This window comes from Limnohabitans sp. JirII-31, assembly GCF_002778315.1.
GTDB lineage: Bacteria > Pseudomonadota > Gammaproteobacteria > Burkholderiales > Burkholderiaceae_C > Limnohabitans.
This window is the reverse complement of record NZ_NESA01000012.1, coordinates 1-55656: the sequence shown is the minus strand read 5'-3', so window position 1 is coordinate 55656 and position 55656 is coordinate 1. Positions and strand designations below refer to the sequence as shown.

Below are 55656 nucleotides of genomic sequence, written 5' to 3'. Positions count from 1 at the left end.
GGTCGACGCTTTGGTGCGTGGCTTGGTCGAAGTGGGCATCGAGGTGATCGACGTGGGCGCGGTGACCACGCCCATGCTGTACTTCGCGGCCAGCACCTTGTGCCGCAGCGGCATTCAGGTCACAGGCAGCCACAACCCCAAGGACTACAACGGTTTCAAGATGGTGTTGGGTGGACGCGCCATTTACGGCGACGAAATTCAAGGCCTGCGCGAGATCATGCAAGCCGAAACCTGGGTGTTGAAAAACGGTGGCTCGGTACGCTCGGTGGATGTGACAGCCGACTACCAGGCGCGCATCGTGGGTGACATTCGCATGAGCCGCCCAATGAAAGTGGTGGTCGATTGCGGCAACGGCATTGCCGGGGCCACTGCGCCGGCCATCTTTCGGGCGCTGGGCTGCGAGGTGATGGAGTTGTTCAGCGAGGTCGATGGCAACTTCCCCAACCACCACCCGGACCCCAGCAAGCTCGACAACCTCAACGACGTGATCCACGCGCTGCAAACCACCGATGCCGAGTTGGGGCTGGCGTTTGATGGCGATGGCGACCGCTTGGGCATCGTCACCAAAGACGGCCAAATCATTTTCCCGGACCGCCAGATGACCTTGTTCGCGCAAGACGTGCTCACCCGTGTGCCGGGCGGCACCATTGTGTTTGACGTCAAGTGCTCGCAGCGTCTGGCGCCCGCCATTCGCAGCGCAGGCGGCCAAGCCTTGATGTTCAAAACCGGACACTCGCTGATCAAGGCCAAGATGAAGGAAGTTGACTCGCCGCTCGGTGGCGAGATGAGTGGCCACATCTTTTTCAAAGAGCGTTGGTATGGGTTTGATGACGGCACCTATGCCGGCTGTCGCCTGCTGGAAATCGTCAGTCGCAGTTCCGACGCCAGTGCGGTGTTGAATGCCTTGCCCACCAGCTATTCGACGCCTGAGTTGAATGTCGGCTGTCTCGAAGGCGAGCCCCACCTTTTGAGCGCCGCGTTGCAACAATTGGTGGTGTCTGGGGGCGTGCCTTCGCCTGAGCATCAGCCGCAAGTGTGTGTCATTGACGGCTTGCGCATTGACTGGGACGATGGCTTTGGCCTGATTCGCGCCTCCAACACCACCCCTGTGTTGGTGCTGCGTTTTGAAGGGCAAACACAGCAAGCGCTGGCGCGCATTGAGCACGACATGCTGGCGCTGCTGCGCCAGGTCAAGCCGGATGCGGCGTTTCAAGAGGCCTCACATTGATCCTGCACGTCAGCCCCGATCCCCGACCGCTCAAGGTGCTGGTGGTCAAGCTGTCGTCGTTGGGCGATGTGGTGCACACCCTGCCCGCCGTGATGGACATGCAGGCGGCTTTTCCCAATGCACAGATCGACTGGGTGGTCGAGCGTGGCTTTGCCCCGTTGGTGACGCGTTGCCAAGCCGTGCATCGGGTCATCGCGTGTGAGCTGCGCCGCTGGCGCAAAGACCCGTGGTCGCCCACCACGCGTGCCGAGTGGCGTGCGTTCAAAACCGATTTGCAGCAAGACGCCTACGACGCCGTGATCGACTTGCAAGGACTCACCAAGTCGGCCCTGGTGTCTTGGCTGGCCCGCACCACGCCCGGCGGCAAACGCTATGCCTTGGCCAACCGCACCGACGGTTCTGGCTACGAGCGCCCCACGCGCTGGGTGGCCGATGTGGCGCTGCGCGTGACACCGCACATCCACGCCGTGGCGCGCGCCCGCGTGGTATGCGCGCAAGCCTTGGGCTATGCCGTGCCCGACCGCTTGAGCTATGGCTTGGGGCAGGCCAACTCTCAGCCCAAACCCTATGTGGTGCTGGTACATGGCACCTCACGCGCCGACAAAGAGTGGCCGCTGGCGCACTGGTATGAGCTGGGCCAGCGTTTGAAGCAAACGGGTCTGGACGTGGCGCTGCCCCATGGCAACGAGGCAGAGCGCATCCGCAGCGAAGCCTTGGCCGACATGCTGCCCGGTGCCGTGGTGTGGCCGCGTTTGTCGCTGGACGACTTGACCACCAAGATGGCCCAGTGCGTGGGCGTGGTGGGGGTGGACAGTGGCCTGAGCCATATCGCCGTGGCCTTGGATGTGCCGCACGTGCAGATTTACAACTTCGACACCGCCTGGCGCACGGGCCCAGTTGGCTTGGCGCGCCAATGCGCCTTGGTCGATTGCCCCACGCCCACGGTGGATGCCGTGTGGCAAGCCTGGCAGCGTTGCGTGCAGGCCACCTCAGGCGCTGCATCTGCTGAGCCGCAAGCGGCACCCGCTGCCAGCCACGCCCAAGAGGCTGCGCTAGGCCAAGGGGCGAATGCATGACACGCTGGCTCTACACCCTGGTGGTGTGGGCGCTGCAACCGCTGTTGCGCGCCAAGTTGCAACGCCGTGGGCGTGTCGAGCCGGGCTATTTACAAGCTATGGATGAGCGTTTTGGCCATTACACCCAGGCCCCAGTGGCCGTCGGTGAGCGTGGCTATGTTTGGGTGCATGCGGTGTCGCTGGGCGAAACCCGCGCCGCAGCGGTGCTGTTGCAGGCCTTGCGCAGCACCTACCCCGGTGTGCGCATCGTATTGACCCACGGCACCGCCACCGGGCGCGCTCAGGGCAGCAGCGTGCTGCAACCTGGCGACGTGCAGGTCTGGCAACCTTGGGACACGCCCGCCGTGGTGCAACGCTTTTTGAACCACTTCAAACCGCAGCTGGGGCTGGTGCTGGAGACCGAGGTGTGGCCCAACTGGGTGGCCCTGTGCCAACGCGCGCACGTGCCACTGGTGTTGGTGAATGCGCGCATGAGCGAGAAAAGCCTGCGTCAGGCCCAGCGTTTGTCGTGGCTGTCACGCCCTGCCTATGCAGGGTTGTCGGCGGTGTGGGCCCAGACCGAGGCCGACGCGCAGCGTCTGCGCGCCTTGGGTGCGTCCGTGCAGGGCGTATTGGGCAATTTGAAGTTCGATGCGCAGCCGGATGCGCAGCAACTGGCCCAAGCCTTGGTGTGGGCGCAGCGTTTGACCCGCCCGGTGATTGTGTTGGCCAGTTCACGCGAAGGCGAAGAAGTGCTGTGGCTTGATGCTTTGCAAGCGCTCAAAGACGACCCGCTGGACCAGCGAGACCATGTGAATGCCGTGCATTGGCTGGTGGTGCCACGCCACCCGCAACGCTTTGACGACGTGGCCCACATGCTGCAACAGCGCGGCTGGCAGGTGTCGCGTCGCAGCCAATGGCGCGACGGTCCCGACGCAACTGGCGAAGCCGATGTGAACACCGTGTGGCTGGGTGACTCGCTGGGTGAGATGGCGCTGTATTACGGCTTGGCCGATGCGGCGTTGTTAGGCGGCAGCTTTGCGCCTTTGGGCGGGCAAAACCTGATCGAGGCCACGGCCTGTGGTTGCCCGGTGCTGATGGGCCCACACACCTTCAACTTTGCTGAAGCGGCTGAATTGGCCGAAGAGGCGGGTGCTGCCTTGCGGGTCGAGGACATGGCCCACGCCATCGTCACAGCTTTGCAGATGGTGCGCTTTGGACCGGACGAAAACGCCCAGGTGGCGGCGTGTCTGGCGTTTTCTCAACAGCACCGGGGCGCTGCACAGCACACGGTGCAGGCGCTGGCGCCTTACCTCAAGGCTTGAGCAACGCGTTGATGGGTTGCAGGTCTTGCGGCGTCAAGGTGCCGGTGGCTTGGCGCAACTTCAGGGTGCCCACCAACACGTCGTAGCGCGCTTTGGCCAGGTCACGTTTGGTCTGGTAGAGCTGGCTTTGGGCGTTCAACACGTCGATGTTGATGTTCACCCCCACCGAGTACCCCAGTTTGTTGGCGTCCAACGAGCTTTGGCTGGAGGCCTCTGCGGCTTCATAGGCCTGCACTTGGCTCAGGCCTGACACCAGTCCGAAATACGCGGTGCGCGTGGATTGCGCGGTGTTGCGTTTGGCCGCTTCCAGGTCGGCGCGGGCTTTGCTCTCAAGTGACACGGTTTCTTTCACCCGGTAGTCGGTGGCAAACCCCGAGAAGATGGGCAAGTTCAGCACCAAGCCCGCTGAAGGGTTGTAGACGTGTGACGACACGCTTTGGGTGGAGCTACCGCCCACGTTGCGAATGCCGCCGTAAGACACTTGCGCATCCAGCGTGGGCTTGTGTCCGGCCATGGCCTTGTCGACTTCCAGTTTGGCCACTTCCAGCGCCAACTGTGCTTGACGCACCGAAGGGCTGGCGACTTCAGATTGCGAGACCCAGGTGTTCACATCTTCGGCGGGGGCTTTGACCAGTTGCTTGCTGTCGGCCAAACGCAGCGGGGTTGCATTGCTGAGGCCTACCACCAGATCGAGCGCCAAGTGCTTGATGCGGGCATCGTTCTCGGCGGCAATTTCTTGGGCGGTGGCCAAGTCGAAGCGGGCTTGTGCATCGCGCACACCGGTGATGGTGGTGGTACCCACCTCAAAGTTGCGCTTGGCCGAGGCCAGTTGTTCGCCCACGGCTTTCTTTTGCGCGCGCACCAGCTCCAGGCTGTCTTCGCTGGTGAGCACGTCAAAGTAGGCCTGCGACACACGCACCAGCAGGTCTTGCTCGGCGGCTTCGTACTGCGCAGTGGCTTGTTGCAGCAAAGGCCCGCCTTGCTTGTAGGTGGCCCACACGGCAGGGCGGTACAAGGGTTGGGTCAAGGTCACGGCGGCAGTGCCGGTGCCATAGTAAAGATCTCTTGGTGTGGCCAAAGAGGGGTCGTCAGGTCGGTAGTTGAAATACGTCCGTGTTGCGCTGGCCGACAGAGCAATGTTGGGCAACACCCCGCCCAAGGTCTGGTTGGCCTTGGCCAGGTTGGCTTCGTATTGAGACTTGGCCGAGATGTAGCTCGCGTCGTAACCCCGCGCGGTTTCGTACAACTCGACCAAACTTTGGGCTTGTGCAGCAGGTGCAAAAGCAAAGGTCAGGGCCGCTGCCAAAGGCAGGGCGCGAAACAGTGCGTGGGAGAGCTTCATGCGGTTCTTTCAAAAATCAATATGTCGGCACAGAGGGGTCGACTTGCGACGACCAAGCGTGAATGCCACCGGTGATGTTGGCCACGGTGTCAAAGCCTTGTTGCGCTAAAAATGCCGCCACCTGCATGCTGCGCGCGCCGTGGTGGCACAAGCAGGCGATGGGGCGGTCGCGTGGCAAGTCTTGCAGGCGTACAGGGACGGTGCTCATTGGGATAGTGAGCAACTCGAACCCTTGTGGCGCCACGCTGGCGGTTTGTACTTCCCAGGGCTCGCGCACGTCTAAGACCACCGCAGGACCTTGAGCGGCTTGTGCCGTGATCCATGCGCTGAGTTGCGCGGGTTGGATGTGGTCAATCATGCGTAGTGCTTAAAAGTGAAAGCGGGTGGGTTCGGCAAAACCTTGCAAGCGTGGGGCCGTGGTGTCCCACAGGGCTTTGCTTTGCCAGCTGGTGTCTGCCGTGCGGGTGAACAGGGTGGCGCACATCACGGGGTCGGTGCCGACGATGGCGATCAAGCGGCCACCGATGGTGAGTTGCTGCAACAAAGCTTGTGGCACTTCCGCCACCGAGCCGCCCAGGACGATGGCGTCAAACGGCGCGTCGGCACCAGCGCCGTGGCTACCGTCGGCCTCTCGCACCTCCACGTTGCTCACGCCAGCACGTTGCAAATTGGCACGCGCGGTAGCGGCCAGTTCGCTGTTGATTTCCAGGCTGATGACGCGTTGGGCACGACCTGCCAGCAAAGCGGTGAGGTAACCGCTGCCGGTGCCCACTTCCAGGACCTTTTCGTTGCCAGTGAGGTGCAGGTCATGCATCAAGCGGGCATCCACACGTGGTGGCACCATGGTTTGTCCGTGGCCTAGCGGAATTTCGGTGTCGGTGTAGGCCAGGGCTTGGTAGGCCTGGGGCACGAACAGTTCACGTTGAAGGTGTGACAGCACCTTCAGCGCCGCAGTGTCCAACACCTGCCAAGGGCGGATTTGTTGCTCCACCATGTTGAAGCGGGCTTGTTCTTGGTTCATTTCAATACTCCAAATACATCGATACAGCGGCCTGGGCCAATGTCCCAATTTTAACGGTCAGGGTTGCTGCCCACTGACGCCCAGCTGCGCTTCAACCATTGAGCCAGGTCGTCCATGTAGCAATACACCACAGGCACCACCACCAAAGTCAACAAGGACGAGGTGATGACCCCACCAATCACCGCCTGGCCCATCGGGGCACGCTGTTCGGCCCCTTCGGACAGTGCGAAGGCCAGAGGCACCATGCCAAAGATCATGGCCAGGGTGGTCATCAAAATAGGGCGCAAGCGTACTTCGGCGGCGCGCAGCAAGGCGTCATGGCGGCTGAGGCCTGGTTGGACAGAACCGTCCGGGAGCACCTGGTCTTCACGTGCCCGAATGGCAAAGTCGACCAGCAAAATCGCGTTCTTGGTCACCAAGCCCATGAGCATGACCATGCCAATGACCGAGAACATGGACAGGCTGGAGCCAAACATCAGCAAGGCCAGCACCACACCGATCAAGGTCAGCGGCAGGGCGGTCATGAGCGCCATGGGTTGCAAAAAGCTTTTGAATTGGCTGGCCAAGATCATGTAGATGAACACCACCGCCAGCACCAGCGCCGAGATGGCGTAGTCAAAAGACTCTTGCATGCTCTTGGTGGAGCCACTGAACTGAAAGCTGTAACCCGCAGGCAATGCAATGCCCTGCATGGCCCGGCGGATGTCGTTGGAGACTTCGCCTGAGGAGCGGTTGTAAGCGTTGGCGTTGATGGCAACTTCGCGCTTGAGGTCGCGGCGGTTGATTTGGTTGGGGCCTGTGCCCTCGTACACCTGTGCCACTTGGTTCAAGCGTGCCACGCGGGGGCTGCCATCGGCGGCGCTGCCCACGGTGAACGGCAGACGTTGCAAGTCTTGCGGTGTGACGCGGGCGGAAGGCGCCAGACGCACGTTGACGTCGTAGGTTTGGTCATCGTCAGCGCGCCAGTTGGTCACGGTTTGCCCCGCCACCAAAGTGCGCAATTGGCTGCCTATGCTGCCCAGGGTCAGCCCTAGGTCACTGGCCGCTTCGCGTTGCACATTGACTTCGATGGTGGGCTTGTCGGGTTTGAGACTGGAGTCCAAATCGACCAAGCCTGGAATGGGGCGCACGGCGTCCATCACCTGTTGGCTCAGGCGTTCGAGCTCGTGCAGGTCGGTGCCCAGCAAAGAAAACTCGATTTGCTTGTTGCCGCCCATGGTGTCGAGCAAGCCTGCATGGGTCACGGTGATGCCAGGCACTTGTTGCAAGCGACGGCGCAGCACAGCGGACATGTCGTCCACATTGCGCTGGCGCAAATGACGGTCTACCAAACGCACATACAAGCTGGCGTAAATTTTTCCGTTGGCCACCCCGGTGTTGAGGGTGGCCAAGGTGTAGCGCACTTCAGGAAACTCGCGAATGATGGCTTCGACTTGCTGCGCTTTGGCCTCGGTGGCCTCCAGCGACGATCCCACGGGCGTGTAAAAGTTCACATAGGTTTCGGAGTAGTCGGCCTTGGGCACAAACTCGGTACCCAGCAGCGGCACCATGAAGATGCTGACCACAAACGTCAAGACGGCCAAGCCAACCGTGGCTCGCCGATGACCCAGCGACCAACGCAAAATGCGTTGGTAGAACCCACCCAAGCGGTCGGTGCTGCGTTCGAACCAGGCGGTCACGCGACCCAAGGTTCGGTCGTAGAAGTTGGCGCTGCCATGTTGCCCGTGGGCATGGATGCTGGGGTCGTGCCAGATGGACGACAGCATGGGGTCGAGCGTGAAGCTCACGAACATCGAGATCAGCACCGCCGCCACGATGGTCAGACCGAACTGGTGGAAGAACTTGCCGACAATGCCGCCCATGAAGCCAATTGGCAAAAACACCGCCACGATGGACAAGGTGGTGGCCAGCACCGCCAAGCCAATTTCTTGGGTGCCGTCCATGGCGGCTTGGTAGGGCGTTTTGCCCATTTGCACATGGCGCACGATGTTCTCGCGCACCACGATGGCGTCGTCGATCAGCAAGCCCACGCACAGCGACAAGGCCATCAGGGTGATCATGTTGACGGTGAAGCCCAGCATGTACATGAACAGGAACGTGCCAATGATGGCAATCGGCAAGGTCAAGCCCGTGATGATGGTGGAGCGCCAGGAGTTCAAAAACAAGAACACGATCAACACCGTCAACAGCGCACCCTCAAGCAGGGTTTCGCGCACGTTGTTGACCGCCACGCGAATTGGCCGTGCGCTGTCTTGTACGGGTTCAAGCCGCACCCCTGGTGGGAGCAGGTTGCGCATCTCTTGGATGGTTTTGTTCAGGCCATCGATCACATCGATGGTGTTTTCGTCTTGGGCCTTTTGCACCGTCATCAGCAAGGTGCGTTGGCCGTTGTACAGCGCCAAGCTCTCCACTTCTTGCGCCCCATCTTTGACACGCGCCACCTGCGACAAACGAATGGGTGTGGTGCCGCGCCGCGCGACGATGATTTGGCCAAAGTCCTCAGGGCGCAGCATGCGTCCTTGCACCTGGATGACGCGGTCTTGTTGCAAGGACCGCAGCGAGCCCACGGGCAGGTCTTGGCTTTCGGTGCGCACGGCGTTCACCACCTGATCGGCGCTGACGCCCAGTGACTCCATGGCCTGCGGGTTGAGGTAGAGGTTGATCTCGCGCTTGGTGCCGCCCACCAAGTTCACTGCGCCCACGCCGCGCACATTCTCTAGGCGCTTCTTGAGCACTTGGTCGGCCCAGTTGGTCAGCTCCACAGCCGAGGTGGAGGCTTCGGCGTTGTTGCCGGATGCGGTCTTGGCGGGCAACACGGCCAGCGACCAGATAGCCCGGCTGGCCGGGTCAAAGCGTAAGACCTTGGGCTCTTTCACGTCGGTGCGCAGGGTGGGGCGAATGCTGGCTACTTTTTCACGCACATCGTCAGCCCCTTTGCGGCCATCGATGTGGAGTTGAAACTCCACCACCACCACGGACATGCCTTCGTAGCTGCGCGAGGTCAGCGTGCTGATGCCAGCGATCGAGTTGACGCCTTCCTCGATCTTCTTGCTGACTTCACTCTCCACAATTTCAGGCGAGGCACCGGGATATTCCGTGGTGATCACCACCACCGGAAAGTCGACGTTGGGAAATTGGTCGATTTGCAGCCGCTGGTACGAGAACAAGCCCAGCACCACAAAAGCGAGCATGACCATGGTCGCGAAGACCGGGTTTTTCAAACTGACTTGGGTGAACCACATGCCGTGCTTACTGTGTTGAGCGTGCGCTGCTGGCCGCTGTGGCTGACGTCGCCGCTTCGGAGGTGAACTTCACCGCCAACCCCTCGCGCAGTGTGCCCACATGACCTTTGAGCACGGTACTGCCTGTGGGCAGACCCTCCACGCCGACCCAGGTTTCGGTGCTGGCGCTGCGCGCGTCTGTGCCGTGTAGCCCCAAGTTGACCATTTGGTGTGCGACGCGCAGTTGTTGGTTCACCGTCTCCAGCACTTGCACGTAGGGACGCGCACGGTCGGTACGCACCGCTGACAAGGGGATGGCCAGCACTTGGCTTTGTTGCAGGCCCAACAGGCCTTTGGCAAACAAGCCGTGGCGCAAGCCTTGGGGCTGGTCAATGGAGAGGTAGGCCAACACGCTGCGGCTGCCCACTTGCGCGCTGGGGCTGATGCGTTTGACGATGGCTGTGACGGTGTCGTCACGGTCCTCGACTTGCAGCTTGGCCACTTGACCGATGTGCACATCGACCGAGTCGCTGGGGCTGAGCGGCACCTCGACTTCCAGTTGGCTGAGGTCCACCAGTTCCAGCACCTTGGCGTCAACGCTCACCCGCTCACCCGCCTGGGTTGCGCGCAAGACCACCACGCCTGCAAATGGCGCGTACAACACCGCGTCATCCAGCGCCTTGAGTGCCACATCGGCACCTGCGATGGCGGCTTGGTGGGTGGCTATCGCGCCTTGGTACGAGGCTAGGGAGTTGTCGAGCGCTGTTTTGGCAATGAAGCCTTGGTCGACCAAGGCTTGGTTGGTGTCCCACTGACGTTGCGCAATCTCCATTTGGGCTTTGGCGGCGCGGGCTTGTTCATTGGCTTGCAGCCAACGGCGTTGGTATTCGGTGGGGTCGATGCGCGCCAGCACTTGCCCGGCTTTGACCACATCCCCTTCGCGCACGCTGAACTCTTTGAGCTCGCCGGCCACGCGCGCTTTGATGACGGCGTAGTTCAAGGCCTTGACGGTGCCTGAGACGGCCAAGCTACGGGTGATAAGCCGTGGCTCAGCCACCCACACATCGCTTTGGGCCAACTCAATTTGGGTGATGGCCGGTGCCTGGGTTTGCGCCGCCGCTTGCTGTTGATGGCGTGCCGAGAGTGCGCGCCACACACCTGCGGCCAGCGCCAGCACAAGCAAAGTCATCACGATCCAGCGCGGTTTGATATTCATGGTGTGTGTGTCGGTGAGGTCATGCCGTGTAACAACACGTCGACTTGCAAATGGATAAAGGTTTCTGGATCGACGATGTCTACGCAGGTGGCGCAAGCACCCATGGAGTGCTTCCACATCATCAAGAAAATCATGGGGGCGATGACGGTGTAGACCGCTTGGTCCGGGTCGATGGGGCGAAATTCACCGCTCGCAACCCCGCGTTCCAAAATCTGACGAATCAGTGCATTGCCTGGGCGAATGACTTCTTGTTGGTAAAAGGCCGCGATGTCGGGGAAGTTGCTTGCTTCGCTCATCACCAATTTGGCGATGCCACTGGCCGGGGTGTTGCCAATCTTGTGCCACCACGCTTGCATGGCATAGCGCAGCATCTCGGCACTGGTGCCGGTGAAGGTTTTGAATTCTTCGTTCCAGGTGGGAAACAGGTGAGCGATGTTTTCGCGAATCACTGCCTTGAACAAATCTTCTTTGGTGGGAAAGTACAAAAACAAGGTGCCTTTGGACACCCCGGCGTGAGACGCGACTTCTTCCACCCGTGTTGCCGCAAATCCTTTTTCAACAAACAAGGTCAGTGCAGCATCCAACAGCTCGCCGGGACGCGCTTCTTTGCGCCGTTCCCGCTTGTGGACGGTCTCGGGCATGGTGGTAACGGAGGGGGCGGAAGAGGGCATATTACTAATGACTACTTGGTTAGTAATGTACCGCAAGTCAGACAAAAGTGTCCGTTACTTTACTTGCCTGTTATCCAGCGAGGAGCGCATCACGTCAATCGCAAACCCAGCCATTCACGCAAGATGGAGGTGCTGTCGCGCAGTGCGAAAGCATGGGGCAACCATTGCAGCAAGGGCTGCAAGTCGCTGTGGACATAGCCCATGGGGGCGGGCGTGACATCAAGCCCTGCGGCTTCAAACTGTCGCACGCTGCGTGGCATGTGCCAGGCGTGGGTGACCAGCGCAATGCGTTGGACGCCATCTTGTCGCAGCAGCGCAGCGGTGAGCTGTGCGTTTTCACGCGTGTCACGCGACAGGCTTTCTTGCCAGCGCAGCGCCGGGCCATGCAGGCGGGCCAGCACGTGAGCGGCCACCTGTGCCTCGGGTGTTTGATCGGCTGCACCTGCCCAGCCAATGCCACCGGTATAGCCCAGCGGCAAGTGGGTGGTTTGAGCCAAGTGCATGCCGTAGAGCAAACGTGCCATGCTCTCTGGGGGCAGGTTGGGGCCGTCGTACTCGGGCGCGTGTTGTTCCACGCCACCACCCAACACCACAATGGCTTGCACCTTGTGACGCAGCAACGCCTCGGGCGTGGCGGGCTTGACTTGTGGCAGCAGGTGCAAGGACAGCCACAAGGCGACCGCCGGGCAGCTCAGCAACCACAGACCTGCGCACGTCAGCAAGCCGCCCGCCACAGGCAGATGTACAGAGGATGGGCGTTTGTGCGCATGGCGTCGCCAAGCCCATAGCAGCATCAGCGCCATCAGCAACAGGCCGCTGGCCGTGGGCAAGATCAGGGTGGTGAGGAGGGGTTTGAGGGCGAGCAGGGTGTCCATGGCTGGGCATCATATGATGACGCCCCATGAACACCCCATCTGCGCCCCCTCAGTCTTCACCCGCCACCCAGGTCATCACCTTGGGAGGGGGATGCTTTTGGTGTACCGAGGCAGTGTTTGTCCGCGTCAAAGGGGTGTTGTCCGTGACCTCGGGCTACTGCAATGGCCACGTGGTGAAACCGAGCTACGAGCAAGTGTGCATGGGCAACACCGGCCACAACGAGGTGGTGCAAGTCAGTTATGACCCCAGCCAGATCAGCTTGCGTGAGTTGCTGGAAATTTTCTTTGTCATCCACGACCCCACCACCTTGAATCGCCAAGGCAACGACGTGGGCACCCAATACCGCAGCGGGATTTACTTTCATGACGAGGCGGACCGTGCGGTGTCGCAGCAGGTGGTGGATGAAGTCAACCAGCACCTGTCAGGGCGTGTGGTGACCGAGGTGCTGCCGCTGAGCAATTACTCGCAGGCCGAGGACTACCACCAGGACTACTTTGCCAACCACCCCAACCAAGGCTATTGCGCCTTTGTGGTGGCACCCAAGGTGCAAAAGTTTTTGCACACCTTCACCGACAAGGTGCGCGATGCTTGAACGTTGGCGCTTGCAGGCGGGTGTGCGTCAAGGCCTGTTGGTCTTGGCCTTGCTCGTGCTGTTGGCGCAATCGTTGGGGCTGGCACACCGCTTTGTGCATGCGAGCAATTCAGGGCTCGTCCACGCGCAGGCCATGGCCGAGGGCAGCCAAGCTGAAGCTGCCGTGTCCCCTGCGGCCACCCCAGCGCCTTGGGGCTGGGTGTTTGGTGAACACAAAACCACGGCCGATTGCCAGCTCTACGACCAACTGTGTCACGACGCACTAGGCTTTGCGTGGTCGTGTGTGTTGGCCTTCGCTGTGCCCACGGCATGGCTGCGCTGGCGACTGCGTGAGCGCTTTGGGTTGCATGCGCGTTTGTTCTCGGCCCGTGCGCCGCCCGCTGTTTTGAACTGACCTCCCGTCTTCGCGCGTGTGGCTGTGTGCCGCCGCGTGGTCATTTCTTTTCAGCGGAACACTTCTCCATGAATTTGTTTTTTCAACGCAGCGCTGTGGCAGTGGCCACATGGGCCAGCCTGGGTGCCGTGTGGGCGCAATCCCAATCTGGCGCAACGCCGTCAGCGTTCACCACCCCACTGCAAGAAGTCACCATCACCGCCCAGCCGCTCAGCAACGCGGGCTTGGCGGCCCCCGTGCAGCAACTCTCTGGCGCAGCTTTGGCGCAGCGCCAGGGCAGCACCCTGGGCGAAACGTTGGACAACTTGCCGGGCATTGCCAACAGCTCGTTTGGCCCCAACGTGGGCCGGCCTGTCATCCGTGGTTTGGACGGGGACCGACTGCTGATCTTGCAAAACGGCGGGGCCAACATGGACGTGTCAGGCTTGAGCTTTGACCATGCGGTGCCGATTGACCCCCTCACCACCGAGCGGATTGACGTGTTGCGCGGCCCTGCCACCTTGTTGTATGGCAGCAGTGCCGTAGGGGGGCTGGTCAATGTCATTGACAACCGCATTGCGCGTGAGCGCAGCTTCGATGCTACAGGCGGCACGCTGGGCAAGGCCGAGTTGCGTGCGGGTGGCGCAGCCCAAGAACGCAGCACCGGGGCCATGGTCGAGACCGGCAATGACCGCTGGGTGCTGCATGTGGATGCGTTTGACCGCAGCACCCGCAACCTGTCGGTGCCCAAGCTCATGGACTGCACCGTCAATGGTGTGACCACCACGCAGCGGCGGGTGTGCAACTCGGCCAGCAACGCACAAGGCGCTGGCGCTGGTGGCACTTTGCTGTTTGATCGCGGCTACTTGGGGCTGTCGGCCAGTGAATACCGCAGCACCTATGGCACGGTGGCTGAGTCGGATGTGACCATTGGCATGCTGCGTCGTCACCAGGTGATGGAGGGCGAGTGGCGTGATACGGCGGACCTGCTGCAAGCGCTCAAGTTTCAATGGGGCCACACCCGTTACAGCCACACCGAATACCCAGGTTCTGCAACCGGAACGCGTTTTGACAATGGCGGACATGAGTTGCGCCTGGAGGCCAAGCCGTATGCCCAACGCTGGGCCAACGGCATGCAGCTGCAAGGCGTGCTGGGCGTGCAGCGTGAAGCCAATGAACTGGCTGTGCAGGGCGACGAGGCCTTTGTGCCGCCGAGTCGCACCCTGAGCAACGCGGTGTTCACCCACCAGGTGCTGAGCACGGGTTGGGGCCAGCTCAGTGCAGGCGCACGCGCCGAGTCGGTGGCTGTGCGCAACCAAACCACCGGGGTGGACAAACGCTTCAGCCCGTTCAGTGTGGCGGTAGGCGGCATGCGCAACTTGCGCCAGGGTGAAGCGCAAAACGGTTGGCAACTCAGCAGCCACCTGAGTTGGAGCCAGCGCGCGCCCAAAGACTACGAGCTCTTTGCCAACGGCCCGCATACGGCAACCGGCACGTTTGAGGTAGGCAACGCCAACAGCGCCCTGGAGCGGGCGACGCAATGGGATGTTGGTGGCGAGTGGAAATACGGGCCGCACAAGGCCTCGGTGACGGGTTTTGTGTCGGACTTTGCCAATTACCTGTCTTTGCAAGCGACGGGCAGCAACGATGCCACACACAACTTGCCCATCTACGCCTTTGAAGGGGTGCGCGCGCGCTTGGTGGGGATGGAGTCCAGCGCCTCGCTGCGCATGGTGGGGGGCAGCCAAGCCTTATGGAGCGCCGATGCCAGCCGGGGCGCGATGGACTTGGCGCTGCGTGCTGACTTTGTGCGTGCCGATGACTTGACGCACAACCGCCCCCTGCCGCGCATCGCACCCATGCGGGTGGGTGCGGACTGGGTGTGGGCACATCAGGCTTGGGGCGCGCGCTTCGGGTTCACGCATGCCGGTGCTCAACACCGCGTGCCTGAGGCGGGCGACGTCACCACGGCGGGCTACACCTTGTGGAATGCGGGGGTGAACTACCAAACCCGTGTGGCGAACACACGTTGGTTGCTGTTTGCCAAGCTCGACAACCTGACCAACCAACTGGCGTATTCGTCCACCTCGGTGCTCACGCAGACCATGGGCAGCAACGCCCCGCCTTTGGCCGGGCGCAGTGTGAAGCTGGGCTTACAGGCCAGTTTTTAAGGGGCCAAACGCTCGCGCACCCAGCTGGCTGAGTTGCTGCTGGGTACGCTAGCGGCTGGGTTGAGCCGGTAGCGCAGGCGGTCATGCAAGCGGCTTTTGCGCCCCTGCCAAAACTCCCACTGGTCGGGCACCAAGCGGTAGCCCCCCCAGTGCGGCGGGCGGGGCGGTTGCAGCAAAAACTGAGCCCCGTATTTGGCGGCATTGGCCACCAATGTGCCGCGTCCGTCGATCACCTGGCTTTGTGGGCTGGCCCAGGCACCAAGGCGTGAGTCGAGTGGACGGCTGTGGAAGTAGGCGTCGCTTTCTTCGTCGCTGACTTTTTCCACTCGGCCCTCGATGCGCACCACGCGTTCCAACTCGACCCAATGGAATTGCAGGGCCGCAAAGGGGTTGCCCGCGAGTTGCTGGCCTTTGCGGCTTTGGTAGTTGGTGAACCACACAATGCCGCGCGCGTCGTAGCCTTTGATCAACACCACGCGTGTGCTGGGGCGCAAGTCCCCGCCCACGGTGGCCAAGGTCATGGCGTTGGGTTCGGGGATTTCCGATTGAATGGCCTCTTTGAGCCAAAGGTCAAACTGCTGCATCGGGTCGGCGGCAGAGGCCGATTCGTTGAGTTCGGCACGTTCATAGCTTTTGCGAAGGTCGGCGATTTGTTTCATAGGTGACAGCTCAAAGGTCTAGGTGAGGGCAAGGCCCACTGCGCATCCTACCCAAGCGGCTTATGCTCTGGCCCTGTTGATGAATTTGACTCAGAGAAATGAGACTGCCATGGAAAGTTTGGACTTACGCGTGTTGAGTGATGTGCTCGCTTGGCGACAAGCGGGTCGACGCGTCACCCTGGTCACAGTGGTAGAGACCTGGGGCAGTGCCCCGCGTCCTCCAGGTGCCTTGTTGGCCGTGCGTGACGATGGGGTGGTCAGTGGCTCGGTGTCGGGCGGATGTGTGGAAGACGATTTGATCGCCCGCATCAAGGCCGGTGAGTACGACACCTTGTCGCACCCGTCGATGGTGGCTTACGGTGTGAGCAAAGAAGAGGCCGCACGCTTTGGCCTGCCCTGTGGTGGCACCTTGCGTTTGGTGCAAGAGCCCATCACCGATGTGCAATGGATTCAAGACGTGCTGGCACGCACAGCGGCCCACCAGCTGGTGGCGCGCACCGTGACCTTGGCCACGGGTCAGGTGACGCTGCGTGACGCGCAGCGCACCGACACTTTGCAGTTTGACGGCAGCAGCTTGACCACCTTGTTTGGTCCGCGCTGGCGCTTGCTGTTGATTGGTGCAGGCCAACTCAGCCAGGCTGTGGCACAGATGGCCAGCTTGCTCGACTTTGAGGTGTTGGTGTGCGACCCGCGCGAAGAGTACGCCGCCACGCTCGGCATTGAGGGCGTGACCCGTGTGCTGGGCATGCCCGACGATGTGGTGCAGCAGTTGGTGCCCGATGCGCACACCGCCATCGTGGCACTCACCCACGACCCCAAGCTCGACGACATGGCCTTGATGGAGGCCTTGAACTCGAACGCGTTCTACATCGGCGCCCTGGGATCGCGCCGCAACCAAGAGGCGCGCAAAAAGCGGCTGGCCGAACACTTTGATTTGTCGCCCGAGGCCTTGGCGCGGTTGCATGGGCCAGTGGGTTTGGCGATTGGTGCGCAAACCCCGGCTGAGATTGCGGTGTCCATCGTGGCCGAAATTGTGCAGGTGAAAAACGTGGCCCATGCACAGGCCAGCGCCGCAGCCCCCACCGAGACCTTGTGCAGCATTTGAGTGACCAGGCCGCGTCGGTGGTGGTGCTCATCCTCGCCGCAGGGCGGGGGGAGCGCTTCAAGGCCTCTGGCGCTCAAGTGGACAAGCTTGATGCACCGCTGGCAGGGCAGCGGGTGCGTGACCACGTGTTGCGCAGCGTGCAAGCCAGCGGCTTGCCCTGGCACATCGTAGAGCGCGAACACACCCAGCATTTGGCGCAACCCGGCATGGGCGACAGCATTGCTTGTGGGGTGGCAGCCACAGCCGATGCACAGGGCTGGTTGATCTTGCCTGCTGACTTGCCCTTGGTTTTACCTGCCACGCTGCTGGTGGTGGCGCAGGCACTGAAGCAGCATCCGGTGGTGGTGCCTTTTTATCAAGATAAGAAGGGACACCCGGTAGGTTTTGATGCCAGCTGTGGAGCGGCTTTGCGTGCTCTACAAGGCGACGAAGGTGCGCGTTCTGTGGTGGCCCAACGCGGTGCTTGGCGATTGGAGCTGTCAGACCCCGGCTGTGTGTTGGATGTCGACACGCTGGATGCGTTGGGCCAGGCCGAAGTGCTGTTGAAGCGACGGGGTTGATCTAAAGCCATGGCAAGCCGCGATGCCAGCCGCTAAGATAGCGCACGCCAGCATCTTCTGGTTATCTATTCGAAGATCTCTATGAACAACGCATTCAAGACCCCCACCAACCGCCGTGTTTTCATGTTGCAAACCGTGGCCGCGACCAGCGTGGCTGCATTTGCCTCTGCCGCCCAAGCGCAAGCCATGGTCGCTGAGTCTGACGCCCAAGCTACCGCATTGGGATACAAGGCCGATGCGACCAAAGTCGACAAAGCCAAACAGCCTAAGTACGCCACAGGTCAGATGTGCAGCAACTGCGCACTGTTCCAAGGTGCAGCCGGTGCGGCCGCCGGTGGCTGCCCGCTGTTTGCGGGCAAGCAAGTCGCTGGCAAAGGCTGGTGCTCGGCTTACGCCAAAAAGGCTTGATCGCGGTCAACGCATCACGTCAAACAAAAAAGGGCCGCAAGGCCCTTTTTTCATGTCCACTGTGGTGGTTTAAGCCCCTTACGCTTCTGCGCGTTCGATCAGCTCAATCTTGTAGCCATCGGGGTCTTGCACAAAGGCAATCATGGTGTTGCCGCCTTTGACGGCACCTGGTTCGCGTGTGATGGTGCCGCCGGTTTGGCGGATCTTGTCGCAGGTGGCGCGGATGTCCGACACGCCAATCGCAATGTGGCCGTAGGCGGTGCCCAAGTCGTAAGACGTGACGCCGTAGTTGTAGGTCAACTCAATTTCAGCTTGGTCGGGGTTGCCACCGTAGCCTACAAAGGCGAGGTCGTAATGTTGGTCTGGGCGTTGGGTGGTGCGCAGCAACTGCATGCCCATGGCTTGGGTGTAAAAGTCAATCGAGCGTTGCATGTCGCCCACGCGCAGCATGGTGTGTAAGAGTCTCATGGTTGGGAGGGTCCTGGTAAGTCAAAAATCAAACAGGTGGTGGTGGCATGGGCGTAGAGCGTGCCGTCGGGGCCCAGCAAGCTGGCCTCGGCTGAGGCCATCTGACGCCCGCTGTGCAGCACATTGCCAATGGCGCGCACGCGCTGCACTTTGGGCGTGAGGGCTTTGACCAAGTTCACGGTCAGGCCCGAGGTGGTGTAGCCACGGCCAGCAGGTAGCAGGGTGTGCACCGCGCAGCCCATGGCAGAGTCGAGCAGGGTGGCAAACCAGCCGCCATGCACGGTGCCCATGGGGTTGAAAAATTCGGCATGTGGCGCGCCTTGAAATGCGACGTGGCCTGCACTGGCTTCGACCAGCCAAAAATCCAGCAGCTTGGAAAACGGGGCGGGCCGAGTGTGGCCTTGCAGCATGCCTTGAATCAGCTCTAAGCCCGTGCGTGGCCGCACATCGTCCAACGGCGTGACGCCATGGGGCAGCATCAGGCTGCGCACAAGAGCTTCTTGGTCTAACCACTGTTGCAAGGTGTCGGTGGGTGTTGTCATGGGCGCTCCTTCAACGGCCTGTGAAAACTGGAGGGCGGCGCTCAGCGAACGCAGCACGGCCTTCGGAAAAGTCACTGCTGTGCACCGATTGGCGAGCCCGCTCTTTGAGCACGGGTTCGCAATACAGGCCAGCAGCCACTTCGTTCAAACTTTGTTTGGTGGCTTGCAAAGCCAAAGGTGCCATGCGGGTGAGCGTTTGGACCAGTTGCGTTACCGCACTGTCAAGTTGGTCTGCCTCAGCCAAAGTTTCAAACAGGCCCAGCGCCTTCAGGTCTTCAAAGCGCAAGGACTGTCCGAGCAAGAAGGCACGCTTGCTGGCGTTCAAACCAAAGCGACTCACATAACGCCGCAGCCCGCTGGGGTAGTAGTGCAGCCCGAGAGCACAAGCCGGCATGCGCCAACTCATGCCGCACAAGCCCACGCGCAGGTCGCAGGCCAGCACCAGGTCGGTGGCGCCTCCGTATACGCTGCCGTTGAGTGCGCAAATGGTGATGGGGCGCAAACGCTCAAGGGCTTCGGGAATCTTTTCAAAAAACAAGGGCGCCATGACGTCGTTGTCAAAGCCGCCCACGTTGTAGCCTGCGCTGAAGACGGGCTTGTCTTGACCGTGGGTGCTGGCTTGCAGGACCACGACTTGGATGGCCGGGTTGTGGTTGATGGCGTCGAAATGCGTCATCAACATGTGCAGGTCTTCGTCGGTCAAGCTGTTGCGCTGGGACGGTCGACGCAGTGTGAGGGTGGCGACTGCGCCGGTGACCTCCAGGGAGGGCGTGCCTTCAAGGGGGGGCATGGGAGATGTCATGGTCACCGATGTTAGTGGAGTGCCGCAGGGACTGTGTCAAAGGGTAAAGTCAGGCTTATTACAAGATAGATGGAAAGCTCAGACCATGACTCAAGAAATCATGCAAGTCTCCAATTTGCCCGTGTTCATGATGAACGACCTGCAAAAAGACTATGTGGTGCACGACCGTGCCCACATCAATGACCCGGGCGCACTGTCACGCGTCACGGCCCTGGTGGGCGGTGGCGATGCGAAGGTGGATCGAAAGTTGTTGTCGATGTTGCCCGGCGTGAAGATCATTTCCGTATTTGGCGTGGGTTATGACGGCATTGATGTGGAAGCGGCCAAAGAGCGCGGCATTGTGGTGACGCATACGCCAGGGGTGCTGACCGACGATGTGGCTGACTTGGCGTTGGGGCTCATGTTGTCGATTGGGCGTCGCATTCCACAAGCCGATCGTTTTTTGCGCAACGGCGATTGGGTGAATGAGCCCTTTCCTTTGACGCGCAAAGTTTCTGGCGCGCGCCTTGGATTGGTGGGTATGGGCCGCATTGGCCGCGCCATTGCCAAACGGGCCGAGGCTTTTGACATGACGGTGTCCTACACCGGACGAGAAGCCAAGCTTGATTTGACCTACCCCTTTTATTTAACAGCCACTGCTTTGGCCGCCGAGGTTGACTTTTTGGTGGTGGCTGTGCCCGGCGGTGAGCACACAAAAAACTTGATCGGTGCGAGTGTGTTGCAGGCCTTGGGTCCTACGGGTTATTTGATCAACGTGGCGCGTGGCTCGGTGGTAGATCAACCGGTGTTGATTCAGGCATTGAAGGACAAGGCCATTGCGGGCGCTGGTCTGGATGTGTTTTGGGACGAGCCCAAGGTTCCGTCGGAGTTGCGCACCTTGCCCAATGTGGTGCTGACGCCGCACATGGCCAGTGGCACCCAAGAAACACGACGCGCCATGGCCGATTTGGCGATGGCTAACTTGAAGGCCTTCTATCAAAAGCAGCCCTTGTTGACGCCTGTGCCAGAGTGTCAGTCTTGACGGTGTGACGAGCCCCAGCAAAAAGCCCGCGTCAGCGGGCTTTTGGTTGCAGAGTGCACAGGGGTTAGCGTGCGTAACCGCCACCACCACCGTAGCCACCACCGCCTGAACGGCCGCCACCACCGCCACTGCGACCACCCCCACCGCCACCACCACCATTGCGTCGGCCACCGCCGCCACCAAAGCCGCCGCCACCGCGCTTGCGCTCGGTCATGAGGTCAACGCTGGTGCGTGTGGGGTCGGGCTGGCGTTGACCGCCGCCTTGGGTTTTGTGGCCAAAGGCATTGACACCGCTTTGGGTGCCCAAATGCGCGTTGGCGCGGGGCTGGAAGTCGTCGTCATCGCGACGCGGTGCACGTGCCTCGTTGTCACGCGGCATGCGTGGCTCTAGGTCACGCGGCGCGCGTGGTGCGTCTTGGCGCGGACCTCGGTTGTCAAACTGGCGTGCTGGGCGTGGGCCTTGACCTTGTGGACGGTTGCCGTCACGTGGTGGGCGGTCGCCGTTACGGTCGCGGCTCACATGGCCATTGGGGCGTGGGGCACGGCCTTCGCTGTCGCCGCCTTCACCGCGAGGTGCTGGGCCACGACCACCGCGTCCACCACCACCACCGCCTGACGCGCCTTTGGTGTCACGGATGCGTTGCATCATTTCATTGCGCGCTGCTTTGGCCGCGGCTGCCATCACATCTCGGCCTGGGGGTTTGCCCAAACCACCCCACAGAGTTTGACGACCCATGGCGATGGGTTCGGCTTTTTCATCGGGCTCGGGCCCGAAACCTTCGACCATCACAACCGGTACTTGTTGCTTGGTGAAGTGCTCAATGTCTTTCATGAAGCCTTCTTCGTCCAAGGACACCAGGCTCACGGCTTCGCCACTCGAACCTGCACGACCGGTACGGCCAATGCGGTGCACATAGTCTTCGCTGATGTTGGGGATTTCGTAGTTCACCACGTGTGGCAACTCGTCGATGTCGATGCCGCGTGCGGCAATGTCGGTGGCCACCAAAGCACGGATGTCACCGCTTTTGAAACCTGCCAGGGCCTGGGTGCGTGCAGTCTGACTCTTGTTGCCATGCAGCGCCATGGCGCTGATGCCGTTTTTGGTCAAAAACTCGGCCACGTTGTTGGCGCCAAATTTGGTGCGTGTGAACACCAGCACCTGGCTCCAGTTGTGTTCGTTGATGATGTGCGCCAGCAAGGCCTTTTTCTTGCCACGACCCACTGGGTGTACCACTTGCGTGATGCGTTGCACCGTGGTGTTGCTGGGCGTGACCTGAATGCTTTGTGGGTTCTTGAGCAAGCCATTGGCCAGTTCACGAATTTCGTCGCTGAAAGTGGCCGAGAACAACAAGCTCTGTTTGTCTTTGGGCACCAGGGCCAAGATTTTTTTCACGTCATGGATAAAGCCCATGTCGAGCATGCGGTCGGCCTCATCGAGGACCAACATCTGCACGGTGGACAGGTCCAACATGCCTTGCTGCTGCAAGTCAAGCAAACGACCAGGTGTGGCCACCAAAATGTCCACCCCTTTTTTGATGCGTGCGACTTGTGGGTTCATGCCCACGCCGCCAAAGATGACGGTGGAGGTGAGCTGCAAGTATTTGCCGTAGGTGCGGATGGACTCTTCCACCTGCGCTGCCAGCTCTCGCGTGGGGGTGAGCACCAAGGCACGCACACCGTAGACGCCAAACTTGTTCTCCGTGCTGCGGCTCATGGTGAGCTTGTGCAGCATGGGCAAGGTGAAGGCGGCAGTTTTGCCAGTGCCGGTTTGGGCACCTGCCAACAGGTCGTGGCCTGCGAGCACGGCTGGAATGGCCTGGGCTTGGATGGGGGTGGGGGTTTCGTAGCCCTGTTCGACTACGGCTTTCAGGATGGCCGGAGCCAAATTCAATTCTTCAAAGTTCATGATGGAGCGCCCATGTCAGAGCGCATGACACCAACCCGCTTGGCCCGAAGGCCACCCAGTCAAAGGTCGGCAATATTTACAAGGTGAGCATTTGAGATCACAAACAGAGGTGTTTGGAGCAGGCTCCAGCAGAAGTGCTGATGTTGTGGCAACTGGCGGCGACAACAGCTCTATTGTGGCACGGATCGGGAGTGCGGGGATAATCACGCCTTTATTGCAATTGCGACCCCCCGAAAGAACAACACATGGCTCAGTACGTTTTCTCTATGAACCGTGTCGGCAAGATCGTGCCGCCCAAGCGTCAGATTTTGAAAGACATTTCCCTCAGCTTCTTCCCGGGTGCCAAGATTGGCGTGCTGGGTTTGAACGGCTCGGGCAAGTCGACCCTGCTGAAAATCATGGCCGGTATCGACACGGAAATCGAAGGCGAAGCCATCCCGATGGCCGGCTTGAAAATTGGATACCTGCCACAAGAGCCGCAACTCGATCCTGAGCACACCGTGCGTCAATCGGTCGAGAGCGGCATGGGCGAAGTCAAAGAAGCCCAGGCACGTCTGGAGGAGGTGTACGCCGCCTACGCGGAAGAAGACGCCGACTTTGACGCTTTGGCCGCTGAACAAGCCAAACTCGAAGCCATCATCGCTGCCTCGGGGGCCGGGGACGGCTCAGACCATTTGTTGGACATCGCGGCTGATGCGTTGCGTTTGCCCCCATGGGAGGCCATCATTGGCAAGCTGTCTGGCGGTGAAAAGCGTCGCGTGGCTTTGTGCCGCTTGTTGCTGTCCAAGCCCGACATGTTGTTGCTTGACGAACCTACCAACCACTTGGACGCCGAGTCGGTGGACTGGCTGGAGCAGTTCTTGGCCCGTTTCCCTGGCACGGTGGTGGCCATTACCCACGACCGCTACTTCCTGGACAACGCCGCCGAGTGGATTTTGGAGCTCGACCGTGGCCACGGCATTCCGTACAAAGGCAATTACTCCACTTGGTTGGAGCAAAAAGAAGCCCGTTTGGCGCAAGAAAACCGTACCGAAGATGCGCGTGCCAAAGCCATGAAGAAAGAGTTGGAGTGGTCACGTCAAAACCCCAAGGGTCGCCAAGCCAAGAGCAAGGCACGTTTGGCGCGCTTTGAAGAGCTGTCTGATTACGAATACCAAAAACGCAACGAGACCCAAGAGATTTTTATTCCCGTGGCCGAACGTTTGGGCAATGAGGTGTTCGAGTTCAAGAACGTCAGCAAGTCCTTTGGCGACCGTGTGTTGATCGACAACTTGAGCTTCCAAGTACCAGCGGGTGCCATCGTGGGCATCATTGGTCCCAACGGAGCCGGTAAGTCGACCTTGTTCAAGCTGATTGCGGGCAAAGAAAAGCCTGACAGTGGCGAAGTCAAAGTGGGTCAAACCGTGAAGATGGCCTTTGTGGACCAGACGCGCGATGACTTGAACGACGACAAAACCGTGTGGGAAGACATCTCAGGTGGCTTAGACATTCTGACTGTGGGTAAGTTCCAGATGCCCAGCCGCGCTTACTGCGGTCGCTTCAACTTCAACGGGGGTGACCAGCAAAAGAAAGTGGGCATGTTGTCAGGGGGCGAGCGCGGTCGTTTGCACTTGGCCAAGACCTTGATCGAGGGCGGCAACGTGTTGCTGCTGGACGAGCCTTCGAACGACTTGGACGTGGAGACTTTGCGTGCGCTGGAAGATGCGCTGCTGGAGTTTGCTGGTTCGGTGATGGTGATCAGCCACGACCGATGGTTCCTGGATCGCATTGCCACCCATATCTTGGCTGCTGAAGGCGATAGCCAGTGGGTGTTCTTTGACGGCAACTACCAAGAGTACGAAGCCGACAAGAAGAAGCGACTCGGTGAAGAGGGTGCCAAGCCCAAGCGTGTGCGCTTCAAGGCATTGAAGTAATCTTTTGCTGATTCGCGCAGAAGGCCCAGTTCTTAGGAACTGGGCCTTTTTTCATGGCGCTCAGGGTTTCATGGCGGGCCACCAGTGCGGGCCCAGTCGCAGTTCGGTGGCTGCTTTCACCGCCTGCACCACCGCCATGGCAGTGACCTCTGCGGCCAGCGTGCTCAGCAACATCATGTCGGCGGCTTGGCCGCTGGTGCCAGTGCCCAAGGCAAACAAGGTGTCGCCGTCGAGCGGTGTGTGAACAGGGCGAATGCTGCGCGCCAGGCCGTCGTGGGCTACTTGTGCCAAGCGCTGCGCTTGTGGTTTGGTCAATACTGCGTCGGTGGCTACCACGCCAATGGTGGTGTTGCTTGCTATCGGCACGTGGGGCATCACATGGCCAGAGAGTTGAGCTGTTCGGATGTCTAGCAGTTCGCGGCTGTCGGGCGCACGACGCGCACCTGCGAGCAGTTGGCCCGTGAGTGGGTCCACCACATCGCCCAGCGCATTGCAGACCACCAAGGCCGCGACCGTAATGCCGTTGACCGTGAGCGCTGCGCTGCCCACACCGCCTTTCATGGCGCAGTCCGGTCCATTCATCTTGCCCACCGTGGCTCCGGCGCCTGCCCCCACATTGCCTTGTGCAACAGGGGCAGTGCTCGCATTAACGCAGGCTTGGTAACCCGCTTGGGCATCTGGGCGAATGCGCGAGCCTCCCTGAGAAAAGTCGTCCACCAGCAGATCAAAAACCACCGCAGCAGGGACGATCGGTACCCGTACAGCGCCTACGGCAAGACCGTGGCCCCGTTCTTCGAGCCATTGCATGACACCCGCAGCAGCGTCCAATCCATAAGCGCTGCCCCCACTCAAGACCAGGCCATGCACATGCTGTACCCAATTGCTCGGCGAGAGCAAGTCTGTTTCGCGTGTCCCAGGCGCTGCCCCTCGTACATCAACACCAGCGACGGCTCCCCCAGGCGTCAGCACCACGGTACATCCTGTGGGACGACGCGAATCGGTGAAATGGCCGACCAAGACCCCATCAATTTGAGTCAAAGTATTATTTTTCATACCATTTAGAATTCACGAAACATGAAAAAATGTCTTAAAATAATACGTAAGTTTCATTTTTGGCAAATAAGGATTGATCATGGCTATTACCTCTATCAAAGAGCCTTACGACGGCTACTGTGGGACGAGTTATGCAGCCAAAGTGTTGGGAATATCGGTTGGGACTGTACAGGGATTGGTCGAAAAAAACGATTTGCGTGCATGGAAAACACAAGGCGGACACCGTCGCATTTCCTTGCAATCTATTCAAGAATACCAACGCCGTCATAACTTATCGCCTGCCTCGACAACTTCTGGCGAAGACAGACTGCGTGTTTTGGTGGTCGAGGACGACGAAAACACCCGCATCATGCTGCAAGCTAATTTTGAAAAATGGGGCTTGCCCATTGATGCCGTGATGTATTCATCCGCCATGGAAGCCTTGCTGGACATGCCCAGCCTGCAACCACAAGTGCTGCTGACAGATTTACGCATGCCCAACGTGGATGGGTTTCAGTTTTTGAAAACACTCAGTGAGCACGCCTTGTTTTCGACGATGGCGATCGTGGCCATCACAGGCATGAGCGCCAAAGAAGTTCAAGCCAAAGGCGGCTTGCCAGATGGTGTGCAGTTGCTGCAAAAACCCATCGACTTGGATTGGTTGCATGGCTTTTTTGACGCTTTGATGTCGGTGCGTCAAATCAACCGCCGCGGTCGCGCTTAATTTAGCAAGCGCTAGGGCCTTCCCGTATGGGCGCCCTTTGTCGGACAGGCTAATCTGTCCGCATGAAAGCACACCACTGTTTTTGGCCGGCACGCCTGCCGCATGCGATCTCTGTTCCACACACCTCGCTTTGGGACAACTTGGCCATTAGCGCTCGCCGCTACCCCGATAAAACGGCTTTGATATTTCTGGGTCAAGCCTTGCGCTATGCCGACTTGTTGGCGCAGGCCGAGCGGTTGGCCGCACACTTGCAACACTTGGGGGTTCAAAAAGGTGATCGGGTGGTGCTCAACATGCAGAATTGCCCGCAATTGGTGATTGCGCATTTCGCCATATTGCGTGCCAACGCCGTGGTGGTGCCAGTCAACCCGATGAACCGGGCGGAAGAACTCAAACACTACATCGTCGACCCCGATGCGCGCGTGGCCATCACCACGGCTGACTTGGCCGCTGAATTGGCCCATGCCAGCAACCAATTGCCCGCAGAACACCGTTTGGCGCATTTGGTGGTGACGCATTTCGCCGATGCTTTTGACACCCAGGTGTCAGGCGACGATGCGCCGCCCCAAGCTTGGCACACGTGGTTGTTCACCCAGCACCCGCTGCCCGAATTAGATGGCGGAGAAGCCCACACCTGGCAAGACGCACTCGCTTGCGCCCACAAAGTGGGACCCTTGCTGGTTGGCCCCGATGACTTGGCGGTGTTGCCCTACACCAGTGGCACCACAGGTTTGCCCAAGGGCTGCATGCACCCGCACCGCAGCATCATGCACAACGCCATGGCGACGGCGATTTGGAGTGGCAGCACCCACGAAAACGTGGGGTTGTTGGTGGTTCCGATGTTTCACATCACCGGCATGACCAGCGTCATGCATTCGGGCATTTATCTGGGGGCGACATTGGTGCTCATGCCGCGCTGGGACCGCGAGCTGGCTGGGCGCTTGATCTCCAAATGGCAGATCACCCACTGGACCAATATTCCTACCATGGTGATTGACTTGTTGGGCAGTCCCAACTTTGACAAATTCAATTTGAAAAGCTTGGTCCATATTGGCGGTGGTGGCGCTGCCATGCCGCAAGCGGTGGCGCAGCGCTTGTATGAGTTATACGGCTTGCGTTACAGCGAGGGCTACGGCTTGACCGAAACCGCAGCACCCTCACACAACAACCCGCCCGACGCACCCAAGCAGCAGTGCTTGGGCATTCCGTTCATGAGCACCGATGCACGCATCGTCGACCCCGAAACCTTGCAAGAGTTGCCGCAGGGCGAGTCCGGGGAAATCGTCATTCATGGCCCCGAAGTGTTCAACGGCTATTGGAAGCAACCTGAGGCCACCGCTGCTGCGTTCTTTGTGCTCGACGGCAAACGTTTCTTTCGCTCGGGTGACTTGGGGCGGGTGGACGAAGACGGCTACTTCTTCATCACCGACCGTCTCAAACGCATGATCAATGCCTCGGGCTTCAAGGTCTGGCCTGCCGAGGTGGAGGCCTTGATGTTCAAGCACCCCGCCATCCAAGAGGCATGCATCATCTCGGCGCGTGACAGCTACCGCGGCGAAACCGTCAAAGCCGTGGTGGTGCTGCGTGCCAGCCACCACGGCTTGGTGAGTGAGCAAGACATCATTGCCTGGTGTCGCGAGCACATGGCGGTTTACAAAGCGCCCACCCAAGTCCAATTTGTCGATGTCTTGCCCAAGAGCGGCAGTGGCAAAGTGATGTGGCGCGCCTTGCAAGAAGCACAGGCCGCAGCAGCGCGTGGCTAAAGCCTGGGTGACAGCCTGCATTTGTCGCTGCGGGTAAGCTACGCCCCGTGCTCAAACTATCTGTCCTCGACCAATCCGCTGCGGCTGCAGGCCGCCATCAAGACACAGCCATTCGCCAAACCTTGGAGCTCGCAAGCCTGTGCGAAGCCTGGGGTTACCACCGATTTTGGGTCAGCGAACACCACAGCCATCCCAGCATCGTCGGCACCGCACCTGAAGTGCTGATGGCCGCCATTGCGGCGCGCACCACGCGCATTCGCTTGGGGTCTGCGGGGGTCATGCTGCCGCACTATGCGCCGCTCAAAGTAGCTGAACAATTTCGTGTGCTCGACGCCTTGGCGCCCGGGCGCATCGACCTGGGCGTGGGCCGCGCGCCGGGCAGCGACGGGCGCACCGCCCAATTGCTCAACCCCGACCGTCATGCCTCAGACAACTTTCCGCAACAGGTCTTGGAGCTGCAAGCCTGGGTGACCGGACAGCCCATTCCCGCGGGACATCCAGGGCATGGTGTGTTTGCCTACCCGAGTGGCCCGACCTCACCTGCGGTGTGGATGCTGGGCAGCTCGGACTACGGCGCGCAACTGGCCGCCCATCTGAGCTTGCCCTATGCCTTTGCCTACTTCATCACCGACGGACAAGGGGCTGACGCCGCACTGCGTTTGTACCGTGCCAATTTCCGTGCCTCCGAGGGCATGGCCCAACCACATGCCACCGTGTGTGTGTGGGCCTTGGCCGCCGACACCGAAGACGAGGCTTGGGCGCTGTTTCAAAGCCGTGCGCGCTGGCGCATGGACCGCAATGCGGGACGCATTGGCCCCATCTTGCCGCCCGATCAAGCCCTGCGTGACTACACCCCCCCCGAGCAAGTGGCCTTGGCCGAGATGCGTGCCAACGCCTTGGTCGGCAGTGCCCCTCAGGTGGCCGCCAAGCTGCGCGCCTTGGCTGAGCGTTTGCAAGTTGACGAGGTGGTGCTGATCACCTGGACCCACGACCCGGCGGCACAGCGCCGCTCATATGAACTGCTGGCGCGTGAATTCGCGCTCAGCTGAACTTTTCTTTTTCAACCTACACGGAGCTTCACCATGTTTTCAACCGCCATTGCCGGTAGCCTGCCCAAACCCGAGTGGTTGGCCGAGACCAACAAACTGTGGCCCAAGTGGCACGCCGAGGGCGATGCCCTGCGTCAAGCCAAGGCCGATGCCACGCTGTTGTGGATCAAAGCCCAAGAAGACGCAGGACTGGATGTGATTGGCGATGGCGAACAATCGCGTCAACACTTTGTGCACGGGTTTTTAGAGCAGGTCGAAGGCATCGACTTTGAAAACAAAGTCACCATGGGCATTCGCAACAACCGCTACGACGCGCAAGTGCCCCAGGTCATCGCGCCCTTGCGCCTCAAAGGCCGCGTGCATGCGTTTGAAGCGCAACTGGCGCGTGCCCACACCCAGAAAAAACTCAAGTTCACCTTGCCTGGCCCCATGACCATTGTGGACACCGTGGCCGATCGTTTTTATGGCGAGGGCGAAGAGGGGCGCATCAAGATGGCGTTCGCCTTTGCCGAGTTGTTGAACCAAGAAGCCTTGGCCTTGCAAGCCGATGGCGTGGACATCATCCAGTTTGACGAGCCTGCCTTCAACGTCTACCTGGACCAAGCTGCAGACTGGGGCGTCAAGGCCTTGGAGCGCGCTGCGCAAGGCCTGACCTGCACAACAGCGGTTCATATTTGCTATGGCTATGGCATTGAAGCCAACAACAACTGGAAGAAAACCCTGGGCGACGAATGGCGTCAGTACGAAAAAGTGTTTCCTGCCTTGGCCAAGAGCAGCATCCAGCAAGTGAGTTTGGAGTGTTATCACTCGCACGTGCCGCCCGAGATGATGGCCTTGCTGGAAGGCAAAGACGTGATGGTGGGGGTGATTGACGTAGCCAGCGAGGTGATTGAAACGCCAGAAGAAGTGGCCGACACCATCGGCCGCGCTTTGCAGTTTGTGCCCAAGCACCGTTTGATTGCTTGCACCAATTGCGGCTTGGCCCCGATGAGCCGTGAGGTGGCGACCAAGAAGCTCCAAGCCTTGGCGGATGGTGCTGCGTTGGCGCGTCAGCGTTACGCCTGAGATTTTTCTTTGGCGATGTTGGGGGAGGTGTTTGGGTGTCTGTTGCCGCTCATGTCCCCCGATTCAGGCTACGCCTGAATCTCCTCCTTGACTTCGCTGCAACAGACACCCAAACACCTCCTCGGGCGCCCAAGTCGCAGGCACAGGCACGCCAAACCCTCAGGACCAGACGGCGTGGGTGTCTTGTGAAGCGAAGTGAAGGAGGAGAGTCTTGCAGCATGCAAGACTCGGGGGACATGAGCGGCACAAGGTACCCACGCCTTCTGGTCCGTACGAAGCAAGACCTGGTCCGTGCGAACTAAGAGCAGCTGCTCCCACCACACCCATGGATTTCGCCCTGAGGCAGGCCCTCAGGCTTGGATACCACCCCCGTGGCTTCGTCATAGCCCACACCGCGCAGGTGCAGTGCCAAGGCCGCATCCATCGTTTGGGCGTGCTGCGGGAACCACAGACCCAGCTCATGCGCCATTTGACGCACCAACGCCAAGTCGCCTTGTTCTTTGCCACGCTTGAGGCCTTCGCGCATCACTTGCAAGATCACGTTGTGCTGCATGCTGTGGCAATTGCTCGATGAGAAGTGGGTGTCCGCCATCCAGCGGTCTTCGCTGCCAAAGTGTTCTTCGGTGTGCGCGATCAAGTCCACGAAGCGATCCAACAGTTCATCGTCTTGGGCCATCTCAGTCGCACCCAGCAGGTCCACAAACTCGCGGTGGGTGTCGTCCATGAAGTCGAGTTCAAGGCCCAAGGCATCGCTCCACGCCAGGGTGGGTGCACGTGCAGCGGTGAAGTCGAGGGTCTCGGTGGTCATGGCATTGCTCTCCAAATCTTGAATGCCGAGAGCATAAATTGAAAACCACGTCTTTGAGTTGCGCTAAGTCAAGCGAGAGACGGGTGGCGCTGGGCACCTTCCACGCAGAATGCCGTTTGTTTACAACCAAGTGCGTAGCCACGCCACAAAGCGACGTGGGTAGCTGGGCTCCACCCAAAAAATGGCACTTGTCACCACGGCATTGGCCACGCCGGTGCACAGCATCACCTCAGGAATGGTCAGCCCTGCGCTGAGCAGGGCCCCGGCGATCAAGGCACTGGCAACCATGAACAAGGCGTTGAGGATGTTGGTTGCCGCAATCAACCGTGCACAGTGGTCTTGGTGGCTGGTCAACTGCACCCAGGCATACATGGGCACGCTGTACAGGCCCGTGAACAGGCTCAGCAGAGCCAAGTCGGCCATCACCCGCCAATGCGCTGCGTGGCCCACAAAGGCCGAGATATCCATGGGCAAAGCCGCAGGCAGATGCCGCACCGCAAAGAACAAGTCGATGCAAAACACACTCATGCCGATGGCACCCAGCGGCACCAAACCTATTTCAACGTCACGTCGGCTCAGCCGCTCGCACAACAAAGCCCCTGTGCCAACACCGACCGAGAACAACACCAGCAGCAGCGAGGCCACATGGGCGTCGCCGTGTAACACCTCTTTGGCAAAACTGGGGAATTGGCTCAAAAAGGTGGCACCAAAAAACCACATCCAGCTGATGCCCAGCAGGGTGTGAAACACACTGGGGTTGCTGCGTGCCAAACGCAGGTTGCGCCATGTCTCGGTGAATGGGTTCCAGTTGATGCGCAGCAGCGGTGCCAAGGCGCGCCCCGGCGGAATCAACGCACTGGCAAAACGCCCCAGTGCAGCCAGTGCCAAGCAGGCCAGCGACACGCACGTGGGCCCAATGTCAGGTAACGCGACCAACAAGCCGCCTGCCACATTGCCCAAAAAAATAGCGACAAACGTGCCCATCTCCACCATGCCGTTGCCGCCCGTGAGTTCTTGTGCATTCAACACGCGCGGCAGGTAGGCAAATTTGACCGGACCAAACAAGGTGGAGTGCACACCCATCAAAAAAATACAGCCCAGCAAGGTGGCGACTTGATGGCTGGCAAAGCCCCAGGCGGCCAGCGCCATGACGGCGATTTCAAAGTTCTTGACCCAGCGCATCAAGGCAATGGGATCGTATTTGTCGGCCAATTGGCCGCTGGTGGCCGAGAACAGCAAAAACGGCAGGATGAACACGGCCCCAATCACCAGGCCCGCCAAGCTGGGCGGCAGCCAGTCGATGCTGAGTTGGTAGGTGACCAACACGGTGAAGGCGAACTTGAACAGGTTGTCGTTCGCGGCCCCGCAAAACAGGGTCCAGAAAAAAGGCCCAAACCGACGTTGACCCAACAACGCAAACTGGTGTGTTGCGTCTGTGGGGGCAGCGTCGGCGGGGCCGGACATGGTGGTTACATGCGCTCGAAGATGGCGGCAATGCCTTGGCCGCCGCCAATGCACATGGTCACCAGGGCATATTTGCCTTGGATACGTTGCAACTCATACAAGGCCTTCACGGTGATCAAGGCCCCCGTGGCACCGATGGGGTGACCCAGCGAAATGCCCGAGCCGTTGGGGTTGACCTTGGCCGGGTCAAAGCCGAGTTCTTTGCTCACGGCGCAGGCTTGGGCGGCAAAGGCTTCGTTGGCTTCAATCACATCCATGTCGTGGACCGTCAAGCCCGCTTTTTGCAATGCCAAGCGGGAAGCCGACACCGGGCCCATGCCCATGATCTTGGGCTCCAAGCCGGTGTGCGCGTAAGCCACCAGACGACCCAGCGGCTTGGCACCACGGGCTTGTGCTGTCTTGGCTTCCATCAGCACCACAGCGGCGGCGGCGTCGTTGATGCCCGAGGCGTTGCCTGCGGTCACGGTGCCGTTTTCTTTGACGAACACGGGCTTCAACTTGGCCATGTCTTCGGGCTTGCAGTTGGGGCGGAAGTGCTCGTCGGTGGCGTAGGCCACATCGCCTTTTTTGCTCTTCAGAATCACTGGCAGGATCTGGTCTTTGAAGTAACCCGCTTCGGTGGCACGTTGTGCGCGGTTGTGGCTTTCCACGGCCAAGGCATCTTGCATGTCGCGGGTGATGCCAAATTGCGCCGCAATGTTCTCGGCCGTCACGCCCATGTGGATGGTGTGGAAAGGGTCGTGCAGCGCACCCACCACCATGTCGACCATCTTGGTGTCGCCCATGCGAGCGCCCCAGCGTGCGCTGAGCGATGCGTAGGGACCACGGCTCATGTTCTCGGCACCACCGCCAATGGCGATGTCGCAGTCGCCCAGCATGATGGCCTGGCTGGCCGACACAATGGCTTGCAAGCCCGAGCCGCACAGACGGTTCACGTTGAAGGCGGGAGTGGCTTGGCCGCAACCGCCGTTGATGGCGGCCACACGTGACAAATACATGTCTTTGGGTTCGGTGTTGACCACATGGCCAAACACCACGTGGCCCACGTCTTTGCCGTCCACGCCCGCACGGGCCAAGGACTCGCGCACGACTTGTGCGGCCAATTCGGTGGGCGGAATGTCTTTCAGACTGCCACCATAAGTACCAATGGCGGTGCGAACACCGCTGACGACGACGACTTCACGCATGCTTGTCTCCTGTGGATGAAATTAAAACCAATCCAGTGTGCACCCGCTCGGCTACAGATCTCTTACGCCATCTGATACGGCGCTGACGCAGCCCAGGCCATCGGCAGCTCAAACGCCAGAGGTTCTTGGGTGAACGGATGGGCCAGCGCCAGGCTCTTGGCGTGCAACATCAGGCGCGGGCTCATGGCCAGCACCTCTGGTGGCGCGTACAACGAGTCGCCCAGCATCGGGTGACCCAGGCTTTGCATGTGCACCCGCAGTTGGTGGGTGCGCCCCGTGAAGGGTTCCAGCTCAATCAGGCTGGCTGTATCGCCCACATGCAGGCTGCGCCACAGGCTGCGGCTGGGTTTGCCGTCGGGGTGGATGATGTGGATGGGGCGACGCTCCCAGTCCAACAAAATCGGGCCTTCCACCGTGTACCAGCCTTCGTCGTTGGGTGCTGAGGCGGTGAGCAACGGGTTGCCCGCCACCAACGCCACATAACGCTTGTGCACTTGGCGTGTTTCAAACGCACGGCTGATGCGGCGTTGCGCCTCAATGCCACGCGCCATGATCAACAAGCCGGAGGTGTCTTGATCCAAGCGGTGCACCACCAAAGCATCGGGATAGCGGTCTTGCACGCGTTTGGACAAACAGTCTTGTTTGTCGGGCCCGCGTCCTGGCACCGACAACAGGCCGCTGGGTTTGTCCAGCACCAACAGGTGTTCGTCTTCGTAGATCGGGGTGATCACAGGCAGGGGCTCAGCAGGCACTGGCGTCGGGTTGTTCAAGCACCACATGCGTGGTGGGGTGGGCCACACAGGGCAGCACATAGCCCTCGGCCTTTTCTTCGGCGCTCAGGCCTGGCCACTCAATGCTGTACGTCACTTCTCCGCTGACCAAGCGACACAGGCAGGTGCGGCAGGTGCCATTGCGGCAAGAGCTGGGCAGCTGCACACGCGACATGTCAGCCGCTTCCAGCAAGCTCAGGTCGCCTTCGACGTCGTACTGCAAATCAGCGGGCATCACTTTGACGGTGAAAATTTCAAAAGAATCAGACATGGTTATGGAGTTGTTGCTCGGCTTTGTCCAGCCACAGGCCCAAGCTGTCGAGCAATTCGGTTTGGCTGAAAGAACAGCTTTCTTCGCTGAACAAGGCGCTCGACTCCAAGCGGTCCAACAGCCCCAACCACACCTCGCTGTAGCGTGCGGGCAGGGCTTGCAGCAACACCTCTTGGGAGCGTGCCGCGCTGCTGAACGCCGACACGCTCAGCGCGCCGCCACGCACCTCAGACAGCGCTTGACGCAAGCTGGCGATGGACGGGGCTGCGGGGTGCATCACTTGTTCTTGATCTTGCCGCGAGGTGCCACGTAGGTGGTGGGCGGGTTGGGACGGTCCGAGGTGGAGGTCTTGGGGGGCGAGTTGTCCTTTTTAGGCTTCTTCGTCATTTTGTTGCTGTGTTGTTCGCCTTTGGCCATAAGCCCTCCTGGAAGATCATCTCGGACTGAGACGGGACCATGGTAATTCACATCACTTAAGGGCTGTGCGTTCAAGGCATCAAGGACACGCTGTGTGGCGGAAATAAGGTCGGACACCAACCGTGCGTTCACGTCCAGCATGCCTTCGTATTCACCAAGATTGCGTGTGTTGTGACACTTGTCCAGCACACGCCAAACTTCCGGGCCAAGTCCCAACGTATGCGGCAAAACTTGAAATACGATGAATCGGTTGCTGGGCCGATAGCCCTTGTGTCTTAGCGCTGCCAAGCACAGTGCGTGTGCGGCGTTGTAGGCCAAATCGAATTGGCTTTCTAGTGCAAGCGTTGGTGACTGCGCGTCGCGCAAGCGCATGCTGCCTGTTCGCATCAGTCCTGCCAGCTCAGCGTTGTCGGGTGGCTCGGCCTTGAGTGATTTGCCGGGACCACTGAGATTTTTAAGTGCGCTGTTGTCCATTTTTTTGCTCCAACTGACCGATCAACCAAATCTTGGGCTGATTCATCACGCGCGTGATGAAGGCCTGATCTTGGTCGAGGCGTTGGGCAAATTCGTCAGGCGTGTATAGCGTTGGGTTGATGTTGCGCTTAAGTTGTTGACTCGCACTTTCAAGCGCAGCAAACACATCGGCGTAGCTCAGGGTTTGGCTGACTAGCAAAACGTCCACATCACTCTTTGCGGTGTCTTGCTGGCTGGCCATTGAGCCGTAGACAAACGCCGAGCGAATGCCTGCGGCCATGGGGGCCAATGCGTTGCGCAGCACATCGGCCAGGCCGACTGTTTTGAGGACCAAGCTTCGTAGCTCGGCATAGAGAGGGGACTGGGCGTTGGCTTGAAAGTGTTTTTGGTTACCAAGCTTGGTGACGGTAATCAACCCTGCTTGCGCTAAATTGGCCAACTCGCGCTGAACCGCACCTGTGCCTGACTGCGCGAGGGAAATCACCTCGTTGGCATAAAAGCTTCGGTCTGGTGTGCTAAACAAAACAGACAGCACCCGCTGGCGCACCTTTGGAAACAATGCGTTGGCGAGGCTGTCATTGGTTTTTATACCCATAATGGGTTTTATCATACCTTATTTGGGTATATTTCTTGTTGCCAAGCGCCACTGGCCAATTCGTTCAGACTGTAGGGGCCTATCGCGGTACGGATTAGGCGCAGGGTGGGCAAGCCCACGGCGGCTGTCATGCGTCGCACTTGGCGGTTGCGGCCCTCGCGAATCACCAACTCCAGCCACGACGTGGGCTTGTTCATGCGCACACGGATGGGGGGCGTGCGCTCCCACAGCGCGGTGGGTGGTTCGGCCACGCGTGCACGCGCTGGGCGTGTGAGGCCATCGTTCAACAACACGCCCAGGCGCAGCGTCTGTAGCGCTGCCTCGCTGGGCACACCCTCCACCTGCACCAGATAGGTTTTCTCCATCTTGAAGCGTGGATCGGCAATCTGGGCCTGCTGGCGGCCATCGTCGGTGAGCAGCAACAAGCCTTCGCTGTCAGCGTCCAAGCGCCCGGCCACATACACGCCTGGCAGATCGATGAATTCTTTCAGGCCACGCCAGCGTCCCTCCGGCGTGAATTGGCTGAGCACGCCATAAGGTTTGTTGAAGCGAATGAGCATGGCCCCAAGCGTAGCAGGCGAGCAACGAGGCACTGCTAGCATGGCCGCATGACTGCCCATTACGAGAGCGTGCAAACCGCCACCCTGTACCCCGACGCCTTTGGTGTGTCGGCCCCCGAAGCCGCCGTGTTGCGTGAGCTGTGGCCGCGCAAACCGGGTGTCTTCGTTCGCAACGCGCCCGTGCCCGGGGATACCCCAGTGGATGTGGACGCGCCTGCGTCGTTACAGCTTGAATTGGGGCAGGGTCAATTTGGTTTGGTGCCGCCTTGGGTCAAGTCCGCCTCTGACGCCAAACTGCGCTCCACCAAACTGGTCAACGCGCGAGCCGAGACGGTGAGCACCTCCAACAACTTTCGCGACACTTGGCTGGCCGGTCAGCGCTGCATCGTGCCGATGATGGCGTTTTTTGAAGACGACTGGCGCAGCGGCAAACCCGTGCCAACGCGCATCGCCCGTGTGGACGGCAAGCCCATGGGCGTGGCAGGTTTGTGGGAGCGCTGGGCCAAAGACGGCACCGAGATCATCAGCTTCACCCTCTTGACCGTCAACGCCAACAGCCATGCCTTATTGCACCGTTACCAACAAAACGGCAACGAAAAACGCATGCCCGTTATCTTGGGCGAGGGTGCGTATGGCGCTTGGCTCACCACCCGTCCAGAGAAAGCGCGGGAGTTTATGCGTGCCTATCCCGCGCACTTGTTGACGGCAAATCCGGTGGAGAAAAAGTAATCGAGCGAATTACTTTGCCCACGTGTCCTTCAACCCCGTGGCCTTGTTGAACACCAAGCGACCTGCCGCATGGTCTGTGCGATCGGCCACAAAGTAGCCATGGCGCTCGAACTGAAAGTGCGTGCCTGCCGCGCTGTGCGCCAATGAAGGTTCGGCATACGCGGTCACCACCTTCAAGCTGTCGGGGTTGAGCAAGCTCAAAAAGTCTTTGCCACCTGCGTCGGGTTGTGCGTCGGTGAACAAGCGGTCGTAGAGGCGCACTTCGGCTTGTACGCCATCCGATGCGCCGACCCAAGTGATCACGCCTTTGACCTTCACACTGTCCGATCCGGGCGTGCCGCTCTTGGTGTCGGGGATGAGTTCAGCATGCACTTCAAGCACTTGGCCGTTGGCGTCTTTGATGGCGCCCGTGCAGGTGATGACATGGCCATATTTCAAGCGCACCTTGTTGCCGGGAAACAAGCGAAAGAAGCCTTTGGGTGGTGTTTCTTTGTAGTCGCCACGCTCAATCCACAGTTCTTTGCCGAACTTGAATTGGCGTTGTCCCAACTCGGGGTGATGCGGGTGTACTGGGGCGTGGCAATCGTCCAGCGTGCCAGCGCCATGCAAGGCATCCCAGTTGGTGATGACCAGTTTCACCGGGTCCAGCACCACGGATGCACGCGCGGCTTTGGGGTCGAGGTCTTCACGCAGGCAACCCTCCAGGGTGCTGTAGTCAATCCAGCTGTCGCTCTTGGTCACACCAATGCGCTCGGCGAACAACTGCAAGCTCTCGGGGGTGTAGCCGCGACGGCGCAAACCCACGATGGTGGGCATGCGCGGATCGTCCCAGCCCGACACCTTGCCTTCGTTGACCAGTTGGGCCAATTTGCGCTTGCTGGTGACCACATAGGTCAGGTTCAAGCGCGCAAATTCATACTGCTTAGGTGAGGGCGCTGCCAGCAAACCACCTTCGCACAAACGGGCCATCAACCAGTCGTAAAACGGGCGCTGGTCTTCAAACTCCAGCGTGCAAATGCTGTGGGTGATTTGTTCCAACGCGTCTTCGATCGGGTGCGCAAAGGTGTACATCGGGTAGATGCACCAGGTGTCGCCCGTGTGATGGTGGGTGGCACGGCGAATGCGGTAGATGGCCGGATCGCGCATGTTGATGTTGGGCGCGGCCATGTCAATCTTGGCGCGCAGCACCGCCGCGCCGTCTTCCAGCAAACCGCCTCGCATGTCGCGAAAGCGTGCCAAGTTCTCAGCCGGTGTGCGGCTGCGAAACGGGCTGTTGACCCCGGGTTTAGAAAAATCGCCGCGGTTGACGCGCATGTCCTCTGCACTTTGCTCGTCCACATAGGCGTGGCCCGCTTCAATCAGGTGCTCGGCCGCGCGGTACATGAAGTCAAAGTAGTCGCTGGCCTGATAAGGCGCAGCACTGCCTGGCGTTTGACCAAGTTGCGCCCAGTCAAAGCCCAGCCACTTCACGGCGTCGATGATGCTGTTGACGTACTCGGTGTCTTCTTTTTCTGGGTTGGTGTCGTCAAAGCGCAGGTGACACACGCCACCGTAATCGCGGGCCAAACCAAAGTTCAGGCAAATGCTTTTGGCATGCCCCACGTGCAAGTAGCCGTTAGGCTCGGGCGGAAAACGGGTGCGAATCTTGGCTGGGTCTGGTGCACCTTGTGCGTGGTGTGCCGCGTCACCGGGGCTGCCGGCCCAACGGCGGCTGGCGTAAGTGCCTTGGGCCAGGTCGTTTTCAATGATTTGGCGCAAAAAATTGCTGGGTTTGTGGTCGTTGTCAGCCGGTGTAGTCATAACTTTCATTTTAGAGGCGGCCCCATGCCTTCTCGAGTGCAGGGTGCTCTTTAAAATGCGCACTCCATCTCTTTGCTCTGAATCGACCTTCCCACTATGTTTCAAACCCTTCGCAACCGTGAGGCGGCGATGCCTTTCATCATGCTCGCCGTGCTCATCGACATGGCGGCCATTGGGGTCATCATCCCGGTCTTGCCTGTGCTGGTGGCCAGTTTTTCTGCCAACCAAGCCGATCAGGCCTATTGGTACGGCGTGGTCGCTGTGGCCTTTGGCATGGCCAACTTTTTGGGCTCGCCGCTGCTGGGCGCACTGTCAGACCGCTTTGGTCGCCGTCCGGTGTTGTTGCTGGGTTTCATGGGCTTGGGCATCAGCTTCTTTGGCATTGCGCTGACCGACACCTTGTGGGGCTTGATCGTGGTGCGCACCTTGGGTGGTGTGATGCAAGGCAATATTGCCATTGCCAACGCCTATGTGGCCGACATTTCGTCACCCGAGCAACGTGCCAAACGCTTTGGCTTGCTAGGCGCCATGATGGGCGTGGGCTTCATCATCGGGCCCGTGGTGGGTGGTTTGATGGGGGCCATCAACCTGCACTTGCCTTTTTACTTGGCCGGTGGTTTGACCTTGTTGAACCTGCTGTATGGCTACTTTGTGTTGCCTGAGTCCCTGCCATTGGACAAGCGCAAACCCTTTGCCTGGCGCGACGCCAACCCCATCAAGGCCTTGCGTGGTTTGGCTCAGCTCAGAGGCGTGGGGCCTTTGGTGGGCGTGGTGGCCTTGAGTGGCCTTGCGCAGTTTGTGCTCTACACCGTGTGGGTGCTCTACAACGCCTTCAAGTTTGGTTGGGGGGCAGAGGAAAACGGTTACTCACTCACCGCTGTAGGGGTCACGGCCGTGCTGGTGCAAGGGGTGTTGATGGGCCCGCTGCTCAAACGCTTCAAGCCTCAGCGTTTGGTCATCATGGGTTTGGTGTCGTCGGCGCTGGGGTACTTTTTGTGGGGTGCCGCCACCGAGGGCTGGATGATGTACGCCGTGATTGGCATCAACCTGCTCGGGGGTACGGTCACGGCCTCGGTGCAAAGCTTGATTTCGTCTGCTGCCGACAGCCGCAACCAAGGCCAGACCATGGGGGCCGTCAGCTCACTCAACGGCTTGATGGCCGTGGTGGCACCCATGCTGGGTGCCCCTTTGCTGGCTGCGGTGTCGCACTTTCCGCAAGGCGATTGGCGCATTGGTGCACCGTTCTTCTTTTGTTCGGCGCTGCAAGTGGGCTCGTTGGTGTTGGCGGTGTTGTATCTGCGCCGCCACCCTCAGTCGCCCCGATAATTGCGCACGTTTTGCTGGAGTTGTATGGATATCGTTTTGCTATTGAAGGCCGCCGTGATGGGCGTGGTCGAAGGGTTGACCGAGTTTTTGCCCATCTCCAGCACCGGACATTTGATCTTGGCTGGTGCGTTGCTCGGCTTTGACGATGACAAGGCCAAGGTGTTTGACATTGCCATTCAAACGGGTGCCATCTTTGCGGTGGTCTTGGTGTACTGGCAAAAAATAGCCAGCACCGTGGTGGCTTTGCCTTCGCAACGCATGGCACGCCGGTTCGCGTTGAATGTGCTGATTGCCTTTGTGCCTGCCGTGGTGTTGGGCTTGTTGTTCGGCAAGTTCATCAAAGCCCATTTGTTCACGCCCACCGTGGTGGCGAGCACCTTCATTTTGGGTGGCTTCATCATCTTGTGGGCCGAGGGCTGGGGACGACGCCACGCCTTGACCGGCACCGAGGGCGCGATGGATGTGCACCCCAACGACAACGCCCGCATCTTGAATGTCGAGTCCATGACCCCGCGCGACGCTTTAAAGGTGGGCTTGGTGCAATGCCTGGCCATGATTCCAGGCACCAGCCGCAGTGGTGCCACCATCATTGGCGGCATGTTGTTGGGGCTATCACGCAAAGCCGCTACCGACTTTTCGTTTTACCTGGCCATTCCCACCTTGATCGGGGCCGGTGCCTATAGCCTGTACAAAGAGCGTGCCTTGCTGAGCTTGGCCGACGCGCCCGTGTTTGCAGTGGGCCTGGTGTTTTCGTTCATCAGCGCTTGGGTGTGTGTGCGTTGGCTGTTGCGCTACATCGCCACCCACAGCTTCATCCCGTTTGCCTGGTACCGCATTGTGTTTGGCGTCGTGGTGTTGGCCACCGCTTGGTCAGGCGCGGTGACTTGGTCGGCGTAAATACCAGCCCAGTTCAATCAGCCCGCTTTCATCAGCCAATCAAATTCAACAGCGCGGCCTCAACGGCTGCCGCCGCCACCAGCGGATGCTCCATCGGAAACAGGTGTGTGCCATCCACCATGGCAATGCGTCCTTGGGTGATGCGGCGGCTGAAGTCCAGCCCCACTTGCCGCAACTCACGCGATTGCAAGCCGCCAATCAAGGCCGCCTTGCACTGCAAGGGGTGACGCTTGAAGTAGCCCTCCAAGTGATCGGGCAAGCCGTTGTAAATCGCGCTTTCAATGTCGCGGTCAAAACTCAGCAGACGGCGCACGCCTTGTGCACCCTGCACCTCATGCGTGCCGTGCGTCACGTAGTCGTGCAACACGCGCGGGTGCCATTTGGCAAACACCTGCTTGCGTTGAAAGTGGGCCAACACCTCGGCTTGGCTGGGCCAGCTGATACGGCGTTTGCGGCTCACCGCGGCGGGCGACAGTGACTCCGCCATAGGCAGGCGTTTGCCCATCTTGAGCAAGTTGGCGCGCCAGCCACCCAGCATGGGCGAGTCCAGCAACACCACGCCGCGTATCAGAGCGGGTGATTGGGCTGCCACCATCATGCTCAAGATGCCGCCCAGTGAGTGCCCCACCAAAAACACCGGCGCAGCAGCGGCCAAAGGCGTCACAAAGTCGGTCAGCTCTTGCACCAAGTGAGGCCAGTTGTTGGTCACCGGATAGCGTGGGTTGTGGCCCAGCTTTTCAATGGCCTCCACTTGAAAACCACGCTGGCGCAAGGCATCCAGCATCACGCCATACGTGCTCGCTGGAAAGCTGTTGCCGTGCGAGAAGACGATCAGGGGTTGCGGTGTCATGCAAGTCAGATCAGCTTGTCGTCTGGAGTCTCAATTTTTTTGAGGGCTTGCGCGCGCAAAGCGGCTTGCATCAGAGGCGTGGTGGTTTGGCCACCATCCCACATCGGGTCTTCAATGCCATCGAACACTTCGCGCAAGCGCTGGCCCCAGCTGTTATGCAGCATTTGGAAGTAGGGGTTGTGCTCGTCGATGCAGACCACTTTGTCGCTTTGAAAACTGTCGGCCTCGTACACCACCATGTCCAGGGGCAAGCCCACCGATAAGTTGGATTTGAGGGTCGAGTCCATCGACACCAGGGCGCATTTGGCTGCCTCGTTGAGCGGGGTGTCGGGGTGCAGCACGCGGTCGAGCACGGGCTTGCCGTATTTGGACTCGCCAATTTGAAAGTACGGCGTCTCCGCTGTGGCTTCGATGAAGTTGCCGGGCGAGTACACCTGGAACAAGCGCATGCCTTCACCCGCAATTTGCCCGCCAAAAATCAGCGACACATTGAAGTCCACGCCAGCGGCTTTCAGTGCAGCCGCATCGCGCTCGTACACCCGGCGAATGGCGGAGCCCAGCACGCGCACCGCGTCAAACATGCTCTTGGCATTCCAAATGGTGGTGGGGTCGCTCTCGGGTGTGTCTTTGAGTTGCTCGACTTGCAAGATCTCGCGCACCGATTGCGAGATCGACAAATTACCCGCCGACAACAACACCATGAAGCGGTCGCCCGGCTTTTCGTAGACGATCATTTTTCGGAAGGTGCTGATTTGGTCCAGGCCCGCGTTGGTGCGCGAGTCTGACAAAAAGACCAAGCCAGCTTTGAGTTTGATGCCTACGCAATAAGTCATGACAGTTTCTTGAGTTGATACAGGGCGTCCAGCGCATCGCGTGGACTGAGTTTGTCGGGGTCGATCTCGGCCAGTTTCGCATGCAGCAAGCTGGGGCCTACGTGCTCGACTTCAGGCGGTGGGGCAAACAGGTCGACCTGCACGCGTGACGCATCGGCTCCCGCTTCGAGCGAGGCTAAGGCATGACGTGCATGGTTGAGCACGGGGGTCGGCATGCCTGCCAAACGTGCCACCTGGATGCCGTAGCTCTTGCTGGCAGGTCCCGGCTGAATTTCGTGCAAAAACACAATGTGGTTGCCACTCTCTGCTGCACTCACGTGCACGTTCACGGCGGCGCGGTGGTTGGCCGGGAACTCGGTGAGTTCAAAGTAGTGGGTGGCAAACAGCGTGAAAGCTTGCGTCTTGTCGTGCAAATGCGCGGCAATGCCGCTGGCCAAGGCCAAGCCGTCGAAGGTCGAGGTGCCACGGCCAATCTCATCCATCAGCACCAAGCTGTGTGGCGTGGCGGCGTGCAAGATTTGCGCGGCTTCGGTCATCTCCAGCATGAAGGTGGACTGCGCATTGGCCAAGTCATCGGCCGCACCGATGCGGGTGTGGATGGCATCAATCGGCCCCAAGCGACAGGCGCTCGCTGGCACATGGCTGCCGATGCTGGCCAGCAACACGATCAGGGCCACTTGGCGCATGTAGGTGGACTTACCGCCCATGTTGGGGCCGGTGATGACTTGCATGCGTTGCGTGGGCCCCAGGCGCGTGTCGTTGGCAATGAAGGTTTTGGCGGCACCGCCCGAGGCCATGCCATGGGTTTCGGCCAAACGCGCTTCAACCACCGGGTGACGACCCTGGGTGATCTCGATGCAAGGGGTTTTGACAAACTCGGGGGCACACCAATTCAGCGTGAGCGAGCGTTCGGCCAAAGCACTCAAGGCGTCCAGCGTGGCCACCGCCGTGGCCAAACGGGTGAGGGCTGGCACAAACACTTGCAGCGCGTCGAGCAATTGCTCGTACAAAAACTTTTCGCGTGCCAGCGCACGCTCTTGTGCGCTCAGTGCTTTGTCTTCAAAGGCTTTGAGTTCGGGCGTGATGAAACGCTCAGCATTTTTCAGGGTCTGGCGACGGCGGTAGTCCTCGGGCACCTTGTCCACCTGGCCTTGCGTGACTTCAATGTAAAAGCCATGCACCTTGTTGAATTGCACCCGCAGGTTGGCAATGCCGGTGCGCTCGCGCTCACGCGTTTCCAGCGCCAGCAAAAAGTCGTCGCAATTGGTTTGAATGGCCCGCAACTCATCGAGTTCGGCGTCAAAGCCGTCGCCCATCACGCCGCCATCGCGCACCAACGCGGCAGGCTCGGGCAACAGCGCGCTGGCAATCAGCTGCGCACATTCAGGCGGCATGTTCAGGGCTTGCACCACGGTGTGGAGTAAGGGGCTGGCGGGCAACAGGGGCGCCAACAGCGGCTGCATCTGCCAGGCTTTGTGCAGGGCCAGCCCGAGTGCCACCAGCTCGCGTGGGCGCACCTGACGCAAGGCCACGCGCGCGCTGATGCGCTGCACATCGGCCGAGCCTTTCAAGGCTTCGCGCAAGGCTTTGTAGGCTTGGCCGTGCCGGGTGTCTTGCAAGGCTGTAATCGCTGCCAAACGGTGTTGGGCGTTGCTGCGGTCACGCTCGGGTTCAAGCAGCCAGCGCTTGAGCTCGCGGCTACCCATGCCCGTCATGCAGGTGTCGAGCAGTGAGAACAGCGTGGGGCTGTCTTCGCCGCGCAGGGTTTGGGTCAGCTCCAGGTTGCGGCGGGTGGTCAGGGGCAAATCAATCAGCGCGTCATCGCGTGCCACCATCACGCCGTGCACATGGGTCAGGGCACGGCCTTGCGTGTGCTCGGCATAGCCCAGCAGCGCGGCCACAGCCGCGTGGGCTTGGCTCACGTCTTGGGCGTTCCAGGCATTGAGCGAGGCTGCCTTCAGGTGCTCCAACAATTTGCGTGCGCCTAGGGCAGCATCAAACTGCCAGGCCGGACGGATGTGGATGGGCAGGTTCACCTGCTGGCACAAGGCCTTGAGCTGTTGCTCAAACACAGGGCTGACTTCGGCGCTGTAAATCACCTCGCTGGGCGCAATGCGGGCCAGCCAGCTGGGCAAGGCATCGCTGTCGCATTCGGCCAGATGCACCAAGCCTTGCGTGATGCTCAGCCACGCCAAGCCACACCCGGTGCGTGCGCTTTGGTGCACCGCCAGCACAAAGGCTTCGCTCTTGTCAGACAACAAGGCGCTGTCGGTCAGCGTGCCGGGGGTGACCACGCGCACCACCTTGCGTTCAACCGGCCCTTTGCTGGTGGCCACATCGCCCACCTGTTCGCAAATGGCCACCGATTCGCCCAGCTTGAGCAAGCGTGCCAAATAGGTTTCGACTGAATGGAATGGCACCCCCGCCATCACCACCGGCTGGCCGCCCGATTGGCCGCGCTGCGTGAGCGTGATGTCGAGCAGTCGGGTGGCCTTTTCGGCATCGGCAAAGAACAACTCGTAGAAGTCGCCCATGCGGTAGAACAACAGCGTGTCGGGGTACTCGGCCTTGAGGCCAAAGTACTGCTGCATCATGGGGGTGTGTTCTGCGAAGTCTTTGGGTGCTTTTTCGTTCTGAATGGGTTCTTTTTGCATCAATGACTTGGCGCGTTTATGCGTTCATGCCGACAAGTGTTTCGCTCGCTTGTATTTTGACAGGCTTTGTAGCGTGACTTAAATACTGTCAAAACGGCGCTACCCATCTCATCGCCCACCCGGCGCTATTGTCAAGAAGCAGAGTTTTTGATTTGAAAATAAGAAATCATCTTTGCATGATATCAATAAGGGGTGATAATTGAGGCAGGGAAAGGAATGGCGGGTCATTTTTCACGACGACTTCGACCCGGAGTTTGATGTGCTTTCACCAGATGTTCAGGATGAGCTTTTGGCCACACTGGTGGCTGTCAAGAAGCTAGGGCCAAAGGCTGATCGTCCTCACGTTGGGACGCTCAATAATGCCAAGCATCCCAATATGAAAGAACTGCGCTTCAAGGCGAATCGCGGCGCAGAGATTTGGAGAGCAGCTTTTGCCTTCGACCCCAATCGTCACGCCATCGTCTTGGTTGCAGCGGCTAAACAGGGGTCAGTTGAGAAGAGGTTCTACAAAGACTTGTTGAAAACGGCCAATGAACGTTTTGACAGCCATTTGGCTAGATTCAAGGTGGCCCAGCCTGAGATCAAAAGCAAAGTTACTCAGGGAAAAAATAGGAGATGACCATGGGACGAAATTTAGACGACATCATCGATGGCCTCCCAAAGGATCGGCAAAAGAAGATCGAGGCGCTGAGTGTCAAAAAAATCGAAGACATGATTGCGCACGCCGAGACCCTCACTGACTTTCGCAAGGCGGTTGGCAAGACACAGGTACAAGTCGCCAAACAGCTCGGCATCAAACAGCATGCGGTTTCTCAGCTTGAGAAGCGCTCCGACACCTATGTCTCCACACTCAGGCGATTTTTGAAAACGCTTGATCTGAATCTGGAGCTTTCTGTGGTTGCGAAGAACGGCAACCGAATCAACTTGCCAAACTTTTTGCCTTGGCGTGAAAACGATACCGTGGCAGCAGACGCAGCTGTTTTGGCTCCCGCAACGAAAGCACTTGCGCGCAAGCGTGTCTCAAGAGACGATGGTGATAGCAAGTCAACAGCCTCGCGGAAAACGACATCAGAAGTGGCCAAGAGGATGCGGGTTATTTCCAGCAAGACACCCTCCGCATCACGCAGGGCCTGACTTGGGCTCAGTACTTACTGGCCCAGGCCCGCGTTACAGAGGCGCGTCGTCCTCGCCCTGCGACGAGATGCTCAAGGTCTTGGCCGATTCGCTCACCGCACGCTTGTCGTCGGCGCTGGCGAACTTGGAGTACTTGTGCAACAAGGGCACCAGTTGGGCATAAATGCGTGGGCTGGCTGCCAAGCACTCGCGTTGTTCCAAGAAGTTGGCGTCGCCCGTGAAGTTGCCCACCAAGCCACCCGCTTCGGTGATCAGCAAGGCACCGGCAGCCATGTCCCAGGGCTGCAGGCCCAGTTCAAAGAAACCATCGCTGAAGCCCGCTGCCACATAGGCCAGGTCGAGTGCGGCAGCGCCCGGGCGGCGCAGGCCGGCGGTGCGTTGCATCACGTCGCCCATCAGGCGCAGGTATTTGTCAAAGTCGTCCTCGGGACGAAACGGAAAACCGGTGGACAGCAAGCACTCGTCCAAGCGGGTGCGTTTGCTCACGCGGATGCGGCGATCGTTCATGAACGCGCCGCGCCCCTTGGTGGCGGTGAACAAGTCGTTACGGCTGGGGTCGTACACCACGGCGTGCTCGAGCTTGCCGCGCACTTGCAAGGCAATGCTCACGCAATAGACAGGAAAGCCGTGGATGAAGTTGGTGGTGCCGTCCAGCGGGTCAATGATCCAGATGTGGTCTGCCTTCGGGTTGCCGTGTTCTGAGCCAGACTCTTCGGCCAAGATGCCGTGGTCGGGGTAGGCGGTCAGCAGGGTGTCGATGATGGCGCGTTCGCTGGCGTGGTCGACTTCGGTGACAAAGTCATTGACTTGCTTTTGCGAAATGCGCACGGCTTCCACATCGAGGGCAGCGCGGTTGATGATGGCACCAGCGGCGCGTGCGGCCTTGATGGCCACGTTGATCATGGGGTGGAGTGTGGACGACATGGATTGTGTGAAGAGCTGACCCGGCAAAGGGTCGAATGAACAGACCCGGTGATGCGGGCGGCGACAATAGGCCAGATTTTACGCCCCTCGTTACGCACATTGCCCATGCACACCCGTTTCATTCTTTTAAACACCAGCCATGCCGGCAACGTGGGGGCGACCGCACGCGCCATGAAGGTCATGGGCTTCACCGATTTGGTGTTGGTCGCTCCCCGTTGGGACAACGTCTTGCGCCGTGAAGAAACCATCCAGCGCGCCAGTGGTGCCTTGGATGTGCTGCACAACGCGCGCATCGTCGCCACGCTCGATGAGGCGCTCGATGGCATCAGCCACTTGTGTGCCACCGCCATGACGCCGCGTGACTTTGGCCCGCCCACCCTGGACCCGCGCAGTCACTTTGCAGCCCTGGCTGCGTCCCACGCGCAAGCCCCGCAGCAAGGGGTGGCATTTTTATTTGGCTCCGAGCGTTTTGGCATGCGCAACGAAGACGTGTACCGATGTCACACCTGCTTGAGCATTCCCACCGACCCCAAGTTTGGCTCTCTCAACCTGGGGGCTGCGGTGCAGGTGCTGGCCTATGAGTGGCGCATGGCCCTGGGTGGTTTTGCAGTGCAAGAGGCCGTGCCTCCCAGCGAGTTGGCCGACGCCGCACAAGTGGCAGGTTTGTTGGAACACTGGCAACAAGCCTTGACCACGATTGGTTTTTTGGATCCGGAGTCGCCCAAGAAGCTGATGCCGCGCTTGAACCAGTTGTTCAATCGGGCGCAGCTGACGCAAGAAGAAATCCACATCTTGCGTGGTGTGGCCAAAAGCATGGCGCAAGCCGCCAGCGACAAACGATAGACTCACCGCTTATGTTTTCACGCCTTCGCTCCGACGTTCAATGCATCCTTGACCGCGACCCTGCTGCGCGCAGCCGCTGGGAGGTGCTCACCTGCTATCCCGGTTTGCACGCCGTGGTGTTGCACCGCTTGGCCCATGCCTGCTGGGGTTGGGGCTTGCGTTGGTTGGGGCGTTTCATCTCGCATCTCTCACGCTGGTTGACCGGCATTGAAATTCACCCTGCCGCCAAGATTGGCGAGCGCGTGTTCTTTGACCATGCCATGGGCGTGGTGGTGGGTGAGACCGCCGAAATTGGCGACGGCTGCACCATTTACCAAGGCGTGACCTTGGGGGGCACCTCGCTCTACAAAGGCACCAAGCGTCACCCCACGCTGGGCCGCGATGTGGTGATTGGCGCAGGCGCCAAAGTGTTGGGCGGCTTCACCGTGGGCGATGGCGCCAAGGTGGGCAGCAACGCCGTGGTGACCAAGCCCGTGCCTGCGGGGGCCACAGCCGTGGGCAACCCCGCACGCATCATCCAGGCCGAGTCGGATGCCAAGCGCGAAGAAGCGGCGTCGAAGATGGGTTTTTCAGCCTATGGGGTCACGCAAAACGACGACCCCCTGAGCCAGGCCATGCGTGGCCTGATTGACAGCGCAGCGGGTCAAGAGCATCAAATTGCGTTGCTCTGGCAAGCCATTGAACAACTGTCCAATGCGCAAACCGGTGCCGATTGCGTGCCCAGTGATGCAGCGCGTCAAGAACACTTCGAAGCAGCGCGCATCAACCAGTTGCTGGACTGACGCACGGGCGGGTCTTACACCCGCTTGGACTTGATCGCCGTTTTAGGCCGCCAGCCTTTGCAAAACGCGTCGCGCGTTTCCATGTAGGGGCCGCCAATCAAGTCAATGCAATACGGCACAGCGGCAAAGATGCCGTCCACCAACTGCTTGCCTTCGGCGTCTTTCAAGCCACCCAAGGTTTCTTGGATCGATTTGGGTTGACCGGGCAAATTGATGATCAGGCTCTGGCCACGAATCACCGCCACTTGACGCGACAAGATGGCGGTCGGCACAAATCGCAAGCTGATCTGGCGCATTTGCTCGCCAAAGCCTGGCATCTCTTTGTCGGCCACGGCCAGGGTGGCTTCGGGCGTCACATCGCGCAAAGCTGGGCCTGTGCCGCCGGTGGTCAGCACCAAAGCACAGCCTGCATCGACCAACTCAATCAAGGTTTGGCTGATGGTGGCTTGTTCGTCCGGAATCAAACGTGCGTGGTAGTCGATGGGGTTGAACAAGGCCTGGCCCAACCAGTCACGCAACGCGGGCAGGCCTTTGTCTTCGTAAGTGCCGCTGGAGGCGCGGTCGCTGATCGACACGATGCCCACCTTCAGGGTGTCGCAGCGTGCATCGGGTATGGGCAGGGCAGTCTCGGTCATGGCTTGTACACCTCGCTGTCGTCGTCCTCGGGGGTGCGGGCCGCGTCTTCGGCATCGCTCAAGGTGGTTTTGACGAGTTGAAAAATGTCACGGTAAGCGCGCCCCTGGCGTGGCAGCAGACCTTTGGCCACATCGGCTTTGGAGGTGGTGTCGTCTTTGCGTGCTTGGCGCACCAAGGCGCGCAATTGTTGGCTGTCGGTGCTGGGGTGGGCCAGCATCCATTCCGACACCGCGTTGTCGTCTTGAATCAGACGGTCTCGCCAATGCTCGGCCAGGTGCAGGGCCAGGGTGTCGCGGGTGCTGCCCATGCGCTGTTCGTTGAGCGTGTCGCGCATGGCCACCACCGCCTCTTCGTTGAGCTTGCGCATCAACTTGCCCACGTACTGCATTTGGCGACGCTTGCCTTCAAAGTTGGTGATGCGGCGCGCTTCGGCCATGGCCTCGCGCAGTTGGTCGTTCAAATGGCCTTGGGTTTGCAGTCGGTCCAACAAGTCGGTGCGCAAAGTCAGCAGTTCTACCCCGAGATCTTGCCGCTCGTCGCTTTCGCGTTTTTTATCGGTGCGGCTGGCACTGTCGGTGCCTTTGAGTTCGCGTTTGAGTTCCAGGTCGAGTTCGCTGCCTTCGGCCACAAATTGGCCGCGAACGAAGTAACCTTTTTTGGGTTTGCGTGACATAAAAAGAAGGGGGTCCAAAGCGGTCGGCTTGCCCTTCAACACAAAGGGAAACACAGTGGCAAGTATCATAGCCGCCGATATGAGCAAAGCCACCCCAAAACCCGCCGTCCCTGCCCGTCACACCTCTCAGGGTTTCAGTTACAGCCGTGATCAATTTGAAGAATTGGTCGATCTGGCACTGGGGCACGCCAAAAAACTCGGTGCCACCGATGCGGGTGCCGAAGCCTCTGAGGGCAGCGGTTTGAGCGTGTCCGTGCGCAAGGGTGAGCTGGAAAACGTCGAGCGCAACCGCGACAAATCGCTCGGCGTCACCGTGTATGTGGGCCACCGCCGTGGCAATGCCAGCACCTCTGACTTTTCCAAAGCGGCGATTGAGCGCACCGTGCAAGCGGCTTACGACATTGCGCGCTTCACGGCCGAAGACCCCATGGCTGGCCTGCCCGATGAGCAAGACATTGCCAAACACCATCCCGAGTTGGACTTGTTCCACCCCTGGGCCATCACCAGCGAAGAGGCGGCTCAGTTGGCCCTGCGCTGCGAAGAGGCCGCACTGCGCACCAGCAAGCGCATCACCAACAGCGAAGGTGCTGCGGTGTCGGCCCAGCAAAGCCATTTCTTCAGTGCCCACACCCACGGCTTTCGCGGCGGCTATGCCAGCTCGCGTCACAGCCTGTCGGTGTCGCCCATCGCGGGCAAAGGCAACAACATGCAGCGCGACGCTTGGTACACCTCCATGCGCTCGGCCGACGAGCTGTCGTCCCCCGAAGCCGTGGGCCGCTACGCCGCCGAGCGTGCCTTGAGCCGCTTGAAGTCGCGCAAGATCGCCACCACCCAATGCGCGGTGTTGTTCGAATCGCCTGTGGCGGCGGGCTTGTTGGGCGGGTTTGTGCAGGCCGTCAGCGGCGGCTCGCTCTACCGCAAGAGCACCTTCTTGCTCGACTCGCTGGGCAAGCGCGTGTTCCCCAAACACATCGACATCTTGGAAGACCCCCATGAGCTGCGTGGCAAAGGCAGCTCGCCGTTTGACGACGAAGGCGTCACCACCCGCGCTCGTCGCGTGGTGGATGCGGGGCGCGTGCAAGGTTATTTCCTGAGCACCTACTCGGGTCGCAAACTGGGCATGCCCACCACGGGCAATGCGGGTGGGTCGCACAATCTGGTCATGCAGTCGCGGCTCACCCAAGCAGGTGACGACCTCGACGCCATGCTCCAAAAACTGGGCACCGGCTTGTTTGTGACCGAGATGATGGGCCAAGGCGTGAATTACGTCACGGGTGACTATTCACGTGGTGCCAGTGGCTTTTGGGTGGAGAACGGGCAGATTGCTTTTCCCGTGCAAGAAATCACCATCGCGGGCAACCTCAAAGACATGTTCCAAGGCATCCAGGCCATTGGATCGGACGCCTACACCATGGGTGCCAAGACCATCGGCTCGGTCTTGATCAACCGCATGAAAATCGCGGGCAGCTAAGCAGCCCCAGTCCCCCCATCGGCGGTGGTCACCGCTGATTTCTCCTTTTCATCGATTGCACAGCGCACAGCATCACGCGCTGTGGGCTTCTTCACGTCCGCTCGATGCACGTGTGCGCCGTATGCGCGCTTGCATGGCCATTTTTTGTGCTTTGAACACGCCAATTGGGTGTGAGCTATTTAGGGTTTGTTTTTTCTAAAAATTCCGGGCATTGAACGCCAAAGAATTGCTTTTTGAGCAAGGCAATCTCTAAGTCGCCTTCATATTTTTTGAGTACTGCTTTCTTTATTTTTTTGCCTGTGATTTCGATCATAAAAATATCTTGTTTATGACAATAAAATCATCAAAAACAATAAAAATAACAAAATCATTAAATATGTAAAGTCTTTCAAGTCACACGACTTTGAGGCCGATAGACAGGGTGCAAAACATCGGCCCGCTCTCTAGAAAAACCTCTCATGCCTGCAGAACTCAATCCTCCTAAAAAAAACAATGCAGCGCAATCTACCCCCCCTACCCAAGGGATAGACGCCAAAAAATGGTCTCTCCAAATGGACGGTCTGTGGCTGTCCGAGAGCGAGCAAGCGCCCAGCCCATGGACGATTGCCGTCGGAGCCTCATCGGGACAAGCCACCAAGGTCAAAGTGCACCCAGGGGCCGCCTACAGGCTGCTGCCACCCAAGGTGTCTGCACAAGACACAGCAGCCCGCAAGAAACAAAAAATCAGTCACCGTCAAGAGCAAGATGATTTGATCCTCTCCACGCCAGAGTGTGACGAGTTGGTGTTGGAGGGGTTTTACGCCCATGCCCAATCGAGTGCGCCAGCCCTGTTGACAGTGACTGAGTTGGATGGCGCTGAACGTGTGTTGGGTGCCACGGAACAAATGGCATCTGCCAGCCCAAGCAACGACAAAACCTTGCTTTGCGCCAACGACCAGAGCGCGGCATCAGCCAGTCAAAACAACCCCAACACGGCCACGACGGCGGGGGCCAAAGACAAAGATTCAGACAGCGTGTGGCTGCCCGTCTTCGGTGCCAACACGCTGATTGGCTTGGCGCCCTTGCTGCTTTTATCTGGTGGGGGTGGTTCGGGTGGTTCCAGCACCTCGGGCGTGGTGGGTAGCTCAACACCTGGCGCGCCCACGATCACCCGTGTCACAGACGACGTCGGTTCTATCACTGGCGTGGTCAACAACGGCGGGCGCAGCGACGACACCCAACTGGTGGTGCGGGTCAGCCTGAGTGGTACCAACGCAGTCGCGAATAACACCCTACAGCTTTACGACGGCACCAACGCAGTCGCCAGTGTCGTGACCTTGAGTGCCAGCCACATCAGCAACGGCTATGTGGACATCACCACCAACACCCTGAGTAACGCCACCACTTACGCTTTCAACGCCAAAGTCATCAATGCGCTGGGCAGTGCCAGCACAGCGTCAGCCAACTACACCGTCACCATCGACACCACCGCACCTACAGCGCCGAGCATCGGCAGCGTCACCGACGACGTGGGTGCCATCACTGGCCCGGTGGCTGCGGGTGGCGTGACAGACGACACCCAACTGGTAGTGCGTGTGAACTTGAGCGGCACAGGGGCCGTGGCCAACGACAGCGTGCAGCTCTACAACGGCACCAGCACGATAGCCACTGCGGTGACCTTGAGTGCCACAGACATCAGCAATGGCTATGTCGACGTCGCCACCCATACCCTGAGCAACGGCAACAGCTACGTCTTGAATGCCAAAGTCAGCGACGTGGCGGGCAACATCAGTGCGGTGTCGAGCGACTACACCGTCACCATCGACACCGCAGCACCTGCGGCGGCAAGCATCGGCAGCGTCACCGACGACGTGGGCACCATCATCGGTGCGGTGGCCAACGGTGGGCGCAGCGATGACACCCAACTCGTGGTGCGCGTCAGCCTGACGGGCACAGGTGCCGCAGCCAACGACAGCGTGCAGTTGTATGACAACACCACGGCCATCGCCAGCGCGCTGACCTTGAGTGCCACCGACATCAGCAACGGCTATGTGGACATCACCACCTACACGCTGAGCGACGCGACGACGTACACCTTCAACGCCACAGTCACCGACGTGGCAGGCAACGCCAGTGCGGTGTCGGCCAGCCACGTGGTGACGGTTGACACCACAGCCCCTCTGGCACCCAGCATCACCCGTGTCATCGATGACGTAGGCGCCATCACCGGAGCCGTGGCTGACGGCGGGCTCAGTGACGACACCCAACTGGTGGTGCGGGTCAGCCTGACGGGTACGGGTGCCGTGGCCAACGACACGGTGCAGCTGTACGACAACACCAGTGTCATCGCCAGCGCAGCCGCCTTGAGTGCCACCGACATCAGCAACGGCTATGTGGACATCACCACCAACAGCCTGAGCAACGCCACCACCTACGCCTTCAACGCCAAAGTCATTGACGTGGCGGGCAACGCCAGCGCAGCGTCTGGCAACTACAGCGTCACCATCGACACCACGGCGCCGGTGGCGCCCAGCATCAGCCGCATCGTGGACGATGTGGGCACCATCACCGGCGCCGTGGCAGAGGGCGGCGTCACAGACGACACCGTGTTGACGGTGACCGTCTCGCTGGCAGGCACCAGTGCCGTGGCCAATGACACCGTGCAGCTGTACGACGGCAGCACGCCCTTGGGCAACCCGATCACCCTGACGTCGGCCGACATTTTGGCGGGCGCGGTGGACTTCAACACGCCGATCTTGAGCAGCGGTGTCACGCATGACCTGAACGCCAAACTCATCAACATCGCCGGTACAGCCAGCGACGCATCTTTGCATCACCACGTGAGCGTGGACACCACGGGTCCCAGTGTGTCCGCCATAGCACTCAGCGACACGTCTTTGAAAGCAGGCGAGACCAGTGCTGTCACCATCACCTTCAGCGAGGCTGTGAGCGACTTTGACAACAGCGACGTGACGGTGCAAAACGGCAGCCTGAGCACTTTGAGCAGCGCCGACGGCGGCGTCACTTGGACGGGCACCTTCACGCCCACCGCGAACTTGGAAGACACCAGCAACGTGGTCAGCCTGGCCGCCAGCTACACCGACATCGCAGGCAACAGCGGCAGCACCGCCACCAGTGCCAACTACAGCATCGACACCCTGGCGCCGACGGCGAGCATCAGCCTGTCGGACAGCGCGCTCAAAGTGGGCGAGACCAGCGTGGTGACGATCACCTTCAACGAAGCCGTGAGCGGCTTTGACAACAGCGACGTGACGGTGCAAAACGGCAGCCTGAGCACGCTCAGCAGCGCCGACGGCGGCGTCACCTGGACGGGCACCTTCACCCCCAGCGTCAACCTGCAAGACACCAGCAACGTGGTCAGCTTGGCTGCGAGCTACACCGACATCGCAGGCAACAGCGGCAGCATTGCCAGCAGCGCCAACTACAGCGTGGACACCCTGGCCCCCACGG

The 55656-nt window shown here is 59.9% G+C and carries 53 protein-coding genes and 1 pseudogene (1 of these 54 only partly in view); 24 read left to right on the top strand and 30 right to left on the bottom strand.

Features of this window, described 5'->3' with window-relative positions:
• The 3 genes in view from B9Z41_RS14125 to B9Z41_RS14115 are tightly spaced (each overlapping or abutting the next) and all read left to right on the top strand, a layout consistent with a single transcriptional unit that may run on beyond the window.
• On the top strand, nucleotides 1-1228 hold the 3' portion of the coding sequence (locus B9Z41_RS14125; RefSeq protein ID WP_100147717.1) for a phosphomannomutase/phosphoglucomutase. The gene continues 173 nt to the left of window position 1, outside the view; only the last 1228 of its 1401 coding nucleotides appear in the window; the start codon falls outside the window, past its left edge; the stop codon is at nucleotides 1226-1228.
• Entirely contained in the window at nucleotides 1225-2304 is a 1080-nt protein-coding gene (waaC, locus tag B9Z41_RS14120) for a lipopolysaccharide heptosyltransferase I (RefSeq protein WP_233202700.1), read from the top strand. The genes B9Z41_RS14125 and waaC overlap by 4 nt, the downstream gene beginning before the upstream one ends.
• Nucleotides 2301-3608, top strand: a complete 1308-nt coding sequence (locus tag B9Z41_RS14115) for a 3-deoxy-D-manno-octulosonic acid transferase (RefSeq protein WP_100147716.1) — start codon at nucleotides 2301-2303, stop codon at nucleotides 3606-3608. Before waaC ends, B9Z41_RS14115 begins: the two co-directional genes overlap by 4 nt.
• On the opposite strand, the gene B9Z41_RS14110 is transcribed toward B9Z41_RS14115, so the two are convergent.
• The 7 genes from B9Z41_RS14110 to B9Z41_RS14080 all read right to left on the bottom strand — a co-directional run bounded on the left by B9Z41_RS14110 (nucleotide 3598) and on the right by B9Z41_RS14080 (nucleotide 11954).
• A complete protein-coding gene (locus B9Z41_RS14110) occupies nucleotides 3598-4950 on the bottom strand; it encodes a TolC family outer membrane protein (protein WP_100147715.1) in 1353 nt (450 codons plus the stop codon). The genes B9Z41_RS14115 and B9Z41_RS14110 overlap by 11 nt on opposite strands.
• A gap of 16 nt (nucleotides 4951-4966) precedes the next feature.
• A complete protein-coding gene (locus B9Z41_RS14105) occupies nucleotides 4967-5308 on the bottom strand; it encodes a rhodanese-like domain-containing protein (RefSeq protein ID WP_100147714.1) in 342 nt (113 codons plus the stop codon).
• 9 nt (nucleotides 5309-5317) lie between these two features.
• On the bottom strand, nucleotides 5318-5971 hold the full coding sequence (locus B9Z41_RS14100) for a protein-L-isoaspartate O-methyltransferase (protein WP_100147713.1): 654 nt from the start codon (nucleotides 5969-5971) through the stop codon (nucleotides 5318-5320).
• A gap of 50 nt (nucleotides 5972-6021) precedes the next feature.
• Nucleotides 6022-9213 (bottom strand): efflux RND transporter permease subunit, encoded by a 3192-nt coding sequence (locus B9Z41_RS14095; RefSeq protein WP_100147712.1) that lies wholly within the window; start codon nucleotides 9211-9213, stop codon nucleotides 6022-6024.
• A 7-nt stretch (nucleotides 9214-9220) separates the two neighbouring features.
• Nucleotides 9221-10408, bottom strand: coding sequence for an efflux RND transporter periplasmic adaptor subunit (locus tag B9Z41_RS14090; protein WP_100147711.1), 1188 nt, complete (start codon nucleotides 10406-10408; stop codon nucleotides 9221-9223).
• The gene (locus B9Z41_RS14085; protein WP_233202699.1) at nucleotides 10405-11049 is read right to left on the bottom strand and encodes a TetR/AcrR family transcriptional regulator; all 645 of its coding nucleotides are present in this window, start codon (nucleotides 11047-11049) and stop codon (nucleotides 10405-10407) included. Before B9Z41_RS14085 ends, B9Z41_RS14090 begins: the two co-directional genes overlap by 4 nt.
• Before the next feature lie 119 nt (nucleotides 11050-11168).
• On the bottom strand, nucleotides 11169-11954 hold the full coding sequence (locus B9Z41_RS14080) for a YdcF family protein (protein WP_100147709.1): 786 nt from the start codon (nucleotides 11952-11954) through the stop codon (nucleotides 11169-11171).
• 26 nt (nucleotides 11955-11980) lie between these two features.
• Here B9Z41_RS14080 and msrA point away from each other — a divergent pair, with 26 nt between their 5' ends.
• From msrA to B9Z41_RS14065, 3 genes are all read left to right on the top strand, one after another.
• A complete protein-coding gene (gene msrA / locus B9Z41_RS14075; protein ID WP_100147708.1) occupies nucleotides 11981-12547 on the top strand; it encodes a peptide-methionine (S)-S-oxide reductase MsrA in 567 nt (188 codons plus the stop codon).
• Nucleotides 12540-12941, top strand: a complete 402-nt coding sequence (locus B9Z41_RS14070; RefSeq protein ID WP_100147707.1) for a hypothetical protein — start codon at nucleotides 12540-12542, stop codon at nucleotides 12939-12941. Before msrA ends, B9Z41_RS14070 begins: the two co-directional genes overlap by 8 nt.
• A 68-nt stretch (nucleotides 12942-13009) precedes the next feature.
• The gene (locus B9Z41_RS14065; protein WP_100147706.1) at nucleotides 13010-15091 is read left to right on the top strand and encodes a TonB-dependent receptor; all 2082 of its coding nucleotides are present in this window, start codon (nucleotides 13010-13012) and stop codon (nucleotides 15089-15091) included.
• Here the strand turns inward: B9Z41_RS14065 and pdxH are convergent.
• The gene (gene pdxH / locus B9Z41_RS14060) at nucleotides 15088-15750 is read right to left on the bottom strand and encodes a pyridoxamine 5'-phosphate oxidase (RefSeq protein WP_100147705.1); all 663 of its coding nucleotides are present in this window, start codon (nucleotides 15748-15750) and stop codon (nucleotides 15088-15090) included. The genes B9Z41_RS14065 and pdxH overlap by 4 nt on opposite strands.
• Nucleotides 15751-15859: 109 nt before the next feature.
• On the opposite strand from pdxH, the gene B9Z41_RS14055 reads away from it, so the two are divergent.
• The 3 genes from B9Z41_RS14055 to B9Z41_RS14045 all read left to right on the top strand — a co-directional run bounded on the left by B9Z41_RS14055 (nucleotide 15860) and on the right by B9Z41_RS14045 (nucleotide 17823).
• Nucleotides 15860-16855 (top strand): XdhC family protein, encoded by a 996-nt coding sequence (locus tag B9Z41_RS14055; protein WP_100147704.1) that lies wholly within the window; start codon nucleotides 15860-15862, stop codon nucleotides 16853-16855.
• Complete coding sequence (locus tag B9Z41_RS14050; protein WP_233202698.1) at nucleotides 16843-17415, top strand: NTP transferase domain-containing protein; 573 nt, start codon at nucleotides 16843-16845, stop codon at nucleotides 17413-17415. Before B9Z41_RS14055 ends, B9Z41_RS14050 begins: the two co-directional genes overlap by 13 nt.
• 123 nt (nucleotides 17416-17538) lie before the next feature.
• Complete coding sequence (locus B9Z41_RS14045; RefSeq protein WP_100147761.1) at nucleotides 17539-17823, top strand: high-potential iron-sulfur protein; 285 nt, start codon at nucleotides 17539-17541, stop codon at nucleotides 17821-17823.
• Between the two features lie 78 nt (nucleotides 17824-17901).
• Here the strand turns inward: B9Z41_RS14045 and gloA are convergent, their stop codons facing one another.
• The 3 genes from gloA to B9Z41_RS14030 are packed head-to-tail and all read right to left on the bottom strand — an operon-like array spanning nucleotide 17902 to nucleotide 19623.
• Nucleotides 17902-18291: a lactoylglutathione lyase gene (gene gloA / locus B9Z41_RS14040; RefSeq protein WP_100147702.1), complete on the bottom strand. Its 390-nt coding sequence runs from the start codon at nucleotides 18289-18291 to the stop codon at nucleotides 17902-17904.
• Nucleotides 18288-18833 carry a PaaI family thioesterase gene (locus B9Z41_RS14035; RefSeq protein ID WP_100147701.1) on the bottom strand — a complete coding sequence of 182 codons (546 nt, stop codon included), beginning with the start codon at nucleotides 18831-18833 and terminating at the stop codon, nucleotides 18288-18290. Before B9Z41_RS14035 ends, gloA begins: the two co-directional genes overlap by 4 nt.
• A gap of 10 nt (nucleotides 18834-18843) precedes the next feature.
• Nucleotides 18844-19623: an enoyl-CoA hydratase/isomerase family protein gene (locus B9Z41_RS14030; protein WP_100147760.1), complete on the bottom strand. Its 780-nt coding sequence runs from the start codon at nucleotides 19621-19623 to the stop codon at nucleotides 18844-18846.
• 97 nt (nucleotides 19624-19720) lie between these two features.
• On the opposite strand from B9Z41_RS14030, the gene B9Z41_RS14025 reads away from it, so the two are divergent.
• Nucleotides 19721-20656, top strand: coding sequence for a 2-hydroxyacid dehydrogenase (locus B9Z41_RS14025; RefSeq protein ID WP_100147700.1), 936 nt, complete (start codon nucleotides 19721-19723; stop codon nucleotides 20654-20656).
• A gap of 64 nt (nucleotides 20657-20720) precedes the next feature.
• On the opposite strand, the gene B9Z41_RS14020 is transcribed toward B9Z41_RS14025, so the two are convergent.
• Nucleotides 20721-22562 (bottom strand): DEAD/DEAH box helicase, encoded by a 1842-nt coding sequence (locus tag B9Z41_RS14020; RefSeq protein ID WP_100147699.1) that lies wholly within the window; start codon nucleotides 22560-22562, stop codon nucleotides 20721-20723.
• Between the two features lie 245 nt (nucleotides 22563-22807).
• Here B9Z41_RS14020 and ettA point away from each other — a divergent pair, with 245 nt between their 5' ends.
• Nucleotides 22808-24475: an energy-dependent translational throttle protein EttA gene (ettA, locus tag B9Z41_RS14015; protein ID WP_100147698.1), complete on the top strand. Its 1668-nt coding sequence runs from the start codon at nucleotides 22808-22810 to the stop codon at nucleotides 24473-24475.
• Between the two features lie 60 nt (nucleotides 24476-24535).
• Here the strand turns inward: ettA and B9Z41_RS14010 are convergent, their stop codons facing one another.
• Nucleotides 24536-25528, bottom strand: a complete 993-nt coding sequence (locus B9Z41_RS14010) for a P1 family peptidase (protein ID WP_100147697.1) — start codon at nucleotides 25526-25528, stop codon at nucleotides 24536-24538.
• 79 nt (nucleotides 25529-25607) lie between these two features.
• Between B9Z41_RS14010 and B9Z41_RS14005 the strand changes: the two genes are divergently transcribed.
• The 4 genes from B9Z41_RS14005 to B9Z41_RS13990 all read left to right on the top strand — a co-directional run bounded on the left by B9Z41_RS14005 (nucleotide 25608) and on the right by B9Z41_RS13990 (nucleotide 30108).
• A complete protein-coding gene (locus B9Z41_RS14005) occupies nucleotides 25608-26231 on the top strand; it encodes a response regulator (RefSeq protein ID WP_100147759.1) in 624 nt (207 codons plus the stop codon).
• Nucleotides 26232-26293: 62 nt separating this feature from the next.
• On the top strand, nucleotides 26294-27994 hold the full coding sequence (locus B9Z41_RS14000; RefSeq protein WP_100147696.1) for a long-chain fatty acid--CoA ligase: 1701 nt from the start codon (nucleotides 26294-26296) through the stop codon (nucleotides 27992-27994).
• Between the two features lie 47 nt (nucleotides 27995-28041).
• Entirely contained in the window at nucleotides 28042-29043 is a 1002-nt protein-coding gene (locus B9Z41_RS13995) for an LLM class flavin-dependent oxidoreductase (protein ID WP_100147695.1), read from the top strand.
• A 33-nt stretch (nucleotides 29044-29076) separates the two neighbouring features.
• Nucleotides 29077-30108, top strand: a complete 1032-nt coding sequence (locus tag B9Z41_RS13990) for a methionine synthase (protein ID WP_100147694.1) — start codon at nucleotides 29077-29079, stop codon at nucleotides 30106-30108.
• Nucleotides 30109-30406: 298 nt separating this feature from the next.
• On the opposite strand, the gene B9Z41_RS13985 is transcribed toward B9Z41_RS13990, so the two are convergent.
• From B9Z41_RS13985 to B9Z41_RS13945, 9 genes and pseudogenes are all read right to left on the bottom strand, one after another.
• On the bottom strand, nucleotides 30407-30916 hold the full coding sequence (locus tag B9Z41_RS13985) for a hemerythrin domain-containing protein (protein ID WP_100147758.1): 510 nt from the start codon (nucleotides 30914-30916) through the stop codon (nucleotides 30407-30409).
• 135 nt (nucleotides 30917-31051) lie between these two features.
• Nucleotides 31052-32380 (bottom strand): annotated as a pseudogene (locus B9Z41_RS13980) (MFS transporter); the annotation flags it as partial.
• A 5-nt stretch (nucleotides 32381-32385) separates the two neighbouring features.
• The gene (gene bktB, locus B9Z41_RS13975) at nucleotides 32386-33567 is read right to left on the bottom strand and encodes a beta-ketothiolase BktB (protein WP_100147692.1); all 1182 of its coding nucleotides are present in this window, start codon (nucleotides 33565-33567) and stop codon (nucleotides 32386-32388) included.
• Between the two features lie 62 nt (nucleotides 33568-33629).
• Nucleotides 33630-34346 (bottom strand): RluA family pseudouridine synthase, encoded by a 717-nt coding sequence (locus B9Z41_RS13970; RefSeq protein WP_100147691.1) that lies wholly within the window; start codon nucleotides 34344-34346, stop codon nucleotides 33630-33632.
• Entirely contained in the window at nucleotides 34309-34608 is a 300-nt protein-coding gene (locus B9Z41_RS13965; protein ID WP_100147757.1) for a 2Fe-2S iron-sulfur cluster-binding protein, read from the bottom strand. Before B9Z41_RS13965 ends, B9Z41_RS13970 begins: the two co-directional genes overlap by 38 nt.
• Nucleotides 34601-34885, bottom strand: a complete 285-nt coding sequence (locus B9Z41_RS13960) for a hypothetical protein (protein WP_100147690.1) — start codon at nucleotides 34883-34885, stop codon at nucleotides 34601-34603. Before B9Z41_RS13960 ends, B9Z41_RS13965 begins: the two co-directional genes overlap by 8 nt.
• Complete coding sequence (locus tag B9Z41_RS13955; protein ID WP_233202712.1) at nucleotides 34885-35499, bottom strand: hypothetical protein; 615 nt, start codon at nucleotides 35497-35499, stop codon at nucleotides 34885-34887. The genes B9Z41_RS13960 and B9Z41_RS13955 overlap by 1 nt, the downstream gene beginning before the upstream one ends.
• Nucleotides 35480-36094, bottom strand: a complete 615-nt coding sequence (locus tag B9Z41_RS13950; protein ID WP_233202696.1) for a transcriptional regulator — start codon at nucleotides 36092-36094, stop codon at nucleotides 35480-35482. Before B9Z41_RS13950 ends, B9Z41_RS13955 begins: the two co-directional genes overlap by 20 nt.
• A gap of 11 nt (nucleotides 36095-36105) precedes the next feature.
• The gene (locus tag B9Z41_RS13945) at nucleotides 36106-36654 is read right to left on the bottom strand and encodes a pseudouridine synthase (protein ID WP_199173000.1); all 549 of its coding nucleotides are present in this window, start codon (nucleotides 36652-36654) and stop codon (nucleotides 36106-36108) included.
• Between the two features lie 48 nt (nucleotides 36655-36702).
• On the opposite strand from B9Z41_RS13945, the gene B9Z41_RS13940 reads away from it, so the two are divergent.
• Nucleotides 36703-37383, top strand: a complete 681-nt coding sequence (locus tag B9Z41_RS13940; protein ID WP_100147687.1) for an SOS response-associated peptidase — start codon at nucleotides 36703-36705, stop codon at nucleotides 37381-37383.
• Between the two features lie 9 nt (nucleotides 37384-37392).
• Here the strand turns inward: B9Z41_RS13940 and B9Z41_RS13935 are convergent, their stop codons facing one another.
• Nucleotides 37393-39183 (bottom strand): glutamine--tRNA ligase/YqeY domain fusion protein, encoded by a 1791-nt coding sequence (locus tag B9Z41_RS13935; protein WP_100147686.1) that lies wholly within the window; start codon nucleotides 39181-39183, stop codon nucleotides 37393-37395.
• A gap of 96 nt (nucleotides 39184-39279) precedes the next feature.
• On the opposite strand from B9Z41_RS13935, the gene B9Z41_RS13930 reads away from it, so the two are divergent.
• Together B9Z41_RS13930 and B9Z41_RS13925 are read left to right on the top strand one after the other, a co-directional pair.
• On the top strand, nucleotides 39280-40509 hold the full coding sequence (locus tag B9Z41_RS13930; protein WP_233202694.1) for an MFS transporter: 1230 nt from the start codon (nucleotides 39280-39282) through the stop codon (nucleotides 40507-40509).
• Between the two features lie 24 nt (nucleotides 40510-40533).
• A complete protein-coding gene (locus B9Z41_RS13925; RefSeq protein WP_100147685.1) occupies nucleotides 40534-41406 on the top strand; it encodes an undecaprenyl-diphosphate phosphatase in 873 nt (290 codons plus the stop codon).
• 31 nt (nucleotides 41407-41437) lie between these two features.
• On the opposite strand, the gene B9Z41_RS13920 is transcribed toward B9Z41_RS13925, so the two are convergent.
• Genes B9Z41_RS13920 through mutS form a run of 3 tightly spaced genes read right to left on the bottom strand, consistent with a single transcriptional unit; the run spans nucleotide 41438 to nucleotide 45743 of the window.
• A complete protein-coding gene (locus B9Z41_RS13920; protein ID WP_100147684.1) occupies nucleotides 41438-42256 on the bottom strand; it encodes an alpha/beta hydrolase in 819 nt (272 codons plus the stop codon).
• Nucleotides 42257-42261: 5 nt separating this feature from the next.
• Nucleotides 42262-43089 carry a proteasome-type protease gene (locus B9Z41_RS13915; RefSeq protein ID WP_100147683.1) on the bottom strand — a complete coding sequence of 276 codons (828 nt, stop codon included), beginning with the start codon at nucleotides 43087-43089 and terminating at the stop codon, nucleotides 42262-42264.
• On the bottom strand, nucleotides 43086-45743 hold the full coding sequence (gene mutS, locus B9Z41_RS13910) for a DNA mismatch repair protein MutS (protein WP_100147682.1): 2658 nt from the start codon (nucleotides 45741-45743) through the stop codon (nucleotides 43086-43088). The genes B9Z41_RS13915 and mutS overlap by 4 nt, the downstream gene beginning before the upstream one ends.
• A gap of 259 nt (nucleotides 45744-46002) precedes the next feature.
• Here mutS and B9Z41_RS13905 point away from each other — a divergent pair, with 259 nt between their 5' ends.
• On the top strand, nucleotides 46003-46362 hold the full coding sequence (locus B9Z41_RS13905) for a type II toxin-antitoxin system RelE/ParE family toxin (protein ID WP_233202692.1): 360 nt from the start codon (nucleotides 46003-46005) through the stop codon (nucleotides 46360-46362).
• Nucleotides 46363-46364: 2 nt separating this feature from the next.
• Entirely contained in the window at nucleotides 46365-46877 is a 513-nt protein-coding gene (locus tag B9Z41_RS13900) for a helix-turn-helix domain-containing protein (protein ID WP_158236190.1), read from the top strand.
• 33 nt (nucleotides 46878-46910) lie between these two features.
• Here the strand turns inward: B9Z41_RS13900 and B9Z41_RS13895 are convergent, their stop codons facing one another.
• A complete protein-coding gene (locus tag B9Z41_RS13895) occupies nucleotides 46911-47801 on the bottom strand; it encodes an inositol monophosphatase family protein (protein WP_100147679.1) in 891 nt (296 codons plus the stop codon).
• Between the two features lie 105 nt (nucleotides 47802-47906).
• On the opposite strand from B9Z41_RS13895, the gene B9Z41_RS13890 reads away from it, so the two are divergent.
• Together B9Z41_RS13890 and cysE are read left to right on the top strand one after the other, a co-directional pair.
• Nucleotides 47907-48644, top strand: coding sequence for an RNA methyltransferase (locus tag B9Z41_RS13890; protein ID WP_100147678.1), 738 nt, complete (start codon nucleotides 47907-47909; stop codon nucleotides 48642-48644).
• An 11-nt stretch (nucleotides 48645-48655) separates the two neighbouring features.
• Nucleotides 48656-49426 (top strand): serine O-acetyltransferase, encoded by a 771-nt coding sequence (gene cysE / locus B9Z41_RS13885; protein WP_100147677.1) that lies wholly within the window; start codon nucleotides 48656-48658, stop codon nucleotides 49424-49426.
• A gap of 14 nt (nucleotides 49427-49440) precedes the next feature.
• Here cysE and mog read toward each other — a convergent pair whose 3' ends face one another.
• Nucleotides 49441-50061: a molybdopterin adenylyltransferase gene (gene mog, locus B9Z41_RS13880; RefSeq protein ID WP_100147676.1), complete on the bottom strand. Its 621-nt coding sequence runs from the start codon at nucleotides 50059-50061 to the stop codon at nucleotides 49441-49443.
• Nucleotides 50058-50735, bottom strand: coding sequence for a ribosome biogenesis factor YjgA (gene yjgA / locus B9Z41_RS13875; RefSeq protein WP_100147755.1), 678 nt, complete (start codon nucleotides 50733-50735; stop codon nucleotides 50058-50060). The genes mog and yjgA overlap by 4 nt, the downstream gene beginning before the upstream one ends.
• 79 nt (nucleotides 50736-50814) lie before the next feature.
• Here yjgA and pmbA point away from each other — a divergent pair, with 79 nt between their 5' ends.
• Nucleotides 50815-52206 carry a metalloprotease PmbA gene (pmbA, locus tag B9Z41_RS13870; protein WP_100147675.1) on the top strand — a complete coding sequence of 464 codons (1392 nt, stop codon included), beginning with the start codon at nucleotides 50815-50817 and terminating at the stop codon, nucleotides 52204-52206.
• Between the two features lie 175 nt (nucleotides 52207-52381).
• Here pmbA and B9Z41_RS17065 read toward each other — a convergent pair whose 3' ends face one another.
• A complete protein-coding gene (locus tag B9Z41_RS17065) occupies nucleotides 52382-52519 on the bottom strand; it encodes a hypothetical protein (RefSeq protein WP_158236189.1) in 138 nt (45 codons plus the stop codon).
• 145 nt (nucleotides 52520-52664) lie between these two features.
• Between B9Z41_RS17065 and B9Z41_RS13865 the strand changes: the two genes are divergently transcribed.
• Nucleotides 52665-55656: Ig-like domain-containing protein (locus tag B9Z41_RS13865; RefSeq protein ID WP_233202690.1), on the top strand; the 2992-nt coding region annotated here is incomplete at its 3' end.

Coding starts and splice junctions, on each gene's coding strand:
- B9Z41_RS13985 (WP_100147758.1), bottom strand. CDS start 30,916: ATGACCACCGAGACCCTCGACTTCACCGCTGCACGTGCACCCACCCTG.
- B9Z41_RS13945 (WP_199173000.1), bottom strand. CDS start 36,654: ATGCTCATTCGCTTCAACAAACCTTATGGCGTGCTCAGCCAATTCACG.
- B9Z41_RS14105 (WP_100147714.1), bottom strand. CDS start 5,308: ATGATTGACCACATCCAACCCGCGCAACTCAGCGCATGGATCACGGCA.
- B9Z41_RS14090 (WP_100147711.1), bottom strand. CDS start 10,408: ATGAATATCAAACCGCGCTGGATCGTGATGACTTTGCTTGTGCTGGCG.
- B9Z41_RS14110 (WP_100147715.1), bottom strand. CDS start 4,950: ATGAAGCTCTCCCACGCACTGTTTCGCGCCCTGCCTTTGGCAGCGGCC.
- B9Z41_RS14095 (WP_100147712.1), bottom strand. CDS start 9,213: ATGTGGTTCACCCAAGTCAGTTTGAAAAACCCGGTCTTCGCGACCATG.
- B9Z41_RS14070 (WP_100147707.1), top strand. CDS start 12,540: ATGCTTGAACGTTGGCGCTTGCAGGCGGGTGTGCGTCAAGGCCTGTTG.
- B9Z41_RS13965 (WP_100147757.1), bottom strand. CDS start 34,608: ATGTCTGATTCTTTTGAAATTTTCACCGTCAAAGTGATGCCCGCTGAT.
- B9Z41_RS14085 (WP_233202699.1), bottom strand. CDS start 11,049: ATGCCCGAGACCGTCCACAAGCGGGAACGGCGCAAAGAAGCGCGTCCC.
- B9Z41_RS13990 (WP_100147694.1), top strand. CDS start 29,077: ATGTTTTCAACCGCCATTGCCGGTAGCCTGCCCAAACCCGAGTGGTTG.
- B9Z41_RS14000 (WP_100147696.1), top strand. CDS start 26,294: ATGAAAGCACACCACTGTTTTTGGCCGGCACGCCTGCCGCATGCGATC.
- B9Z41_RS13915 (WP_100147683.1), bottom strand. CDS start 43,089: ATGACTTATTGCGTAGGCATCAAACTCAAAGCTGGCTTGGTCTTTTTG.
- B9Z41_RS13940 (WP_100147687.1), top strand. CDS start 36,703: ATGACTGCCCATTACGAGAGCGTGCAAACCGCCACCCTGTACCCCGAC.
- B9Z41_RS13930 (WP_233202694.1), top strand. CDS start 39,280: ATGTTTCAAACCCTTCGCAACCGTGAGGCGGCGATGCCTTTCATCATG.
- msrA (WP_100147708.1), top strand. CDS start 11,981: ATGAACACCCCATCTGCGCCCCCTCAGTCTTCACCCGCCACCCAGGTC.
- B9Z41_RS13950 (WP_233202696.1), bottom strand. CDS start 36,094: ATGGGTATAAAAACCAATGACAGCCTCGCCAACGCATTGTTTCCAAAG.
- B9Z41_RS14035 (WP_100147701.1), bottom strand. CDS start 18,833: ATGACAACACCCACCGACACCTTGCAACAGTGGTTAGACCAAGAAGCT.
- B9Z41_RS17065 (WP_158236189.1), bottom strand. CDS start 52,519: ATGATCGAAATCACAGGCAAAAAAATAAAGAAAGCAGTACTCAAAAAA.
- B9Z41_RS13900 (WP_158236190.1), top strand. CDS start 46,365: ATGGGACGAAATTTAGACGACATCATCGATGGCCTCCCAAAGGATCGG.
- ettA (WP_100147698.1), top strand. CDS start 22,808: ATGGCTCAGTACGTTTTCTCTATGAACCGTGTCGGCAAGATCGTGCCG.
- B9Z41_RS13920 (WP_100147684.1), bottom strand. CDS start 42,256: ATGACACCGCAACCCCTGATCGTCTTCTCGCACGGCAACAGCTTTCCA.
- pdxH (WP_100147705.1), bottom strand. CDS start 15,750: ATGAAACAAATCGCCGACCTTCGCAAAAGCTATGAACGTGCCGAACTC.
- B9Z41_RS14010 (WP_100147697.1), bottom strand. CDS start 25,528: ATGAAAAATAATACTTTGACTCAAATTGATGGGGTCTTGGTCGGCCAT.
- B9Z41_RS14025 (WP_100147700.1), top strand. CDS start 19,721: ATGACTCAAGAAATCATGCAAGTCTCCAATTTGCCCGTGTTCATGATG.
- B9Z41_RS14045 (WP_100147761.1), top strand. CDS start 17,539: ATGTTGCAAACCGTGGCCGCGACCAGCGTGGCTGCATTTGCCTCTGCC.
- bktB (WP_100147692.1), bottom strand. CDS start 33,567: ATGCGTGAAGTCGTCGTCGTCAGCGGTGTTCGCACCGCCATTGGTACT.
- gloA (WP_100147702.1), bottom strand. CDS start 18,291: ATGAGACTCTTACACACCATGCTGCGCGTGGGCGACATGCAACGCTCG.
- B9Z41_RS14115 (WP_100147716.1), top strand. CDS start 2,301: ATGACACGCTGGCTCTACACCCTGGTGGTGTGGGCGCTGCAACCGCTG.
- pmbA (WP_100147675.1), top strand. CDS start 50,815: ATGAGCAAAGCCACCCCAAAACCCGCCGTCCCTGCCCGTCACACCTCT.
- yjgA (WP_100147755.1), bottom strand. CDS start 50,735: ATGTCACGCAAACCCAAAAAAGGTTACTTCGTTCGCGGCCAATTTGTG.
- B9Z41_RS13925 (WP_100147685.1), top strand. CDS start 40,534: ATGGATATCGTTTTGCTATTGAAGGCCGCCGTGATGGGCGTGGTCGAA.
- B9Z41_RS14080 (WP_100147709.1), bottom strand. CDS start 11,954: ATGGACACCCTGCTCGCCCTCAAACCCCTCCTCACCACCCTGATCTTG.
- B9Z41_RS13890 (WP_100147678.1), top strand. CDS start 47,907: ATGCACACCCGTTTCATTCTTTTAAACACCAGCCATGCCGGCAACGTG.
- mutS (WP_100147682.1), bottom strand. CDS start 45,743: ATGCAAAAAGAACCCATTCAGAACGAAAAAGCACCCAAAGACTTCGCA.
- mog (WP_100147676.1), bottom strand. CDS start 50,061: ATGACCGAGACTGCCCTGCCCATACCCGATGCACGCTGCGACACCCTG.
- B9Z41_RS14020 (WP_100147699.1), bottom strand. CDS start 22,562: ATGAACTTTGAAGAATTGAATTTGGCTCCGGCCATCCTGAAAGCCGTA.
- cysE (WP_100147677.1), top strand. CDS start 48,656: ATGTTTTCACGCCTTCGCTCCGACGTTCAATGCATCCTTGACCGCGAC.
- B9Z41_RS13895 (WP_100147679.1), bottom strand. CDS start 47,801: ATGTCGTCCACACTCCACCCCATGATCAACGTGGCCATCAAGGCCGCA.
- B9Z41_RS14100 (WP_100147713.1), bottom strand. CDS start 5,971: ATGAACCAAGAACAAGCCCGCTTCAACATGGTGGAGCAACAAATCCGC.
- B9Z41_RS14030 (WP_100147760.1), bottom strand. CDS start 19,623: ATGCCCCCCCTTGAAGGCACGCCCTCCCTGGAGGTCACCGGCGCAGTC.
- B9Z41_RS14065 (WP_100147706.1), top strand. CDS start 13,010: ATGAATTTGTTTTTTCAACGCAGCGCTGTGGCAGTGGCCACATGGGCC.
- B9Z41_RS13970 (WP_100147691.1), bottom strand. CDS start 34,346: ATGTGGTGCTTGAACAACCCGACGCCAGTGCCTGCTGAGCCCCTGCCT.
- B9Z41_RS13955 (WP_233202712.1), bottom strand. CDS start 35,499: ATGGACAACAGCGCACTTAAAAATCTCAGTGGTCCCGGCAAATCACTC.
- B9Z41_RS14055 (WP_100147704.1), top strand. CDS start 15,860: ATGGAAAGTTTGGACTTACGCGTGTTGAGTGATGTGCTCGCTTGGCGA.
- B9Z41_RS14005 (WP_100147759.1), top strand. CDS start 25,608: ATGGCTATTACCTCTATCAAAGAGCCTTACGACGGCTACTGTGGGACG.
- B9Z41_RS13960 (WP_100147690.1), bottom strand. CDS start 34,885: ATGCACCCCGCAGCCCCGTCCATCGCCAGCTTGCGTCAAGCGCTGTCT.
- B9Z41_RS13935 (WP_100147686.1), bottom strand. CDS start 39,183: ATGACTACACCGGCTGACAACGACCACAAACCCAGCAATTTTTTGCGC.